The organism is Rhizobium mongolense subsp. loessense (assembly GCF_900099775.1).
Classification (GTDB): domain Bacteria; phylum Pseudomonadota; class Alphaproteobacteria; order Rhizobiales; family Rhizobiaceae; genus Rhizobium; species Rhizobium loessense.
This window is the reverse complement of the sequence record NZ_FMTM01000003.1, coordinates 271097-328058: the sequence shown is the minus strand read 5'-3', so window position 1 is coordinate 328058 and position 56962 is coordinate 271097. Positions and strand designations below refer to the sequence as shown.

The following is a 56962-nucleotide window of genomic DNA, read 5'->3' as shown; positions in this document are numbered from 1 at the left end:
ACCTCCGCCAGGATTCGCCGCCATTCCGTACCCTCGTTCTATCCGGAACGCCTGCCCGCCAGCCTGCGCTCCCCTCGTGCCTGTATCTGCGCCGCCTGGAATGCCTGCGGCTGCCACAGCTGAAAATGATCCGCCCGACCGACGAAGGCCACCTCGTCCGAGATACCGGTAAAGTCGCGGATGAAATCCGTGACCATCAGCCGCCCCTCGGCGTCGAGCTTCATGAAGACCCCGCCCCCATGGATAAGAAGCGACATCTCGTTCGCATCCGGCGAAAACGGATCCTCCGCAGCGATCTGCCGCTCGAACCTTTCGAGAAGGTCCGGGCCGCCGACGCTGATCGCCGGAAACACAAAGTCCTGAAAGCAATAGAGCTCCTGGACGTTGCGCTGCGCCAGAACGGAGCGAAAGGCCGCAGGCACGGAAACCCTGCCCTTGGAATCGATCCGGTTGGTCGCATTCGAAAGGAAGCGGCTCATGACACGAAACATCCGTTCCCGAAAGAGCCCGAGCAGAATTCAGATGCCCGAAGCCCTCAAATTCAGACACAGCTTCGCCAGCCGGATGAACGAAAATCCACCCGGCGCCTCCGGAAAGGACGACGCCTTGGCTTTGCGATTGATGGGCGTTTGATTGCCCTCGTGCAGTGCATTTATGGGATACCATGGGACCATATGGGCGTCAATGGGAAACGCCCGTCTCGCGATGAGCGCAGTATCGAAAATTTATAAGCTGTTAAGTTTAACAAAGGGTTAGGATCGACACTTCCGCTCGCCCCAGAAAGCATCGATGAGAAAAAGAAATCCGCACGACGGCCCATGCGCAATTTTCGCAAAAATCGCGAACAATCAGAGGATTACGGATCGCCCCCCGAAATCCGACGCCGCAGAGGTTAATCGCCAGTTGGCCTGTAAGCCGGGTTCTGTATGGCTCCGGCCGAAACCGGAACGTGGCAGCCATTCCTCTGGGACAGCGTTTGCACGCTGCCTCACGCAACCCACCCGGATGACTGACCTGGAAACCGGCCGGCGGGCTTTCGCCCGCCACGTCATCCCTATTCGGTCTTGCTCCCGGTGGGGTTTACCGTGCCGTCGCCGTTGCCGGAGACGCGGTGGGCTCTTACCCCACCCTTTCACCCTTACCTGCGCAAGCGCAGGCGGTTTGCTTTCTGTGGCACTTTCCCTGAGGTCGCCCTCGCCGGACGTTATCCGGCACCGTATTTCCGTGGAGCCCGGACTTTCCTCACCTTACCGCCTTTCGGCATTGGTAAAGCGCGGCTGCCCGGCCAACTGGCAGGGCTCAAATAGCCGAGAGTGCCGCCAATTGCCACTGGAAATGTACGGATGCCATTACCGGAAAGAAGGTTTGAAATCCGTAGCGTAGCCCTGATCCCCGATTTCACCCTTAAACAACAGCTCTGCCCCGAGACGGCCGATTTCGTCCGAACTCTTCGCCGAAGTGCCCGCGCAGCCGGTTAGCACCGCAAGCCGTGGAGACGAAGTGTAGCCGACCATCGGATAACGGCTCTTCGTATGCGAGACGGCGCAGGCCGCCGTCGAAACGGAAAGCGGCCGCAGATCCGGAACAAGACGGCGGACAATCGCGATGAGATGGTCGCGCACCGCCGGCCGGCCGTCGGTTCGGAACCATGCACGCAAATCCTTTTCGGTCTTAAGGCGGTAGTCATCGGGATCGCCGCCGATCTTCAGATAGTATTTCCCGTCAGGATAACGGATCGGAGGCAGCAGATAGATGTCGGTCTCCGGCGCTTCGACAATCAGCGACGGCATGACGGCAAACTCTGCGGCCTGCGCCTCGTTCACCTCGAACATTGTGACCGTCCGCCCATGAACCGATATATCAACCGATTGCGGCAACAGATTCTCGCCAATGGAAAAACCGCCAGCCGCAAGCAGCACTTTTTCCGCCGAGTACACCTTGCCGCCCGAGGTCTCGACAGCAGCAACCCCGCCCGCCTCGCGGATCGCCGTCACATAGTCGCGAACGACTGTTGCACCCGCCTTTTCCGCAATGATCGACTGCGCCTTGACCAGTTTGCGCGGACTGATATGGCCGGCGCCCTTTACCTGGAATACGCTCTCGCAGCCGTCCGGCAGGGCGAAGAAAGGAAACGCCGCTTTGAGGCTCGCCTCGTCGAGCAGCCTCGTTTCCACACCAAGCGATGCAGCAGCTTTTGCCGTGTTGACGATATAGTCGCTCTGCGCCGGCGCTACGAAGACGCAACCCGCTTCGGTGTAGAATGTGATGCCGCTTTCTGCTTCAATCTCAGCATATCGGGCGATAGACCGATTGGCGAGCAAGGCCCAGTCGCGATCCGGATCGACGGTCCGGGTGATGCGGCCCTCGTCGTAATGGCTGGCGAAAACACCCTGATGCGCCTTGCGATTTTCCGGCTCGTCTGGACCGATCACGGCAACGCCGTCCGTCTGTCTCGCCAGATGCTTCGCCGCCGCCGCGCCCATCATGCCGCGGCCGACGACGATATATTTGAAATCAGCCGCCATAACTCACCTCGCTTCGAGGTCCAGATAGCACGGCGGCCGACGCGATTCATATTCTTAAATCGAGGTTTGCGCCGCGCTTGACATAAGAGTGAGCACTTTGCCGCAATAGGCCTTTGAGATCGGGTTCATCTTCCGCGCGCCGTGGCCGGCATTGTACTTGAGGATGGTATTGCAGGTTTGCCCGCCGCCGAGCTCGTGGGCAGCCGCCAGATACTTCATCCCATATTTGATGTTCGTTTCCGGATCGAAGAGGCCCTTCTTCGTTCCCGAATAGCCCATCATGCGCGCCGTTGCCGGCTTGATCTGCATGAGGCCAATCTCGCCTGCGCTGCCGCGTGCCTTCGGGTTGAAATTGCTCTCGACACGGACGACGGCGTGGGCAAGCTCGACAGGCACGTCATATTGCTCAGCGTATTTAGCAATTAGAACGGAATACTTATTGGCTGTGAAATCCGGCATTGCATAACCGCTTTGGCGATCGACGGTCTTGAAAAGGACCGTCTGGGTTTTCTCGTTCCCGTCATTGCTTTTATTACCTGCATCGCCAGCAAAAGCGCAGCCGTACCCTGCCAGCAGCAGGCTTGCGCATGCCGCTGCACCAATAATCATATGTCTCATGTAGTCTAGTTACTCCGACCCAAAGAATTACCGGACTGCGCGCCTCGCCGTCCGCCGGTTTCACGTGCCAAGGAATGGCAACGTTCCGCAGCAATTCTTATCGTTTCATTTTGACTCCCGCAGCTACACACAAAAACAGCCGCGAGCGCCGCTCAGCGACCGGGGTTAGACCATCGCAATGAGGAGATAATAGGGAAATGATGTGGCAGTGCAGCATTCAAGGTCGTTTGCTAAAAAACGTTGCTTGAGTGTCACACAGACGTCATGAATAACGCGGCAGCGCAGAGAGCAGCCGGTGCAGCGTGTCGATCGTCGAAAAGTCGGCAATGCCGTCGACGCGCTCCTGGCGGAAATGACGTTGGAAGGCCTCCACGTCGCCCGCCGTTTTCTCGGAGAATTCACCTGTGATTTCCGTAGCATAACCATAAAGCGAGAGCATCGACTGCAGGGCTTCGACCGGTTGGCCGCAGTCGCCCCGCTGGAAGAAGCGCCCGCCTGTGATCGGCGCCGGATCGACCCAGTGTCCTACCCCTGCGTGATGCAGCTCCGCCCACGGAAATTTCTCGCCCGGATCGACCTTGCGAATGGGCGCAACGTCCGAGTGCGCAAGCACCCTTTCGGGTGCAATCGACCAACGTTTGCCGCAATCACGACACAATTCGATCACCGCCGCAATCTGCTCTTTCGGGAAGTCCGGCAGGCCGCCCGGATGCCCGGCATTGGCGATTTCGATGCCGATGGATCGGGAGTTGATATCCCCCTCGCCGTGCCAGCTGCCCTTGCCGGCATGCCACGCCCGACGCGCCTCCGCAACGAGTTGAACGACATCGCCGTTCTCGTGCACGAAATAGTGGCAGGAGACTTCGCTCTCCTCGCGACAGAGCCAATCGAGCGCAGATTCCGGCGTCGGCATGCCCGTGTAATGAAGGATGATCATATCCGGTTTGCGCCCGTCCGCCCGCTCGCCATGGTTCGGCGACGGCTGCACGCAACAAGCCTTGCGGTAGTCAGCCTCGAACGAGGTCATGCGGCGCGGCGTTCCTTCTCGATCGTCGCATAGGCATCGTTGAGGGCAGCCATGCGCTCGTTGGCGATCGCGTGGAACTCCCTGGGCACGCCGCGCGAAATCAGCCGGTCGGGATGGTTCTCGCTGACAAGGCCGTGATAGCGGCGGCGGATCGTCGGGAAATCGTCGGAAGGCGAAACGCCGAGGACCTTGTAAGGATCCCGGCCGATCGAAACATGGCGCGCCGCGATCTGCTCGAAACGTTCTTCGCTCATTTCGAAGATCTGGCCGATATGACGCAGGAAATTCATCTCCTTCTCATGGACCGCCCCGTCTGCCTTGGCGATGTGGAAGAGGCCGTCGAGGACGTCTTCCAGAACAGCGCAATTGGCGGCGCAGCTGACGCAAAGTGAAGAAAGCTTCGCAGCATAGGCCTCGTAACCTGCGACATCCTGGCGCGCGAGATTGTAGAGGCGAGCAACGTTCTTCGCCTGGTCCTGCGGAAAGAAGAAAATGTCGCGGAAAGCCCGGACTTCCTTCTCGCTGACGATCCCGTCGGCCTTCGCCATCTTGGCGGACAGCGCGATGATGGCGACGGAGAACGCGACCTTGCGACGGGTCTCGGGATCACCCTCGAAAACCGTGCGGATCGCCTCAACCATCGCCGCGAGCAGGTTACCCGCAGCGTTGCCAACAGCATTCAACAGTTTTTCCCAGAAGGACATCGAAGTTTCTCGCATCGCAATATGAAGTACCTTGATCAAATAATCATAGCCATTGCAAGGCGGCGATTGGTCGTAGGATTGAAAACACTTTTCACAATTCGGTAATTGTCGCGCCTCTTATGAGGCGGAAGAGCCCGCCTTTATGCGCCTTTCGGACAGGCTTCAGCGTCTGCTCGAGATTTTCCACAGACGTCTCAGAAAGCAAATCGGGGCTTGAAACGATTAGATGCGCCCTTCTTGTCACCTTCCCTGCCCTGTCCGCCGCAGCCTTGCATTTTTCGTAAATTCTTTGCTTTACAGGCCTCTTTCCCTGCCGCATCCATGCGTTAGGTAAGCTGCATGCGACTACCGGCACAAAGTACTCAAGGAGGGAAAAATGGCCAAACAGAAAGTAGCAATGCTAACCGCCGGAGGCCTGGCTCCCTGTCTTTCCTCCGCCGTCGGCGGACTCATCGAGCGCTACAGCGACGTCGCACCGGATGCCGAGCTCATTGCCTATAAATCCGGCTATCAGGGCGTGCTGCTTGGCGACAGCATCCAGATCAGCAAGGAAATGCGCCAAAAGGCGCCGCTTCTCCACCGCTTCGGCGGCTCGCCGATCGGCAATAGCCGCGTCAAGCTCACCAATGCCGCCGATTGCGTCAAGCGCGGCCTGGTCAAGGAAGGTGAGAATCCGCTTCGCGTCGCCGCCGAACGCCTTGCCGATGACGGCGTCACCATCCTTCACACCATCGGCGGCGACGACACCAACACGACTGCTGCCGATCTCGCAGCATATCTCGCAGCCAATAATTACGATCTTACCGTCGTCGGCCTGCCGAAGACAGTCGACAACGACGTCGTGCCGATCCGCCAGTCTCTGGGCGCCTGGACGGCGGCTGAAGTCGGTGCGCATTTCTTCGATAATGTGAGCAACGAGCAGAGTGCAGCGCCGCGCACGCTCGTCATCCACGAGGTCATGGGCCGCCACTGCGGCTGGCTGACGGCGGCGACCGCCCGGGCCTATCTCAGCCGTACGAAGAACTACGAATATGTCGACGGGATGATGATGAATGCAGGCATGAAAAGCATCGATGCCGTCTATCTGCCGGAAATGGCTTTTGATCTGCAGGCCGAAGCCGAACGCCTCAAGGAAATCATGGACAAGATCGGCCATGCGACCGTCTTCGTCTCTGAAGGCGCCTGCCTTGATGCCATCGTCGCGGAGCGGGAAGCCGCCGGCGAGACCATCAAGCGTGATGCCTTCGGCCATGTGAAAATCGATACGATCAATGTCGGCGGCTGGTTCCAGAAGCAGTTCGCCAACCTTGTCAATGCCGAGCGTTCGCTGGTCCAGAAATCCGGCTATTTCGCCCGCTCCGCGCCCGCCAATGGAGACGACCTCCGCCTCATCCACAGCATGGTAGACCTGGCTGTCGAAAGCGCCCTCAACAAGGTTTCCGGAGTCACTGGCCATGACGAAGGACAAGACGGTAAATTACGCACCATCGAGTTCCCCCGCATCAAGGGCGGCAAGGCCTTCGATCTTTCGACCAGATGGTTCGCCGAAGTGATGGATACGATCGGACAAAAATACCAGGAAGCATGATTGACGCAGGGCTAATATGGTGTCTTTGCTTGTTTCTTAGGGATTAGGAGGAGATTCCATGTCGCTCGAAGCCTGGCTCGCTTTCGCCGCCGCATCCGCCATCATGCTTGCCATTCCGGGGCCGACCATCCTGCTTGTCGTGTCCTATGCGCTTGGCCATGGACGAAGGACGGCGCTGGCGACGGTGAGCGGCGTTGCGCTCGGCGATTTCACAGCGATGACGGCTTCCCTCTTCGGCCTCGGTGCGGTTCTGGCCGCATCGGCAACGCTCTTCACGGTGCTGAAGTGGATCGGCGGCGCCTACCTCATCTGGCTAGGCATCAAGCTTTGGCGCGCGCCGCTCATCACCGAACCGGTCGCAGACAACGACAACCTGCCTGAAGAGAAGTCGCTGAAGATCTTCCTGCACGCCTATATCGTGACGGCGCTCAATCCGAAAAGCATCGTCTTTTTCGTCGCCTTCGTTCCGCAATTCCTCAACCCCGCGCAGCCCTTCTTCGAACAGATGGTTATCATGGAGCTGACCTTCCTCGTTCTCGCAGCGATCAATGCTTCGACTTACGCCCTTCTGGCGAATGCCGCACGCGGCCTCATCCGCAAGGCTAGCGTGCAGCGCGCCGTCAACCGCACCGGCGGGACGTTATTGATCGCTGCAGGCGCCGTGACGGCCGGTTATCGCCGCATCGCCGCCTGACGTTTTCGCCGGGTTGCGGCGCAACAGCGAATAGGTTAATGGCAAATCAGGGTTCAGGGTCTCGATAACTTTTAAATGCTGCCAGGGCGGCGCGATTCACGAAAGTGACAGAATGGTAGCGAACGGATTTTCCGGCCTGAAACGCGGCCTTGTCGTGACGACAATGCTCTGCGGTATCGCCGGATGCTCGACGGTCGAGTACACGTCCCAGGCGGAATTGACCGCTGTGCAGAGCGTCATTCCAACCCCGAAGCCTGGCGAAGATGCGATGATGATGGCCGCCGTACCGGCCGCCGACGGCGCCAGCCAGCCCGAAACCGCATTCGCAGCTTCCAATCCCCAGGCGACACCCGCTTTGACCGCAACCGCAACGGCAATGCCGGCAACGGCAACGTCTGCCGATCCTGCCATGCAGCAGGCGATGACCGCGAGTGGCACGCAGATTCCGCTGACGCCGGAAATGACCGCGATCCAATCGGTCGTGCCGACCCCGCGTCCAGGCAGTCCGGCATCGCCATCGACACAGCTTGCCTTCGCAGCGACAGCGCCGCAGAGCGGCGCGCTGGCTGCGATCGCCTCCGTCGGCGCCGCGCGGCGCTCGATGTCGGATTTCACCTTCGACGAGTCCGGTCCGATGGACCCGCCAGCCGCGCCGCCGATGTTCAGCGACAGCGACATTGATACGGCGCCGACTGCCGAAAAGGGCTTTATCAGCAAGCTGATCAGCAAATATTCGAAACTTTACGAAGTCCCCGAAACATTGATCCACCGCGTGGTTCACCGCGAAAGCCGTTACAATCCAAAGGCTTATAACAAACGCGGCTATTTCGGCTTGATGCAGATCAAATACAATACGGCCAAATCGATGGGCTATGACGGCGCGCCCACCGGCCTTCTCGACGCGGAAACCAACATCAAATATGCCGCGAAATATCTGCGCGGCGCATGGCTCGTTTCCAATAACAAGGAAGAAGATGCCGTGAGGCTTTATGCGCGCGGCTATTATTACGATGCCAAGCGCAAAGGCATGACGGATATTGCCCACGGCAACTACTAAGCTTTCGCATTCACATATGCTCAACTGGCAGGCAGCGCGGCAAGCAGTTCTTTGAGCATAAGCTGCGGCTTGTAGCCGAGGCGGCCTGGCGTCAGGCCCATGCGGACGAAGACCAGATCGGCGGATGGCACGATCGCCATGCTTTGCCCGTCATGTCCTTCCAGCCAGAAGGTATCTTCCGGCAGCCCCGCTTCGGCGCTCGTATCTCCGCCGGGTGCTGCAAGCCATGCCTGGCCTTGCGTATATTTACCGCCCGACGATTGCGTCGGCGTTCGCATCGCCTTGACAAACCCGTCCGGCAGGAGCCGCTGACCATTCCAGACGCCGTCCCGAAGCAGGAATTGCCCGAAACGCGCCCAATCGCGCGCCGTCGCGTAGAGATAGGAACTTCCTGCAAAGGTGCCCCGGGCATCGACCTCCAGCACCGCGCTCGACATGCCGAGCGGCTTGAAAAGTGCCTCCCTCGGATAAGAGAAGGCCTTTTTCCGGTCGCCGCCTACCCCATCCATCCAGATTCGCGACAATAGGACCGCCGTGCCGCTCGAATAACGGAAGCGTTCACCGGGCTTTGCTTCGAACGGCGCATTGGCGGGCAACGAAACCATATCGGGGTCGAGATAAAGCATGCGCGTCACATCCGTGACATCGCCGTACTCCTCGTTGAAAGCGAGGCCGCTTTCCATGCCCAGCAGATCCCGGAGCCTGATCTGCGACCGTTCGTCATCCTTCCACTGCGGCAAAAGGTTGGTCGCGTCTAAATCCACCTTTCCATCGAGCATGGCGCGCCCGACGAGCGCCGCATTGACCGTCTTGGTCATCGACCAGCCAAGCAGAGGCGTCTTCGCATCGAAGCCTTCGCCGTAGCGCTCCGCCACGATCCGGTCGTTGTGAACGACGACCATCGCCCGCATTTGCGGACCGGCCAGCACGTCGTTTGCCAGCAGCGACGCAAGATCTCCGTCGTTAGCTTCAGCAACGCTTTCGCCTTCCGGCCATAGTGCCGCGTTCTCCGGAATCATCCGCGGCCGCGTATCCGAAGGTGCAGCCTCGGCAGCAGCCTTGAAATTGCCGTCAGGCACGCTCGTGCAGCCGAACGCCCCCCGATAGAGCGCATATCCGGGTGCGAAGAGCCCCAGGATGCGCGCCGTCACATGACCCCGTTCCCGATCGACCGAAACTCTCACCAATCGCAGTAGCGGATTGCCCGGCGCCTGTACGTCGCCGTAGAGTACCGCTTGCGGGTCGCGTCCTGCCAAAAAGACATTCGAGCAGACGATCTTTGCGGCATATCCATCACCCACGCGCAACAGCTCCGGCGGATTGACGTATAGCCAGGTCCCGCCCGCGATGACGATGACGACGGAAGCAGTGGCGAGTGCCTTCACGATACGCAGAACAAATCGCATGTTATTGCCTCCACGAACGGAGAGAAGCAGGAAATCTCTTCACAAAAAAGAGCACAAGAATGCGAATGCCGTTTTCTGCCAGGCAATTCCTGTGGAAAGCGATACCCACAGTCTGCGTCATCAAACTGTAGCAGGGACGCGCTACACGCCCTGAACGCAAAAAGGGTGACAGACTCACATGACGGAATTTGCACCGGATACCGGCTTCCGCAAGAACCGGAAACTCAAGGACGCTCTTCTCCGCCACAAGGCATTTTCCAAGGACGGCTTTTCGGAACGGCTTTTCGGCCTGCTCTTTTCCGGCCTCGTCTATCCGCAGATTTGGGAGGATCCGGATCTCGACATGCAGGCGATGGAACTGCAGCCGCATCACCGCATCGTTACGATCGGCTCGGGCGGCTGCAACATGCTCGCCTATCTCTCCAAGGCGCCGGCCTCCATCGATGTGGTCGACCTCAACCCGCACCATATCGCGCTCAACCGCCTGAAGCTTGCTGCCTTCAAGCATCTTCCCGGCCATACCGACCTCGTGCGCTTCCTCGCCATGCCCAACGAGCGATCGAACAGCCGGGCCTTCGATCACTTCCTGTCGTCCAAGCTCGACGAGACGACCCGCGCCTATTGGAACGGCCGCAAGTTCGGCCGCCGCCGCGTCACCGTCTTCAACCGCAATTTCTATGAGACCGGGCTGCTCGGCCGCTTCATCGGCGCGGCCCATCTGCTCGCCCGCCTGCACGGCGTCGATCTCAAAGAGATGACGAAGACCCGCTCCATCCGCGAACAGCGCCAGTTCTTCGACGAGCAGGTTGCGCCCCTCTTCGAAAAGCCGGTGGTGCGCTGGATTACAGGGCGCAAGAGCTCGCTTTTCGGTCTTGGCATTCCGCCACAGCAATATGACGAGCTTGCCAGCCTCACCGCTGATCAGTCGATCGCCCCGGTCTTGAAGCATCGCCTCGAAAAGCTCGCCTGCCATTTTCCGATGAGCGAAAATTATTTCGCCTGGCAGGCTTTTGGTCGCCGGTATGCCTGCGACGACGAAGGCCCGCTGCCGACCTATCTGAAGCGGGAGCACTACGAGGTGATCCGCGCCAATGCCGATCGCGTCAACGTCCATCACGCAAGCTTCACCGAGCTTCTCGCCAAGGAACCCGCCGCCTCTCGCGACCGTTACATCCTGCTCGACGCGCAGGACTGGATGACGGACCAGCAGCTGAACGAGCTCTGGGCGGAGATTACCCGCACCGCCCTCCTCGGCGCCCGCGTCATATTCCGCACGGCGGCCGAAAAGAGCGTCATCGAGGGCCGTCTTTCCTCGGCGATCCGCGATCAATGGGAATATTTCGAGGAGAAGTCCCGAGATATGACCGCACTCGACCGTTCGGCCATCTACGGCGGCTTCCACATTTACGGAAAGAAGGCGTGACCGAAATCCGCACCATCGTGGACGAGAAATCCGAAAAGCATGCCAATCTTATGGACGGCATGTATCGCTACCAGCGCCATATCTATGATCTGACGCGTAAATATTACCTGCTCGGCCGCGACAGTACGATCCGCAATCTGGACGTCCCGGAAGGCGGCACGCTGCTCGAAGTCGGCTGCGGCACCGGCCGCAACCTGGTGCTCGCCCACCAGCTGTTTTCCGGCGCTAGGCTCTATGGCCTCGACATTTCGCAGGAAATGCTGATTTCGGCGCGTAAAACATTCGCCACGAAGGCCGCTGTTGCCGATTTTCGCGTTGCCGACGCGACCGCCTTCACGCCACGGGAATTCGGTGTCGGCGGCTTCGACCGGATCCTCATTTCCTATGCGCTCTCGATGATCCCCGATTGGGAACGCGCCGTCGATGCCGCAATCGCCGCATTGAACCCCCGCGGGCAGCTGCACATCGTCGATTTCGGCCAGCAGGAGGGCCTGCCGGCCTGGTTCAGGGCGGTGCTGAAGTCATGGCTTGCAAAATTTCACGTCACGCCTCGCGCTGATCTGCGCCAGGTGCTGGAAACGCAAGCCCATGAAAACAACGCGAGATTGTCGTTCGAGACGATCGGCGGTGGCTATGCCTGGCGGGCAGCAATCATCGCCCGGCCTTCATAATTCGCTTGAACCTAACCGATTTTTTACGTTGATATGTTGAAACAGGGGAATTCCTCTACTGAAACTCGTCTTTCGAAGGTCAAGCTGTGGGGCAAGTCGATCATTCGGTCCACGACGGGACATTTATGCGCCGGATTTTGTTTTGTGTATTGCCATTGGCTATCATGTTGGCCGGCTGTACTTCATCAGGATATGATTATCTTGAGACCGCATCCATAAAACCGAAGTCCCGCTTCAAGGATACCGACCCGCAGGATTTCGGGGCGAAGCATCCGCATCGGAACGAGGTTCACGGCATCGACATCTCCAAGTGGCAGGGTGATATCGATTGGCAGACGGTGAAGACTTCCGGCGTCGCCTTTGCCTTCATCAAGGCGACCGAGGGCAAAGACAGGTTCGACCCGCGCTTCAATGAATACTGGCAGCGCGCCCGCGCCGTCGGCATCCCCCATGCGCCCTATCATTTCTATTATTTCTGCTCGTCGGCCGATGAGCAAGCAGACTGGTTCATTCAGAACGTCCCGCGCGAATCGATGCGCCTGCCCCCGGTCCTGGACGTCGAATGGAACGGCGAATCGAAGACTTGCCGCTTCCGGCCGGATCCGGCGACCGTTCGCGCTCAGATGCAGCGCTTCATGGACCGCCTCGAAACCTATTACGGCAAGCGGCCGATCATCTATACATCGGTCGATTTCCACCGCGACAATCTGCAGGGTTACTTCCAGGACTATCACTTCTGGGTCCGCTCGGTGGCCAAGCACCCGGAAGTCACCTATGCCGACCGCCGCTGGGCCTTCTGGCAGTATACGTCGACCGGTGTGATCCCGGGCATCAAAGGCCCCGCGGACATCAATGTGTTTGCGGGCTCCTCAAAGAACTGGGCCAACTGGGTGGCTTCCGTTTCTAAGGACAGAAATTCTTAGTAACGTCCGCCGATCTTTCTTGCTTCCGTCACATTCATCTGTGAAAGCAACAACATATTTCGGGTATAAGGACGATCTCATGCACCGCTCGCTCGCAGGCCGCTCTGCACTTGCTCTTTTGTTTGCAATCACCGCGGCAACCACGGCATTGGCTCAGCAGCAGGCAATGGCTCCGGCGGCCTCCCCTCCACCAGCCGCAACCCCTCAGGCTCCTCCCGTGGCTTGCGCCGGCGATCTTGCCGAATTTCTGGCTGGCGTGAAGGCCGATGCGATCGCTGCCGGCGCCTCCGCCGAAGCTGCCGACAAGGCGCTCGCCGGCGCGCAGATCGATCCCAAGGTTCTGAGCCGCGACCGCGCGCAAGGCGTCTTCAAGCAGACCTTCCTGGAGTTTTCGCAGCGTACCGTCAGCCAGGCCCGCCTCGATATCGGCCGCCAGAAGCTGAAACAGTTCGCGGACGTCTTCGCCAGGGCCGAGCAGGACTATGGCGTGCCCCCGGGCGTGATCACCGCCTTCTGGGCAATGGAAACGGACTTCGGCGCGGTTCAGGGCGATTTCAATACGCGCAACGCGCTCGTCACGCTGGCGCATGACTGCCGCCGTCCCGAACTCTTCCGACCGCAATTGATCGCGCTCATTGAAATGGTTCAGCACGGCGACCTTGACCCGGCAACCAATACCGGCGCATGGGCGGGCGAAATCGGCCAGGTGCAGATGCTTCCGCGCGACATCGTCGCCTACGGCATGGACGGCGACGGCGATGGCCATGTGCGCCTGAAGGAGAGCGGCCCGGACGCCATCCTGACGGCCGCGAAGTTCATCCAGCATCTCGGCTTTGAACGCGGCCAGCCCTGGCTGCAGGAAGTCACCCTGCCCGACAATCTTCCCTGGGAAAAATCAGGCCTCGGCGGCACCATGACGGCTGGCGAATGGTTCGCGCTCGGTGTCCAACCGCGTGACGGCAACACCAGCTTCGGCAATCTGGAGGGTGACCTCGTTCTCCCGCAGGGCCGTCACGGACCGGCCTTCATCGCCTACCCGAACTTCAAGATCTATCTCGAATGGAACAAGTCGTTCATCTACACGACCTCGGCCGCCTATTTCGCCACCCGCTTTGGAGGTGCGCAGCCCTATCTCAAGGGAACGCCGGAACAGGGCCTTGCCAACGACCAGATGAAGCAGTTGCAGACCAAACTGCAGTTGAAGGGCCACGATGTCGGTCAGATCGACGGCATCCTGGGTTCCGGCACCCGTGTCGCGATCCAGAAGGAGCAGCAGCGTCTCGGAATGCCCGCCGATGGCTGGGCGACGCCCGGCCTGCTGAGCGCGCTCTGATCAATCCATTTTCGTGAAGGTCGCCCACTTCGATCGCGTCCCGGAAAATGCCGAGGCGCGATTTCGATTTCCCGCATCATATCAGCAGCTTCCGGTCATGCCTTTATGTAGCCGTCACCGTTAACGGCCCAATCGCCCAATTTAACGCACGGTTAAAATGTGTGAAGAAAATTTCATTGTGATTTGGCAATTAATTCCAAATGCTTAGCTGATCAGAACGCAGCTCGTCCGCAGTCCGCCGCTGCGTTGCAGCATAGAATCCGCTTTCCACGCGACACAATTCAGACATATTATATGCTGGTTAACGCGAGGAGGCAGACATGGGTATCACACGATCCTTGAATGTCCTGTTGGTCAGTGCAGCGTTCGCGTTCGTCTTGTCCATGCTCTTCATTTGAGCGGTCGGCGAACCCTATGACTGGAATACCTAGCTCCTGACAAGCTAACAGTTCAGCCAATTAAAAAGCGCATGTCACCGCCAGACATGCGCTTTTTTATTCGATGCGATTGCCACCGCTCTCAGGCAGCTGCGCCCGCTGCCCTCTTTGCGCCCTCACGCCTGAGGCCGAGATTGGTTAGCACGGCTGAAACCAGCGGCGAGCGGTTCATTGTATAGAGGTGAAACTCGTCCAGCCCGCGGCGGACAAGATCCTCGATCTGCTCGACGGCGACATCGACCGCAACCTTCGCCCGCTCCTCCACCTTGTCGTCGAGACCGGCAAAGCGCTCGTCGAGAAAGGCCGGGATCACCGTGCCGCATGCGCTGGCAAATCGCTTCAACTGCGTCAGGTTCTGGATCGGCATGATGCCCGGAACGATCGGGATTTTGATGCCTGCTGTCCGCACCTTTTCCAGGTAGCGCTCGAAATTGTCGTTGTCGAAGAAGAATTGCGTCAACGCGCGGTCCGCGCCGTTGTCGGCCTTGCGCTTCAACATGTCGATATCGGCCGCCACGTCCCGGCTCTCCGGATGCTTCTCCGGGTAGGCGGACACCGAAATCTCGAAATCGTCGATCTCGCGAAGGCCCGCCACGAGTTCGGCCGCATTGGCGTAGCCGCCCGGATGAGGCTGGTAAGGCACCCCTGCTCCGCCCGGTGCATCGCCGCGCAACGCCACGAAGTGCTTCACGCCCGCCTTGCGGAAATGATCGATCACCTGATGCGTTTCTTCCTTCGTGGCGCCCACGCAGGTGAGATGCGACGCAGTCGCAAGCGGCGTCTCGTTGAGGAACCGCGTCACGGCCGTCAGCGTCGGCGCCTTCGTAGTGCCGCCGGCGCCATAGGTCACCGAGACGAAATCCGGATCCCAATCCTGCAGTTCGGCCACGGTCTTCCAGAGCTGACCTTCCATCTCCTCCGACTTCGGCGGAAAAAATTCGAAGGAAATGCCGATATTGCGGCGGTCTCCGGTGTTCAAAGCCATATCATACCTCCCCGGCCAATACTGTTTCGGCGCCTTCGGATGCAATGAGGCGCCTCGGATCGCGCGCGAGCCAGATCGTGACCGTAAGCCCCTTCTCGCCCGGCTGACGCGGATGAAGATCGATGGTCTGCTCCATATCGAGCCCCGTCTTGCGCAGCCAGTCGGTCATCGACTGATGCGAGAAACCAAGGCGGACATGCGCGTGCTCGTCGCGAAGATATTCGAGCCCATGCGGCGCAAGGTCGATGACCATGAGACGCCCACCGGGTGCCAGCATACGCGCAGCCTCGGCGATCGCGATTTCCGGCTGATCGAAGAAGTGCAAAACCTGATGAATGGTGACGAGATCAAAACCGTGTCCCTCGAACGGCAGGTTCAGGATGTCGGCATGCCGCACCGAAGCCTTGGTGATGCCCGCCTTGTCTAGATTGGCGCGGGCGACGCTCAGCATGTCACGGCTGGCATCGACGCCGATCGCCCGTCGATAGAGCCCGGAAAGCAGCTCCAGCATGCGGCCGGTCCCCGTGCCGAGATCAAGCAGCGAATAGACCGGCTGGTTACCGAGCAGCTTGATGACCGCGGCATCCACCTCTTCGTCGGCGGCATGGAGACGCCGAAGCTCGTCCCATTCGGCGGCATTGCGGCTGAAATAGGCCTGCGCACGCTCTGCCCGCTGACGCTTCACGGCCAAAAGCCGCTCGCCATCGCGCAGGATCACCGGGTCGTTCTGGGACGCGTGCGTTAGCAGCACGCGCACCAGCGCCGCCGCCTTGCCATCCTGCCTCAGCCGGAAATAGGCCCAGGCACCCTCTTGATAGCGATCGATGAGGTCGGCTTCACCGAGCAGCTTCAGATGCCGCGAAATGCGCGGCTGCGACTGTCCGAGAATTTCCGTAAGATCGGTCACCGTCAGGTCGCCGGCGGCAAGAAGCGCTAGAAGCCGCAGGCGCGTCGGCTCACCGGCCGCCTTCAAGACGTCCACCAGCGCATCCAATCCAAGCCTCACAGCTTCAGCCATATCCCGACCCAATCAACATATAAAGATATCTTTATGTGATTTGAGAGTGCCTGGCAAGCAGGAATCCGCTCCGTTCACGAAATTCCCTGCTCTGAAAGCGACCACCAAAAATACAGAAACCCCGGCGCTTGCCGGGGTTTCTGATTTAAAAGGTGGCGTTGACGATCAGCGCGTCAGGCGCTTGTAGGTCACCCGCTTTGGGTTGACCGAATCCACGCCCAGACGGCGCATTTTGTCCTGCTCGTAATCTTCGAAGTTGCCTTCGAACCATTCGACATGGCTGTCGCCTTCAAAGGCGAGGATATGCGTTGCAAGCCGGTCGAGGAACATGCGGTCGTGGCTGATGATAACGGCACAGCCGGCGAAGTTTTCCAGCGCATCCTCGAGCGCAGCCAGCGTTTCCGTATCGAGATCGTTGGTCGGTTCGTCGAGCAGGATGACGTTGCCGCCGGCCTTCAGCATCTTGGCCAGATGGACGCGGTTGCGCTGGCCGCCGGAGAGCGTGCCAACCTTCTGCTGCTGGTCGCCCCCTTTGAAGTTGAAGGCGCCGCAATAGGCGCGCGAATTCACTTCGTGCTTGCCGAGCTTGATGATGTCGTTGCCGGCGGAGATCTCTTCCCAAACCGTCTTGTTGCCGTTGAGCGCATCACGGCTCTGGTCGACATAGCCGAGATCGACGGTATCGCCGATGCGGATTTCGCCACTGTCCGGCTTTTCCTGGCCGGTGATCATTCGAAAGAGCGTCGTCTTGCCGGCACCGTTCGGGCCGATGACGCCGACGATGCCGCCCGGCGGCAGCTTGAAGCTCAGGTTCTCGATCAGGACGGTATCACCATATCCCTTGGTGAGGTTCTCAGCCTCGATGACGACCTGGCCGAGACGCTCACCGACCGGAATGACAATCTGGGAGTCGCCGGGACGACGGTCGGCGGCTGCCGCCACCAGTTCGTCATAAGCGCGGATACGCGCCTTCGACTTTGCCTGACGCGCCTTCGGGCTGGAGGCGATCCATTCCTGCTCACGAGACAGAGCCTTCTGGCGGGAGGCTTCTTCGCGGCCCTCCTGCTGCATGCGCTTCGCTTTCGCTTGCAGATAAGCCGAATAATTACCCTCATAGGGAATGCCGCGGCCGCGGTCGAGCTCGAGGATCCAGCCGGTGACATTGTCAAGGAAGTAGCGGTCGTGGGTGATCATTAGCACCGAACCCGGATATTCGCGCAGGTGCTTTTCGAGCCAGGCGATCGTCTCGGCGTCGAGGTGGTTCGTCGGTTCATCGAGGAGCAGCAGGTCCGGCTGGGCAAGCAGGAGGCGGCAGAGCGCCACGCGGCGCTTTTCGCCGCCCGAAAGATTGTCGACCGAAGCATCGCCCGGCGGGCAGCGCAGCGCGTCCATCGCCATCTCGACCTGGTTTTCGAGGTCCCAGAGGTTCTGGCTGTCGATGATGTCCTGGAGCTTCGCGCCCTCTTCCGCCGTTTCGTCGGAATAGTTCATCATCAGCTCGTTGTAGCGGTCGAGAATCGCCTTCTTGGAGGCCACACCTTCCATGACGTTTTCGAGCACCGTCTTCGATGCATCGAGCTGCGGCTCCTGCGCCAGGTAGCCAAGGGTTGCGCCCTCGGCGAGCCAGGCTTCGCCGGTATATTCCTTGTCGAGGCCGGCCATGATGCGCAGGACGGTGGATTTACCGGCGCCGTTCGGGCCGAGGATACCGATCTTGGCATCGGGGTAGAAGGAAAGGTGGATGTTCTCCAGCACCTTCTTGTTGCCATAGGCCTTGTTGAGGCCGGCCATATGATAAATAAACTGACGTGCCATTATACGCTGCTCCGGGCGGAAACTTGAAAACCGTGGCCGCTATGTAGGCGAAAGCCGGCCTTCGGGCAACGCCGAAACCGGCTTTCTCCGCGGCAATCGATTTGGTTCGGTTCGAAAAGCAACGGAACGGAGGGATTTGCCTGATCTCGTCAGGCTTTCGGCCCAGTCGCATGAAAGAGCCGGGCAATCGCAGGGTATGGGTCACGCAGCGAAGCAGCGCGCTCAAGCGCGATAGTAGGCGTCCCCGACGCTTCCGAAGTCATCCAGCCGCATCGCTCCTCCCACCCTTACAAGCGGCGCTCCAGTCCCAACCCTTGCGATAAACTCTCAGAACCCCGCAGCATCGACAACGCCTTCGTCGCAGCCGAAGGAGGTGCGGCCGGCGTCTTGCATGAGCTTCGCGAGCCCCGCACCGGCGCCGGCGGCCGAGCCTGCGTCCTCCGACAGCCCGATCGTCAGCTCGCTGATCACACGGACGCCGCCCACGCGCCGGCAGCTTATCTTCACACGCTCGCCAGCGCCCGGCCCGAAGCTCTTGTCGAAAGCCGTTTTGATCTGATCGGCCTTGACCGTCTTGCCGACATTCGCGGCAAAGAGGTCGCGAACCGCCGAGCCGTTGAGGTCGTCCATCAGGCGGATCGCCACGCCGAAATAATCGTCGGCGCTCATCTTTGTGCAGGTGCCGTGCTTCGTCCATTCATGACGTTCGAGGCCCGATTGCGTTCCGGGCATGGCCTTTGCAAGGGCTGACGCATTCTCAGCCGTCAGCTTGACCTCTGGCAGCTTTTGCCAATCGCCGTCTTTGTCGACTGCCTGCAAGTCCTTCGATACACCGCAATAGTTCTGCCGCAGCGGCCAGAGGCCGTGCAGCGAGAAATTCGAAGCGTCGAAGCGCTCCTTCGTCTGGCTGCTGCATTCCGGCTTTCTTTGGTTTGTCTGGCAGAATGCCGGCTGCCAACTTGCGGCAAGGATGAAGCGCGTTCTCCCTTGCCCTTCCTGCGCAACCGCAAAGCCAGCCAAAACCGTTGACAGAACGAACGCCATCAAGCGCAGAAACACCCTGCTCATCGCCACTCCTCGCAGATAGAACAATTCAGGAACAAGTAAGCACGAACCCCAAAACCCTGCAACCCTCACTCGCAGGAAATTCCACTTAAACATGCGCCGGGATGTTGCATTTGGCCCGCGATCTGCTCTGTTGCGGCGGGAGGCTGGAAATGTTTTTGCAAACACAATGGCTTAAGACGCTCGAGGCAACGCTCGCCTTTCATTATGAGGCAGCCGGCGGCGGCCCGCGCGGTATCGTGCTGATTTCCCATGGACTTGCTGAACATTCGAAGCGCTACGCACGCTTCGCTAAGGCGATGGCCGCGCGCGGCTATCATGTCTATGCGCACGACCACAGGGGTCACGGCGAGACAGTGGCCGACGGCGCCCCGATCGGCCGGTTCGCCCGGCACAACGGGGTGGAGCAGGTTCTTGCCGACATGGTCGCCATGCGGGACTATGCGGCAGGGTACCATCCAAACCTTCCCATGATCCTCTTCGGCCACTCCATGGGAGGGCTGATCGCGCTCAACGCTGCAGTGACCTATCCGGAAAAATTTGATGCCGTCGCCGTGTGGAATTCGAATTTCGCTGTCGGTCTGACAGGCCGGGCCGCGCAAGCCATCCTGCTTGCCGAGAAAGCCCTGAAAGGTTCCGACGTTCCGAGCGGCCTGCTGCCGAAGCTCACCTTCGACGCCTGGGGCAAATCCATCCCCGGCCACCGGACCGAATTTGACTGGCTCTCGCGCGATCCGGCCGAAGTCGACAAATACATCGCCGATCCCCTCTGCGGCTTCGATGCTTCCGTTTCGCTCTGGCTCGATATATTCGAACTCACCTTTCGGGCGCCACAGAAGCAGCATCTGGACAGGTTGCGAAGGAACCTGCCAATCCACCTCGTCGGCGGCGGAAAGGATCCAGCGACCGATTTCGGAAAAGCGGTGGTGTGGCTGTCAAACCATTTGAAACGGCATGGTTTCTCCCGTATCACGGCCGAAATATATCAGGATAAGCGGCACGAGACGCTGAACGAGATCGGCGCCGAAGCGGCGATTTCGGCCTTTGCCGATTGGTGCGATGAAGCAACCGCAAGACCCTGAGCGGACCAGAAATGAACAGCGCAATAACGAAGAATAGCTCCTCCGAAGTCAGCATGGGCCTGATGCTCATGTTTTTTTCGGTGCTCGTATCGCCGCTGATCGATATTTTCTCCAAGCTTGCCATCACGACGGTTCCGTCCGCGGAGATCACCGCAGCACGTTTTGCCATACAGGCTCTCTGCATGCTTCCGATCGTTATCTGGCGCAAAAAACTGACGGATTCATCATGGAGGCAGAGCCTCTTCCACGCGATCCGCGGCGCCATCATCACCATTTCGATGATCTCGTTCGTCACCACACTGAAATACATGGCGGTCGCAGATGCGATCGCGATCTTCTTCGTCGAACCCATCATCCTCACCATCCTGAGCAGCCTTTTTCTGGGCGAGACGATCGGTTGGCGGCGCTACACAGCCTGCGGCGTCGGCTTTTTCGGCGCGATACTGGTCATTCAGCCAAGCTTCCAGGAGGTCGGCTACGTGGCGTTGTTGCCGGTCGTCAGCGCAGTCTGCATCGCCATCTCCGCGATGATGAACAGGGCCCTGGCGCAGCGCGAGGACCCATGGGTGATGCAGTTTCACATGGGCTTGTGGGGCCTGCTCTTTTGCGGCGTCCTGCTTTTCTTCGCACGTGGAACCGGCTCGGATGTGTTCGAACCGGTAATGCCATCCATGATAGGTCTCGTCTGGCTCCTCGGCGTCGGTGTAACGGCCGCGATCGCCAGCATTCTCGGCGTCTATGCCTATCGCTCCGCACCCGCCTCCACTTTGGCGCCGTTGCAATACTTCGAGATCGTCTCAGCTACGATCTTCGCATGGCTGGTTTTCGGCGATTTTCCCGATGCCATCAAATGGCTGGGCATCCTCATCATCATCGCATCCGGACTCTACATCATCTGGCGCGAGCGCCGCTTTGCATCCAAACCCGTATCCGATACATCTGAGGCAACGCGGGCACCATGATCCGTTCTCGGGAGGAACATGACGGACAGTAGTAAGAAACCGCCGCTTGCCGGCATCAGGGTGATCGAGCTCGCCCGCGTCCTTGCAGGCCCTTGGGCCGGGCAGATGTTGGCCGATCTCGGCGCGGACGTCATCAAGGTCGAAAATCCGGACGGCGGCGACGATACGCGGCAATGGGGGCCTCCCTTCGTCGAGGGCGGCGACGGCGAAAACCTTTCAGCTGCCTATTATCACTCCGCCAATCGCAACAAGCGCTCTGTCACGGCCGATTTGAAGACAGAGGAAGGCCAGTCGCTGGTGCGACGCCTCGCGGCAACGGCCGATGTCTTGATCGAGAATTTCAAGCTCGGCGGCCTCGTCAAGTACGGGCTCGACTACGAGAGCCTGCGCAAGATCAATCCGAAGCTCGTCTACTGCTCCATCACCGGCTTCGGCCAGTCTGGCCCCTATGCCAGCCTCGCGGGCTATGACTATATCGTCCAGGGCATGTCCGGCTTCATGTCGATCACCGGCGAGCCGGATCGCCAGCCGATGAAAGCAGGTGTCGCCATCGCCGATATATTCACCGGCATCTATGCCGTCGCAGCGATCGAGGCAGCCCTCATCCATGCGCTGAAAACCGGTAAAGGCCAGCTCGTCGATATGGCGCTGCTCGACGTGCAATCCGCCGTGCTCGCCAATCAAAACATGAACTACCTGATCTCCGGCCGCGCGCCGGCGCGGCTCGGAAACGCCCATCCGAATATCTCTCCTTACGAGGTCGTGCCAAGCGCGGACGGTTACCTGATCCTCGCCGTCGGCAATGACAACCAGTTCCGGCGTCTCTGCACGATCCTCGGCCTCGATGGCGTCGCCGGCGACGAGCGTTTTTCGACCAACAAGGCCCGCGTCGTCAACCGCGACGAGGTGCGCCGCCTGATCTCGACCGAAACGTTGAGATGGCAGAAAGCCGACCTGCTGAAAGTCTGCGAAGAGAATGCCGTGCCAGCCGGCGCGATCAACACGATCGAGGAGATGTTCGCAGATCCGCAGATCAAGGCGCGCGGACTGCGCATCGATTTGCCGGATGCGGCAGGAAACGTTATCCCCGGCGTGAGGACGCCGGTCGTGCTCTCCGAAACGCCCCTGCGTTACGAGAGGCCAGGCCCTCGGCTTGGCGAGCATCAGGAAGAGGTCGTGGCTGAGCTCGAGGCATTGGAGCGCGCTAAACGGGAGGGGAAATCTTCACCATGAAGAAGACCGGCGGCGAGCTGATTGTCGAAGCGCTGAAGGCAAACGGGGTCAAGCGACTTTCCTGCGTGCCCGGCGAAAGCTTCCTCGCCGTGCTGGACGCGCTTTATGACACCGATATCGAAGTGATCGTCTGCCGTCAGGAAGGCGGTGCCGCGATGATGGCCGATTGCTGGGGCCGTCTCACCGGCGAACCCGGCATCTGTATGGTCACCCGCGGGCCTGGAGCCACCAACGCCACGGCGGGCCTGCATATCGCCAGGCAGGATTCGATCCCGATGATCCTCTTCATCGGCCAGGTCCAGCGCGATGCCCGCGAGCGCGAAGCCTTCCAGGAGGTCGAGTTCCGCCGCGCGCTGACCGAATATGCCAAATGGGTCGGCGAAATCGACGATGCGGCGCGCATTCCCGAATTCGTGACCCGCGCCTTTGCCGTTGCCACTTCCGGCAGGCCCGGGCCTGTCGTGCTGTCACTGCCCGAGGACATGTTGCGCGACGAAGTCGAAGCGCCGCGTGCCAAGCCTTATGCCCGCGTTCCCGCTCATCCCGGGCGCCGACAGGTCGACGATTTCTACATGCGGCTCCTGAAGGCCGAACGGCCGATGGTCATTCTCGGCGGCACACGCTGGGATGCAGATGCGGTTGCCGATTTCCGCGTCTTTGCCGAACGGTTCAAGCTGCCGGTCGGCTGCTCCTTCCGCCGCCAGATGCTCTTCGATCACCTTAATCCGGGCTATGCCGGTGATGTCGGCATCGGCATCAATCCGGTGCTGGCAAAGGAGATCAAGGAGAGCGATTTGCTCATCCTGCTCGGCGCCCGGATGTCGGAAATGCCGTCGTCAGGTTATACACTCGTCGACGTCCCCTACCCGGCGCAATCGCTCGTCCACATCTATCCCGACCCGTCCGAACTTGGCCGCATCTACCGTCCGGAGCTTGCGATCTGCGCATCGCCGCAGGACTTCGTCGCCGCCCTTACCGATCTCGAAGCCCCGGCCGAACCGCGCTGGGCGAAACGGACGGAGCATATGCACCAAGCCTATCTTGCCTGGTCGAAGCCGCCGCAAACAGGCCCCGGCGCCGTTCACATGGGACCGATCATGGAATGGATCGAGGGCAACACGAAGGCCGACACGATCTTCACCAATGGTGCCGGCAACTATGCCACGTGGCTGCACCGCTTCCATCGCTTTCGGAAGTTCAATACGCAGGCGGCCCCCACTTCCGGCTCGATGGGTTACGGCCTGCCGGCTGCCGTGGCCGCCAAGCGGCTTTTTCCGGAGCGTGAAGTCATTTGCTTTGCCGGCGACGGCTGCTTCCTGATGCACGGGCAGGAATTCGCCACCGCCGTCCGCTACGACCTCCCAATCATCGCCCTCGTCATCAACAACGGCATCTACGGCACGATCCGCATGCATCAGGAACGCGACTATCCCGGCCGTGTCAGCGGTACGGATCTCACCAATCCGGATTTCGCCGCTCTTGCCCGTGCCTATGGCGGCCATGGTGAAACGGTGGAGAAAACCGAGGACTTCGCGTCTGCTTTTGAGCGAGCGCGCGCCAGCGGCAAGCCTTCGATCATCGAGGTGAAGCTCGATCCCGAGGCGATCACGCCGACGCGCACGCTTACCGAAATCGCGCAAACAAAAAGCCGGTGAGCGAACCCACCGGCTTTGAAACTGGCAAATGGCGCCGATTTCAGTCGATTGCGGCGATGACGATGAATTCGACCTTGTATTTCGGTGCGGCGAGCTTGGCCTCGCTGGTGGCGCGTGCTGGAGTGTTCTTGGGGTCGACCCAGGCTTCCCAGGCAGCATTCATTTCCGCAAAGTAGGAAATGTCGGAGAGATAGATCAGCGTCTGCAGAATCTTCGACTTGCTGGAACCTGCAGCGGCAAGCAGACGATCGACTTCGGCGAGCGCCGACTTGCACTGATCGGTCACGCTCTCGCCTTCGCCGACCTGGCCTGCGAGATAGACGGTGTTGCCGTGGATGACCGCGCCGCTCATGCGGGCGCCGACGTCGATACGCTTGATGCTCATGATGTTCTCCTGAGTTTTATGAAATAAAGGGCGCGGCCGAAAGCCGCGCCAAAAGATCAGCCGCGAATATGATGGGTCTTCTGATAGATCGCGGTAGAGCGTGCGCCGGAACGGCAATAGCCGAGCATCGGGCGCGGAAATTCGTCGAGTGCGTCGACCATGCCTTGCACGGCTTCCTCCGTCACGCCCATCGGGCCGACGGGGACATGCGCGATGTCGATGCCGAGTTCCTTGGCGCGAGCTTCGATCAGGGAAAACGGCGTCTGGTCCGGGCTTTCCTGGTCCGGGCGATGGCAGACGATCGACTTGAAGCCCATCGCCTTGATCTGATCGAGATCTTCCAGCGTGATCTGACCGGATACCGAATATTCGTCGTCGATCTGGCGGATGTCCATCGCGCGTTCCTCCTGAAAATCAATGGCAGAAGCTCTACGATGCGGGACCGGAAGCGTCAACAACAGTTCGCTCAGAGGAAGGCGAAGCGAAGCGCATAGCTGCGGCTCTCGCCCGGCTGCAGCATGTCGAACTCGTCGCCTGCATGAAGCTCGCTTCGCGAGACCCAGCGATGCGAAACCGGTTCGATGCCGAAAACGTCCGCCGGCCCCTTCTGGTTCCGCCAGACCTGCAGGTGCGGCAGCGTATCCGCGCGGAAACGCACGCACAGCGTCTTGCCGCCCGCGGCTTTCATCGGACCGAGACGGACTTCGGCAAAGCCATCCGTCATGGCCGGAGCTTCGACGCAAAAGAGGCCGCCAAGCTCTTCGCCGAAGGTCCACGGAAAACCGCCACCTTCGAGCATCGTCCCTTCCAGCCGCGTACCGGCATCGAGCCATTTGCCGCCGGTATTCATGTGGTACATGAGGAAGGTCGGCGCTGCCTGGTCGCTGGTGTTGACCACCCTGTCGTCCAGCGAGACCTCCCCCGTCGCGCCGTCGATGCGCCAAAGCCGTTCGATCCGCTGCGGCAATCCTTCGACGGTGACGATATCGATGTCGGCGCAGCACTCGGCATTGCCGTTTTCGAATTTGGTCCAGAGAACCTTCGCCGGATGACCGGAGGCCGAACCGTGCAGCGGGTAGACCTTGCCATCCGTCCGCCCCGGGATCGGCTCGCGATGGCGGATGTGATCCGGACCGCAGGTGAAGAGAAAGCCTTCGAGCGAGTGGTCGATACGCGGATCGCCATCGTCCGGGATGGCGCGCTTCGGCGCGATATCGACGCCGTCGACGATGCATCCGCCGATATCCATCACCGATGTTTCGTCCAGCATCAGGCGCGGCCCCTTGGCGGCGGCAAACTCGATCATTGCAATTCCTCCCGATCTTCAAGCTGCCGTAGGGTTAGGATCCGGCCGCACTTTCGTCAATCGCGGCAAACCGGTTGCGCACAACCGGCGATGCGCCATGGAACCCGCTTGCCAAACCAAACGTTTTGGCTAAGCAGAAAGCACGGCGATTTTCATCTTTTGTTTAGTACGAATTCATAAATTCCACACTAGCGTCAAAATTCGCAGGTGTGTGTCGGCCAAATCACTGTTCGAGGTGTAAAACGTGAATCGCTTTTTGAAATCGGGGGTCTCCCTCGCCGCAGTCGTGCTGGCCCTTGCCGCTGCCGCACCGGTTGCCGACGCGCAGCAGTACGGCCGCCGCCAGCGCGATGTCGTGATGGTGACTCCCGACGGTGCGATCATCGATTACATTCCACCGGGCGCCGACGTCTATTATTCGCGCGATCGCAACGGTAACCGCGTCCTGCTCGATGGTTACGGCAACGTCGTCGCGACGGAAATGCGCAGCAGCGGCTATTATCCGCGCCCGCCTGCCCGCGAAGCCCAGAACAATGACCCCTACTACCTGGACAACAGCTACGGAAGCACGCGTTATGTGGAGCGCGGCGCCGTGACCGGCTCGATCCCGCGCGATGCGGAAATCCAGCGCGATCCACTTTACGACCAGCCCTATCCGGATGCCAACGGAGAAAGCTACCCGCAAAACGAGAACTATGCGTCGATCGAGCCGGATCAGCCGTTCCCTGGCGACATGCAACCGTCGCCGCCCTCAGAACCGGTCATCACGCTCAAGGGAAAATCGAAGCCTGAGATCGTCGCTATCCAGGTCTTCCTCGACCGCGCGGGCGTTTCTCCGGGCGTCATCGATGGCCATATGGGGTCCAACGTCACCAAGGCGATCTATGCCTATGAGCAGATGACCGGCGAAAAGCTCGACCCCAACAATACAGAAGCGATCCTCGAGCAGCTTCGCCTGTCGGGCGGATTACCCATCACCAGCTATACGATCACGCCAGCAGATGCCGCCGGGCCCTATGTGGCCGCGATTCCGGAAGACTATTCGCAAAAGGCGCTTCTGCCTTCGATGGCCTATACCTCGACGACCGAAATGCTTGCCGAGCGCTTCCACATGGACGAAGCCTTCCTCAAGGAAATGAACCCGGGCGCAGACTTCACAGTGCCCGGCACGATCATCAAGGTCGTCAATGCCGGGCAAGCCAAGACCGGCACCGTCGCAAAGATTCTCGCGGACAAGGCCAAGAAGCAGGTCTTCGCCTATGACGCTGCGGGTAACCTCGTCGCCGCCTATCCCGCCTCAATCGGCTCCAGCGATACCCCTTCGCCCTCCGGCCTCGTCAACGTGGAGCGCGTCGCTCTGAACCCTGGCTATACCTACAACCCGAAGATCAACTTCCAGCAGGGCGCAAACGACCGCATCCTGAATATCCCGCCCGGCCCGAATGGTCCAGTCGGCACGGTCTGGATCGCCCTTTCGAGGCCGACCTACGGCATTCACGGCACGCCGGAACCATCGAAGATCGGCCGCACCCAGAGCCACGGCTGCATTCGTCTGACGAATTGGGATGCCACGGAACTTGCCAAGATGGTGAAGCCCGGCGTGACGGTCGAGTTCGTCGATTGAATTGGCGTCAGCGGCAGGGCAAGCCGCTGTCCTCATCCGCCTCCCGGCACCTTTTCTCTATCTGACGAGAGCTATGCCGCGCCTTCTCCGCTTCGCTTAGCCATTTCGTAATCAGTCCATCTCCCCGTTCACGGGGAGATTGTTAGGGTGAGCGTGTCCGCCACGACACAAGTTTGAGCCGAGCCCAAACAAGAAAACCGCCGGATCGCTCCGGCGGCTGGTTCAAATCATCCCAATATTCAAGCCGCAGAACGGATCAGCGGTCCGGTCGTCCGGGCGGAAGCGGGAAGCTTGACCGGCACCTTGCGGATGATTTCCTCGGCAAAACAGAGCGCATTCTCGCAAGCCTTCTCGAGATTAGAAACCCGCATTGGGTCCATATCGTGCAGCGTGCCGCCGCAATCGAAGATGTCGCGGAATGCTGCACGTTCGATGATCGCCGTATCGAGGACCGGAACGTTCCGCTCGTTGAGCAGCGCCTTGACGAGTTGCAGTGCACGGGTGGTCACCATTGAATTGACACGGGTAAGCACCACCGAATGGCCGATCTTGATGCCCGCCTTCTCATCTAGATACTGCAGGAGTTCCAGCACCTGCGCCCCGCCGCGCGCATCCATGGCACAGCCCTGGATTGGGATCAGCACATGGTCGGAGAGACCGATTGCGGTGGCCAGCAGCGGATTGCGTGCGCCCGGCAGATCGATGATAAAGTAGTCCGTGGAATGCTTGTTCTCGCTGATATGCTGCGGAAGCGAGGCGGACGTCACGAAGTCGATGACCTGTATATTCGCCACATGGCCGGAAATCTCGTGCCAGCGCGAAATCCAGTGCTGAGGATCGGCATCGAGAATGGTGATGCGGGAACCTTTGCGGGCGAGTTCCGTCGCGAGCAGAAGGACAGCCGTGGTCTTGCCTGCTCCGCCCTTGGTGTTTGCAAATGTGATGACTGGCATGTTCGATCCTCGAAGGGAAATATCGCGAGCCGGATATCGCTCTCTTGCGCACTTTCGGGTTCATCGTGCGGTTAACGTATCCTTTCCGATGATGGTTAACAAAATCCAAACAAACGCGCCGAAATTGCAACCCGCATTTTTCACATCCCTAAAAGTTGGGATGCCGGACAATGAAAAAAGCCCGGAAAGCTGGGCTTTCCGGGCAAGTTTTGACGGTCCGCCTTATGTGATCAGAAGCAGTCTTTAAAAAGCGTCTTGGTATTTTCGAGCGTCATCGGGACGGGATTGCCGCCCGCGCTTGGGTCTTCGATTGCCATCGCCGAGAGCGCATCGATCCGGTCCGGTGCGATTCCCATGGCCGAAAGGCTTTCCGGAATCCCGAGTTCAAAGCGAAGCTTCAGCACGTAATCGTAAAAACCGTCGAAGCCGCCGGAGATGCCGAGATAGGCCGCAGCGCGTGCGATCTTTTCTTCGATCGCTGCGCGGTTGAAGCGCAGCACCGCCGGCATCACGACGGCATTGGTCATGCCGTGATGCGTGTTGTAGACGGCGCCGATCGGATGCGACAGCGCATGGATGGCACCGAGGCCCTTCTGAAAGGCGACAGCGCCCATGGCGGCAGCTGCCATCATGTTGGCGCGGGCTTCGAGGTCCGTCCCCTCCTTATAGGCACGCGGCAGGAATTCCTTGACGAGGCGCATGCCTTCCAGCGCGATCCCGGCAGACATCGGATGATAGAAGGGCGAGGAGTAGGCTTCCAGGCAATGCGCAAAAGCATCCATGCCGGTCCCGGCGGTGATGATCTTCGGCATGCCGACCGTCAGCTCCGGATCGGCGATGACGACGCCCGGCAGGAACTTTGGATGGAAGATGATCTTCTTCACATGCGTTGTGGAATTGGTGATGACGCTGGCGCGGCCGACTTCCGAGCCAGTGCCGGCCGTCGTCGGCACCGCAACGATCGGCGCAATTTTCTCGACGCTCGCACGCGTCCACCAGTCCCCAATATCCTCGAAATCCCAGACCGGTCGCGTCTGGCCGGCCATGAAGGCGACGCACTTGCCGAGATCGAGGCCCGAACCACCGCCGAAGGCGACGACGCCGTCATGGCCGCCGTCCTTGAAAGCCTTCACGCCGGCCTCGAGGTTCTTCTCGTTCGGGTTCGGATCGACGTCTGCGAAGATCGCGCGGCCGAGGCCTGCATCTTCCAGGATGTCGAGCGCATTCTTGGTAATCGCCATGGAAGCCAGGCCGCGGTCGGTAATCAGCAGCGGCTTCTTCATGCCAAGGCTCTTGCAGGCGTCCGCCAGCTCCTTGATGCGGCCGCGGCCGAGCTTGACGGCTGTCGGATAGCTCCAGTTGGCTGTGATATTGCTGCTGCTCATGCTGTGACTTTCTTGAGGTGATAAGATTTCGGGCGCGTCAGATTGTGGAAGCCGATGATCGACAGCGAGCCGCCGCGGCCGGTTTCCTTGACGCCGGTCCAGCAAAGCGCCGGATCGAGGTAATCGGCACGGTTCATGAAGACGGTCCCGGTTTCGATTTCGCGGCCGAGCCGCCCTGCCCGCTCCGGGTCCTTCGTCCAGAGCGAAGCCGTCAGCCCGTACTGGCTGTCGTTCATCAGCGCGATCGCGTCGGCGTCGTTCTTGACCTTCATGATGCCGACGGCCGGGCCGAAGGTTTCTTCGCGCATGAAGGCCATCGAGTGATCGACATTGACCAGAATCTGCGGCGCGAGATAGGCACCGCCGTCATCCTGCGGGAAGAGCTTCGGATCGATGAGCGTCCTGGCACCCTTCGAAACGGCATCGGCGATCTGCTCGCGCACGACCTTGGCGAAACGCTTGTTCGCCATTGGACCGAGCGAGGTTTCCGGATCGAGCGGATTGCCGAGTTTGTAGTTGGAAACCCAGGCGACCGACTTCTCGACGAAACTGTCATAAAGCGACTCATGCACATAGATGCGCTCGATGCCGCAGCAGCATTGGCCGGAATTGTAGGTCGCGCCATCCATCAGCGTATCGACGGCCGCATCGAGATCGGCGTCTTCCATGACGTAGCCCGGATCCTTGCCGCCGAGTTCGAGGCCGAGGCCCGTAAAGGTGCCGGCTGCAGCCCGTTCCATGGAACGCCCACCTTCGACCGAACCCGTGAAGTTGATGAAATTGAAGCTTCCTGCCGCAATCAGCGCCGAGGTCGTTTCGTGATCGAGGAACACGTTCTGGAAGACATCCTCAGGAACTCCTGCCTCGACAAAAGCTTGAACCAGGCGCTCGCCCACCAGCAGCGTCTGCGACGCATGTTTCAGGATAACGGTATTGCCTGCCATCAGCGCCGGAGCGATGGTATTGATCGCCGTCATATAAGGGTAGTTCCACGGAGCGATCACGAACACGACGCCGTGTGCTTCACGCTCGATACGGCGCTCGAACGTGTCGCTCTCTTCGACAACAAGCGGCGCCATCGCGTCGGCAGCGATCGACGCGACATAGTTGGAACGCTCGTTGAAGCCCCGATATTCGCCGCCATACTTGACCGGCCGGCCCATCTGCCAGGCGAGCTCCGGCACGACGAGATCGGACATCTCGTTGAGCCGCGCGACGCCTTTGAGCACAAGCTGCACGCGCTCCTCCAGCGGCCGCTTCGCCCAGGTCCTCTGCGCCTTGCGGGCGCGGGCGACAGCTTCCTTGGCCGCCTCCAGCGAGAGCGCGGAGCGCTCTGCGTAAACCGATCCGTCGACCGGCGAAATGCATTGGATCATAGTCATGATCGAATCCTGCCTTTGTATTCTTCACATCTCTTCGGGCACCAGCCCCTCATCCGCCGGCCAGCACTTTTCCCGCGGGGCGAAGGAAGGAGCCGCACCTGGTCTCGTCACTCAAAACGCTCCCCTCGCCCCCGTCAAAGCGGGCTGTGAGGGCGAGCAACGACACGCCGCAAAATGCCTTACGCCCTTTCAAAGCCTCTCGCCACTTCCCAATCCGTCACGCGGCGGTCGTATTCCTCCTGCTCCCATTCGGCAGCGCGCGTGTAGTGGTCGATGACGTCGTTGCCGAAAGCCTTCCGCAGCATCTTCGATTCCGTCATGGCAACCGTCGCGGCACGCAACGTATGTGGAATCTCGCGGATATCTCGCGCGCCATAGGCGTCGCCGACGAACGGCGCTTCGAGTTCGAGCCTGTTCTCAATCCCCTCAATGCCAGCCGCCAGCAGTGCTGCAAAGGCGAGATATGGATTGAGGTCCGAACCGCCGACGCGGCATTCGATGCGGATCGCCTTTGTGTCGTCGCCGCAGAGGCGGTAGCCGGCGGTGCGGTTGTCCTTGCTCCAGATCGCCTTCGTCGGCGCGAAGGTGCCGGCCATGAAGCGCTTGTAGGAATTGATATAGGGCGCCAGGAAATAGGTGATCTCGCTCGCGTGGGCGAGAAGGCCGGCGACGTAGTTCCGCATCAGCGGCGACATGCCGTATGTACCCTTCTCATCGAAGAACAGCGGCGTCTTGCCGTCGGCGCTCCAGAGCGACTGATGGATATGAGAGGAGCTGCCGGCCGACGTATAGCTCCATTTGGCGAGGAAAGTGATCGCCTTGCCCTTCGACCAGGCGATTTCCTTGCAGCCGTTCTTGATGATGGCGTGGCGGTCAGCCATCGTCAGCGCGTCGGCGTAGCGCACATTGATTTCCTCCTGCCCCGCCGAAGCCTCACCCTTGGAATTCTCGACCGGAATGCCCGCACCCTGCAAACCGGTACGGATCGCCCGCATCACATCCTCTTCCTTGGTCGTCTGGAAGATGTGGTAGTCCTCGTTGTAGGCGCTGGCGAGCTTGAGATTTCGGTAGCCGACGGCATGCGCCGCCTCATAGGTCTGGTCGAAGAGGAAGAATTCAAGCTCGGATGCCATGAAGGCCTTCATGCCCATGTCTTCAAGCCGCTTGACCTGCTTCTTCAAGATGGCGCGCGGCGAATGCGGCACCTCTTCGTGCGTGTGATGGTCGAGCAGATCGCAAAGGACCAGGGCCGTTCCTTCGAGCCAGGGAATGCGGCGCAGCGTCGAAAGGTCCGGTTTCATCGTGTAGTCGCCGTAACCCTTCTCCCAGCTCGTCGCCTTATAACCGGAGACGGTTTCCATCTCCATGTCGGTCGCGACCAGATAGTTGCAGCTATGCGTTTCCTTCCAGGCGCTTTCGAGGAAATATTCCGCCTGGAAGCGCTTGCCCATCAAGCGGCCCTGCATGTCCACCTGGCATGCGAGAACCGTATCGATGCCCCCCTCGGCCACGTCCTTCTTGAGATCATCGAAAGTATAGCTGTTGCTCATCATTTATCCGCCTGAAATCTGGATTGGAAACTCGGGGCAACGAAATGGCATGCAGCGGCGGCCATGACCGACCATATGCCCTTTCGTTGAACCGGTGATGGGGCCGCGCGAACGGCGGCCCCGCCATTAGAGAGGGAAGCTCGATTTTCTTACGCTTCGCCAACCGCCTTTTCGGCAGCCGCGATTTCAGCCTGGCGCTTGGCGACTTCCTCGCCGATCGGCGGGCCCTTGAAGCGGCGCTTTTCAAAGCCGTACCAGACGATGCCAGTCACAACAAGGAAGCCCACGGTGATATAGAGCGCCCAGTCATTCGGCGGCTGGATGCCGAGAACGAAGATAAGCACCATTGCAATGATCGAGAGCACAGCAAAGAGCTTGAACGTCCCCTCGCCGAGGTTCCACGGCCCCATCTTGTCCCACTTCGACGTACCCCAGGCGAAGAGGCCGAGCGTGATCGGGATCGCGAAGGAGAAGAATAGGAAGATGACGGTGCACGAAACAACGATGGTATAGACCGGCGTTTCGCCGATCGAAACGAGCGACGACCCCCACACGAAGAGGACGGCGAGGATAGAACCCGTCCAGATCGCGGCTACCGGCGTGCGGTGTTTCGGGCTGACCTTCGACAGCGCCTTGGATGCCGGCAGACCGCCGTCACGCGAGAAGGCGAAGATCATGCGGGAAACCGAGGTGACGGTTGCGAGGCCGCACAGCCATTGGCTGACCAGAATGGCAAGATACAAGATGTCCTTGACGATCGGGTTCACCTGGCTGTCCATCGCCCAGAAGAACACGTTCCAGCCCTGCTTGGCAGCTTCGTCCATGCTGGGCAGCATCAGCACGAATGCGCAAAGCATGATGTAGCCGAAGAGTGCTGACCAGAGCACAGAGGAGATCATGCCGCGCGGCACGGAGCGAGCCGCGTTTACAGTCTCTTCCGACGTATGCGCCGACGCGTCATAGCCGGTGATCGTGTAGATCGGCAGCAGGAGGCCGAGCAGGAACACCCAGGTACCGGACGTGGCAGGCCAGACATTGCCTCCAGTTTCGCCCGAATAGTTGGCGAAGGTGAAGAGACGCCCGAACTCATAGGACGGAGCAGCGATCAGGCAAACTGCGGCAAGTACGATTGCCGTGGCGAAGATCAGGTAGCCAGAGAAGTCCGTGAGCTTGGCGGTCAGGCCGATGCCCATATGGTTCACGAGCGCTTGCGCACCGGTGATGATGATCAGGAAGACGATGCGAACGAATGTCGTGTCCGTCAGCCCGAGATAGCTCGTGCCGAAGGAACCCATGAAGAAGTAGTAGGTCCCGACGTTGATGGCACCGAGTACCGTCACGAGGCCAAGCAGGTTGAACCAGGCGGTCAGCCAGCCGGTGAAGCGGTTGCCGAGGATGGAACCCCAGTGGTAGAGGCCGCCCGCGGTCGGATAGGCGGAGCTGATCTGCGCCATCGCCACGGCGAAGACGAGCGATATGAAGCAACCGAGTGGCCAGCCGATGCCGATCGCAGCACCACCCGCGCCGGCAGTCGCCTGCGCCAGCGAATTGATGCCGCCGGAAAGGATGCAGATGATCGAGAAGGAGACGGCAAAGTTCGAGAACGAACTCATCCGCCGTTCCAGTTCCTGGGCATAGCCCATCGAATGCAGGATGCTCATATCCTGCTTCTTATCAAGTTCGGTATAGTCCGACATGACTTCCCCCTATTTGACGATCAGCAGCGGAATTGCCGCAGATCCAGTGCCAAAGTTGCCCGCGGCTTTCGCCATACGGACAGATCGCAGTTAGACTGCTCCCTGGGGTCTTTTCTTTTATGGTCAGGCTTCCAGGCTTTGCTGGAGAAGCCCCGTCAGATAGTCGGCCATGACCCCTTGGCCGGCATCGTCGCTGATGAGGTCGTTGCGGACCTCGATCATTACATTGCGGAGCCCGTTCGATAGGCCGTGCAGGATCAGCGTGTGCGTCACGCCGTCCTCAGGGCCATAGGGCTTGTTGCGTTCGGTCTTGTAGAGCGGCGCGTCAGCCGCCCCTGCCAACATGCTGTCTGCCAGGCGGCTGTCGGCATCGTGCAGGATGCCGAGCTCGACGGCACGCTCCTTGCCATTATAGACCGGCGTGAAACTGTGAACAGTGACGATGACCGTCTCCTGCCCCTGCGCCCGACGGTCCTTGATGAGACGGCTTACTGCATCGTGGAAAGGAAGATACAGCGCTTCGGTACGGGCGTGCCGCTCCTTTGCGCTCAGATTCTGATTGCCGGGGATGGCATAGATTTCGCTCTTCTCGGGCATTGCGCCCGGCGATTCGGGCGGGCGGTTGCAGTCGTAGACCAGACGAGAGAAGCGCTGAAAGACGAGTGTTGCATCAAGCGCCGTCGAGATGCCGCGTGCAACGGCCAAAGCGCCTGGGTCCCAGGCGATGTGGCTATTCAACGCTTCCTCGGAAAGGCCGAGATTGCCGAACTGCTCGGGTAGCGCTCGCGAGGCGTGTTCGCAGATGACCAGCAACGGGCCCTTGCCATGCGGCCGCTCGATGGCGACGCAGTCTCCATCCGCTTCGCTTAAAATCATGAGCTGAGTGAGCACTTGCCCGCGCCTGCCCTTCCCTTAATAAAATCTTTAAAGAAAAGAATTCTTCAGTCTTCCGGCGGTGTCAAGCGCGCTCTGAAAATTTCTTTTCATGACAGTGGTTGACATAGATTGTGACAGCGTTGTTAACTTTGAGTGGGAAAGTGGCACAAGACCAATCCCGGGGAGCAAGATCGCGTGAGCGCTGCGTCGAAGACGGTTTCGGACGTCATCCATTCGCATTTCGAAGCGCTGACGCGCGCCGAGAAGCAATTGGCCGAGAGTCTGCTGGATAACTATCCCGTTTCAGGGCTGGGCAGCATCACCACGATTGCCGAAAACGCCGGCGTCTCGACTCCCACCGTCGTCCGCATGGTCCAGAAGCTCGGCTTCAAGGGTTACCCCGATTTCCAGGCGCATCTGCATCAGGAGGTCGAAGCGACGATCTCCAATCCGATCGCCAAGCACGACCGGTGGGCTTCCAATGCGCCTGGCACCCATATCCTCAACCGTTTCGCCGATGCCATCATCGGCAATCTGCGCCAAACGCTGAGCGACCTCGACACCGCGACCTTCAACAGCGCCGCTACCCTGCTTTCGGATCGCAAGCGCGGCCTTTATTTCGTCGGCGGGCGCATCACGGGCGCGCTTGCGGAATACTTCTTCACACACATGCAGGTCATCCGGCCGAATACCGCCCTCTTGTCGTCCAACTCGTCGAGCTGGCCCCAGTATGTTCTCAACATGAATGCAGGAGATCTGCTGATCATCTTCGACATCCGCCGCTATGAGCAGGAGATGGTAAGCCTTGCCCAGGCGGCCCGCACGCGCGGCGCCGAAATTATCGTCTTCACGGACCAGTGGGGATCGCCAGCGGCAAAGCTCGCAAGACACGCCTTCCGCGTCCAGATCGAGGCACCGTCGGCCTGGGATTCCTCGGTCGTCACGCTCTTTATCGTCGAAGCGCTCATCGAAGCGGTCCAGAACACCACCTGGGACGAGACGAAGGAGCGCATGAAAACACTGGAGGGCCTGTTCGAACAGACCAAGCTCTTCCGAAAACCCGGCTAGGAGGAGAGGCAGGAACGAACAAAAACAATGAGGCTGCGTGAAGGAAATAGAACTGCGTGTCGCAGACGAAACAGAATTCGAAAAATACTGAAATCATAAGAAAAACGAACGTCACGTGACCGTCATACAAGCTTCATGCAACGCCAGTAACAGCATCGCCAGACCACTGAAAACCGAAGGAGAACAACAGTGATCTCTAACATTTCTCGACTGCTCTCGCTTTCTACTGCGATCGTCGTAGCTTCGACTGCGATTGCCGCAGCAGAACCGAGCGCCGAACTCATCGCTGCCGCCAAGAAGGAAGGCACGCTGACGACCATCGCTCTCCCGCACAATTGGTGCGGCTATGGCGACGTCATTGCCGGCTTCAAGGCCAAGTATGGCATCGAAGTCAACGAACTGAACCCGGACGCAGGTTCGGGCGATGAAATCGAAGCAATCAAGGCCAACAAGGGCAACACCGGGCCGCAGGCCCCGGACGTCATCGACGTCGGTCTCTCCTTCGGCCCGTCGGCCAAGGCTGAAGGCCTCATCCAGCCCTACAAGGTCTCCACGTGGGATTCCATTCCGGACTCCGCCAAGGACGCCGACGGCTTCTGGTACGGCGACTACTACGGCGTTCTTTCGTTCGTCGTGAACACCGACATCGTCAAGAACGTCCCGAAGGATTGGGCCGACCTGAAGAAGTCCGAATATGCCAACACCGTCTCGCTCGCTGGCGATCCGCGCGCTTCCAACCAGGCTGTTCAAGCCGTCTACGCCGCTGGTCTTGCCGCGGGCGAAAAGGATGCCACGAAGGCTGGCGAAGCAGGTCTTGCTTACTTCGCAGAGCTCAACAAGGCCGGCAATCTCGTTCCGGTCATCGGCAAGTCCGCGTCGCTCGCTCAGGGTTCCACCCCGATCATCGTCGCCTGGGACTATAACGGCCTCTCCTGGCGCGACAGCCTCAACGGCAACCCACCGGTTGAAGTCGTCGTTCCAGCATCGGGCGTCGTTGCAGGTGTCTACGTTCAGGCGATCTCCGCCTTTGCTCCGCACCCGAATGCAGCCAAACTGTGGATGGAATACCTCTATTCCGACGAAGGTCAGCTCGGCTGGCTGAAGGGCTATTGCCACCCGATCCGCTTCAACGATCTTGCCCAAAAGGGCCTGATTCCGAAGGAACTGCTCGACAAGCTGCCGCCGGCTGAAGGCTATGCCAAGGCTATCTTCCCGACGCTCGACGAGCAGGCCGCAGGCAAGACCGCCATCACCACCAAGTGGGATAGCGTCGTCGGCGCCAACGTTCAGTAAGGCATGACATCCGGCCTCCCCGCCCTTATAGCGGGGAGGCATTTTCTTTCACTCCGACGCCCCCGGATGAGCTTTGTATGAGCACCGTTTCAACGCCTATGGCGAGCACCGCCCCCCTGATCAATAAGGATCGCGTGATCGACTGGCTGGGTATCGCGCCCTTCGTCATCTTCGCTCTGCTGTTTCTGATCATCCCCACGCTTTATCTCGTCGTCGGCGCCTTCCTCACGCCGGAAGGCGAATTCACGTTCAAGAACATCGGCGATCTCTTCACGCCGTCGATCATGAGCGCCTATTGGATCAGCATCCGTGTATCGGTGGCGTCCGCCCTCGGCGGTGCGCTGATCGGCTTCTTTCTCGCCTGGGCAGTCGTCCTCGGCGGCCTGCCCTCCTCTGTCCGCTCGACGCTTTTGACCTTCTCCGGCGTCGCATCGAACTTCGCCGGTGTGCCGCTCGCCTTCTCGTTCTTGGCAACGCTTGGCCGCACCGGCCTCGTCACCATCTTCCTGCGCGACTGGTTTGGCTTCAATCTCTACGGCACCGGATTCAACCTTTTATCCTTCTTCGGCCTCACCATCACCTACATGTATTTCCAGATCCCGCTGATGGTGCTGATCCTCACGCCGGCGCTCGACGGCATGAAGAAGGAATGGCGCGAGGCCGCTGAAATCCTTGGCGCCACGAACCGCCAGTACTGGACGATGATCGCCCTGCCGATCCTCTGGCCAAGCCTGCTCGGCACGACGCTACTGCTCTTCGCAAACGCCTTCGGCGCCATCGCCACAGCCTATGCGCTGACAGGAAGCTCCCTGAACATTGTTCCGATCCTGCTTTACGCACAGATCCGCGGCGATGTCCTTCACAACCCGAACCTCGGCTATGCGATCGCGCTCGGCATGATCGTCATCACCGGCGTCTCCAACGTCCTTTACCTGATGCTGCGCATGCGCGCCGAACGGTGGCAGAAATGAAAGCTCAACGTCTCGGCGCCTGGATCGCCATCTTTCTGGGTGCGTCCTATTTCATCATTCCGCTGATCGGCACCATCGAGTTTTCGCTGCGCATGCGCCGCGGCGTATACAGCTTCGATGCCTATCAGTCGGTCTTTTCGGACATCCAGTTCCGCGAGACCTTTGGCTATTCCATGCTGATGGCCCTTTTGACAATCGTCTTCGGCATGCTGCTCGTCGTGCCGACGGCCTATTGGGTTCGCCTGCGCCTGCCACAGATGCGCCCGATCGTGGAATTCGTGACGCTGCTGCCGTTGGTTATCCCGGCGATCGTCATAGTCTTCGGCTATTTGCGCATGTACAATTCATCGTCGGTCCTGCCGTTGACGGGTTCTACGACCGGCACGAACATCCTGCTCGTCTGCTCCTACATCACGCTGTCGCTGCCCTACATGTATCGAGCGGTCGATACCGCCATGCGCGCCATCGACGTCCGCACGCTGACAGAGGCGGCCGAAAGCCTCGGTGCCAGCTGGCCAACCATCATGTTCCGCTGCATCTTCCCGAATGTCATGAGCGGCGTGCTGTCCGGCGCCTTCATCACGCTCGCGATCGTCATGGGCGAATTCACGATGGCTGCCCTCCTCAACCGGCCGGCCTTCGGGCCTTATCTGCAGCTTGTCGGTGCCAACAAGGCTTACGAGCCGTCGGCGCTCGCCGTCATTGCCTTTTCGATCACATGGCTCTGCATGGGTCTGCTCAACCTCATCTCCCGCTTCCAAAAATCCGCCCCCGCAAGGTAACTGGCCATGTCATTCCTCACGCTGACCAATCTTCAGAAGTCCTTCGGCCAGGTTCAGGTCGTCCATAATTTCAACATGAGCATCGAGAAGGGGGAATTCGTCTCCTTCCTCGGGCCGTCGGGCTGCGGCAAGACCACGGTGCTGCGCATGATCGCCGGCTTCGAGACGCCGACCGGCGGCAGCCTCTTCATCAACGGCAAGGATCAGCGCCCGCTGAAACCGAACCAGCGCAACATCGGCATGGTCTTCCAGGCTTACGCGCTGTTCCCGAACATGAACGTGCACGACAACGTCGCCTTCGGTCTTAAGGTTGCAGGCATGTCGAAGGCCGACATCGATGCGCGCGTGAATGAAATGCTGGGTCTTATCCGCCTCGACCATCTCGCTGATCGCTTCCCCTACCAGATGTCCGGCGGCCAGCAGCAGCGTGTGGCGCTTGCCCGCGCGCTTGCCGTCAAGCCGCAGGTTCTGCTGCTCGACGAACCGCTCTCCGCGCTCGATGCGAAGATCCGCGTGTCGCTGCGCGAAGAGATCCGCCTCATCCAGCAGAAGCTCGGTATCACCACCATCTTCGTGACGCACGACCAGGAAGAGGCGCTTTCGATCTCCGACCGTATTGTCGTCATGAATGCCGGCAAGGCGGATCAGATCGGAACACCCTTCGAGGTCTACAATACGCCGGCAACCCGCTTCGTCGCTTCCTTCGTCGGCACGCTGAACATGATCGAGGCGAAGGTCGTCGATCCGGCGGCAAACCGCATCCAGGTCGGCGACCAGGGCGTGACGCTCAAGCAGTCGCTCGCAACCTACAAGGCGGGCGACACCGTTTCGCTGGCGCTTCGTCCCGAAGCGGGCTCGCTTTCCGACAGCGTCAAGAGCGATACGGCGCTGACCGGTCAGGTCATCTCCGCCCACTTCCTCGGCTCCGTCATCCGCACCCGGATGAATGTCGGCGGCAACGTCATTTCCTTCGACATGTTCAACAGCCCGGGTGTCACCCCGCCGCAGGCAGGCGAAACCGTCACTCTCCGCTTCATGGCCGCCGACCTGCTCGTCGTCCGCGATTGATCTTGCTTGAGTAAGCGGACAAGGGCGCGCCATTCTCCGTGGCGCCTTTTTCTGGATGCTGCTGACCTGGATCCTGTCGGCGGGGATCGTCGTCACCACGCTGATGAGCGCGGCCTCAGCGATCTTCGGCGACCTCACCCCGCTTGCGGTCGCGTCATTTGTGCCGATCAATCCGATGGCGCTGCTCTTCATCGCCGTACTTGCCTACATCCTCGGACCCTACCTTATGGCGGCCGAGGCGACAGCGTCGAAGCCGATGTCGGCATCGAGGAACGGACGGACCGGCTGGCGCAGAAGGCGTGAGAGAGTCCCGTACGGCACGAGGGTGCGGAGGAGGCTGCCCCTCCACTCTTCCAGTCACACCTACCGTATCGCCTGCTCGTTTTCATCGAAGCGATGCATATGCGCCATGTCCGGCGTCGCATAAACAATCTCGTCCGGCTCGTACTTGTGTTCGCCAAAGAGGCGCGCCGTCAGCAGACCGCATTGGTCGGTCTCCAGATAAACGATCGTATCGGCGCCGAGATGCTCGACATGCACGATTTTCGCCTTCCAGGTCCCCTGCTCGCGCGAAAGCGTCAGATGCTCGGGACGAACACCGATCGTCCTCGCCTCCTTGTCGCTGAGCTTTTCTGCCGGGATAAAGTTCATCATCGGCGAGCCGATGAAGCCAGCGACGAAGACGTTGGCCGGCCGATTGTAGAGTTCCATCGGCGAACCGACCTGCTCGATCGCACCGGCATTCAGCACAACGATCTTGTCGGCCAGCGTCATCGCCTCGACCTGGTCGTGGGTGACGTAGATCATCGTCGCCTTCAGGCTGCGATGCAGGCGGGCGATCTCCAGGCGCGTCTGGACGCGTAGCGCCGCATCGAGATTGGAAAGCGGCTCGTCGAAGAGGAAAAGTTCCGGTTCGCGCACGATGGCGCGACCAATCGCGACGCGCTGGCGCTGGCCCCCGGAGAGCTCGGCCGGCCGGCGCGCGAGATAGGGCCCCAGCGACAGCATCGACGATGCTTTGCCGACTCGCGTCTCGATCTCGTCCTTCGGCATTCCCGCCTGCTTCAGTCCGAGCCCCATGTTGTCCTTCACGGTCAGGTGGGGATAGAGCGCGTAGGATTGGAAGACCATGGCGATACCGCGCTTGGCAGGCGGCGTCAGCGTCTCGTCCTTGCCGTTGATGAGGACGGCGCCGGACGTCACGTCTTCGAGGCCGGCGATGCTGCGCAGCAGGGTCGATTTTCCGCATCCCGACGGTCCGACGAAGATGACGAATTCGCCGTCCTTGACCTCAAGGTCGATGCCCTTCAGCACCTCATGCGTGCCATAGGTCTTGCGTATGGATTTGAGTTGAAGCGATCCCACTAGTCTTTCCCTTACAGTTTGACCGGTTTTCCGGTGCGTACGCTCTCATCGGCGGCGAGGCAGATACGTAGCGATGCAACGGCATCTGCCATGTGACGATTGAGGTCGAGATCCTCGCGAATGGCCTTGAGCATGAAGGACTGCTCGCGGTCGCAGAGCTCCTGATGGCCGGGTTCGCCGGCCATCGTCATGTCCTGGTCCGGATTGATGAACTTGCCATCCGGCCCGGTCTCGGCATTATGCAGCCGGATGACGGAGGTCTTGGTGTGCGTGTCGATGTCGTCCGATTTCGCGTTCGGGTCCATGACGATCGAGACCGCTCCCTTCGGCGACATGACATCTTTCACGAAGAAGGCCGTCTCCGAGATCATCGGTCCCCAGCCGGCCTCGTACCAGCCGACAGAACCATCCTCGAAGATCACTTGCAGGTGGCCGTAATTGTACATGTCCGGCGCGACCTCGCCGGAAAGCCGCAGCCCCATGCCGCGCACCTCGACGGGCTTGGCATCGGTGATCTGGCACATGACGTCGACATAATGCACGCCGCAATCCACGATCGGCGATGTCGTCTGCATCAGCGATTTATGCGTCTCCCAGGTCGGGCCGCTGGATTGCTGATTGAGGTTCATGCGGAATACGTAGGGCGGCCCAAGTTTTCGCGCTTCCTCGATCAGCTTCATCCAGGATGGATGATGGCGAAGGATGTAGCCGATCACCAGCTTCCGCCCGGCCTTCTTCGCAGTCGCTATGACGCGCTCTGCGTCGGCTACGGTCGTTGCAAGCGGCTTTTCCACAAAGACATCGCAACCGGCCTCGAATGCGGCGACAGCATAGTCGGCATGGCTGTCGGAATAGGTGCAGATGGAGCAGAGGTCGGGCTTCAGCTCGGCCAGCGCCGACTTGAAGTCCGGATAGATGCCGTAGTCCTGTAGCTCCGGCGCAAGCTCCGGCTTCGAGCGGTTGACGAGACCGACGATCTCGAAGTCCGGGTTGTTGTGATAGGCGAGCGCATGGCTACGGCCCATATTGCCGAGCCCCGCGACGAGAACACGGACCGGCTTGTGCAAAACGGTCATTTCACTGCTCCCGAGGTGATGCCGCGGATCAGCTGCCGCGAGAAGATGACGTAGAGCACGAGGATCGGCAGGATCGCCAGCGACAGCGCAGCCAGGACCGCGTTCCAGTTGGTGACGAATTGCCCGATGAATATTTGCGAGCCGAGCGTTACGGTCTTGGTGGATTCGGCCGGCGCCAGGATCAGCGGGAACCAGAGATCATTCCAGATCGGGATCATGGTAAAGACCGCAACCGTCGCCATCGCCGGGCGCACAAGCGGCAGCACCAGCCGGAAGAAGATTGCGTATTCGGAAAGCCCGTCAATGCGGCCGGCATTCTTCAGGTCATCGGAGACCGTGCGCATGAATTCCGACAGGATGAAGATCGCCAGCGGAATGCCCTGCGCCGTATAGACGAGAACCAGCGCTGTCAACGTATTGACGAGACCCGCCGCCACCATGCCCTGCAGGATCGCCACCGTTCCGAGACGGATCGGGATCATGATGCCGATCGCCATGTAGAGGCCCATCAGCGTGTTGCCGCGGAAGCGGTATTCGGACAAGGCGAACGCCGCCATCGCGCCGAACAGCAGCACGAAGAAGATCGAGACGACGGTCACGATCAAGCTATTTTGGAAATAAGTCGCGAAGTCGCCCTGCCCCAGGACCGTCTGATAGCCAACAAGGCTGAAGGTCGAGGGCGTCGGAACCTGCAGCGGCGAACGGAAGATGGCGTTGCGGTCCTTGAACGAGTTGATGATCGTCAGAAACACCGGAAAGACGGCGACGAGCGTGTAACCGATCAAAGCCAGGTGAACGAGCCCGGTGCGGATCGGCGATGTGCGTGCTCTGTTGGACATGGACCACGCTCCTTAGAACTGATACCGGCGCATGCGCCGCTGGATGGCAAAAAGATAGAAAGAGACGCCAGCGAGAATGATTAGGAACATCGTCGTCGCGATCGTCGCCCCCATGGATCGGTCGCCGAGCTGCAGCTGGAAGCCGAAGAAGGTGCGGTAAAGCAGCGTTCCCAGAATGTCGGTCGACTTATCGGGGCCGGCAAGCGCGCCCTGCACCGTGTAGATCAAGTCGAAGGCGTTGAAATTGCCGACGAAGGTCAGGATCGAGATGATGCCGATCGCCGGCAGGATGAGCGGTAGCTTGATCTTCCAGAACTGGGCCCAGCCGGTGATACCGTCGCATTCCGCCGCCTCGATCACCTCTTCCGGAATGCTGAGCAGCGCCGCGTAGATCAGCATCATCGGGATGCCGATATATTGCCAGTTGGAAATCAGCGAGACGGCGACCAGCGCCGGGCCGGACTGGCCGAGCCAGGGCGCAAAGAAGGATTTCATGCCAACAAGGCTCATCAGCCAGGGTGCAACGCCCCAGATCGGCGAGAGGATCAGCTTCCAGATGAAGCCGACGATCACGAAGGAAAGCAGTGTCGGCAGGAACATCGCCGTGCGGTAGAAGGCGACGAAACGCAGCCGCGGCGTGGACAGAAGCGCTGCAAGCGCAACGCCGATCGGATTCTGCACGCACATATGAATGGCGAAAAAGATCACGTTGTTGACGAGCGCGTTCCAGAAATCATGCGCCCAGTGTGGATCGCTGAAGAGCACCTTGTAGTTCGCAAGGCCAACGAAGGCGGGCACGCCGTCAACCACATTGTAGAACGAAAGCCTGAGCGTTTCGATCAACGGCAGGATCATGATCGCCGAGTAGACGACGACTGCCGGGAGAAGAAAGACGCCGATATGCCAGCGCACCGGGCGCTTGAGCGAAATCGGGGTTTCCGATGTCAGATCGGTCATTGTTTCTGGCTCGCTTTGCTTCGTTCTCTCCCTCGTCCCTATCCTCGGGTTATCCCGAAAATCCCACAGGGATCCAGTTGCGCCGCGTCGGCGGCGCGGGAGACTCTTCTCACGCGAAAGATTTCGCGTGGCTGGGTTCCTGTGACGAGCACAGGAATTTGGGCGGCGCAAGATCGCCGCCCTTCTCGCTGGAGGCTTACTTGGCCGGCTTGTACCAGCTGTCGAGACCCTTCTGGAGCTTTTCGGCAGCCACTTCCGGCGTATCCGTGCCGTTGATGACGTTGGCTGATTCAATCCAGGTTTCGTTTTCCAGGTTCGGCGTGCCGCGCTGCAGGATCTGATAGGTCGAGCGGACGGTCGACTTGTACGGGCCGCGCCAGGAAACGAATTCCTGAGCCAGCGGATCACTCATCTTCACCGGGTTTGAGTTCAGGCTGAAGAAGCCCGGCAGCGCGTTCGCGTAAATGTCTGCGAATTCGGGGGAAGCAACCCAGCTCAGGAATTTCTTGGCTTCCTCGGCATGTGCGCTCTTCGTATTCAGGCCGACACCGATGTCCGGATGGTCGGAGATGTAGCCGGTGTCGCCAGCCTTGGGAACCGGCGGCGGGAATGCGCCCATCTTGAACTGTGCCTGGCTGTTGAACAGCGAAATTTCCCACGAGCCGGCGGGGTAGATCGCCGCACGGCCGAGCGTGAAGAGGTTCTGGCTGTCGGAATAGGTCTGCGCTTCGAAGCCGTCGCCGAGATAGGGCTTCCACTTGGCGAGTTCCTTGTAGGGTTCGACCCATTCGGCATCCGTCAACTTCTTCTTGCCTTCGATAAGGGCCATGCGACCCTCCTCGCCCTTCCAATAGTTCGGGCCGATGTTCTGGTAGCCCATGGTTGCGGCTTCCCAAAGGTCCTTCGTGCCCATGGCCATCGGGATGTAGGTGCCGTCCGCCTTGATCTTTTCGAGAGCGGCGTAGAACTCCTCCTGCGTCTTGGGAACAGCGATGCCGAGCTTGTCGAAGGCATCCTTGTTGTAGATGAAGCCGTGAATGACCGAAGCCATCGGAACGCAGAAGGTTGACTTGCCATCGTCGGTCGACCAGGCAGCCTTCGCAACCGGCGTAAAGTTTTCCATGCCCGGCAGGCTGGTTAGGTCTGCAAGCTGCTTCTTGTTAAAGAGTTCGAGCGAGGCATCGAACGGCCGGCAGGTGATGATGTCGCCTGCGGATCCGGCGTCGAGCTTGGCGTTCAGCGACGCGTTGTATTCCGTCGGCGCGGTCGGCGAGAAGACAAGCTTGATACCCGGGTTCTTGGCTTCGAAGGCCGGGATGATCTTTTCCTGCCAGATCTGCAGGTCGTCGTTGCGCCAGCTTTCGATCGTCAGCGTGACATCCGCAGCATAGGCAAAGCCGGCGGACGTGAGCAGACTGGAGGCAAGCAGCAGGCTTTTCAGAGCAGTGTTTTTCATTTCCCTCTCCTGTTTTAAGCGCCGCAGGGCGCTATCTTGGTTCTGAAACAAGCAGTTGGCGTGCCTGAGGATTACACCCAACGCCCCTTGGAAGAGCCGGCAGCTCCTGCCGGCCCCGAAAGCTCGACGGACACGGAAAGCAAATACGCTCCCGGCCCGTATGCGCCCTCCCGATACGCTGAACCGGGCGCGATAATCTCCTAAGGAAAAAGCTGCAGGCGGCTTGGTCTTCATGGCGTTTGCGCCGAAGCGGCAATCGTGATGCGACCTTCTCTCAAAGAAACCGGCTGATTCCTGATGCCAGTTTTTCTCTGCCTCTGCGTGCTGTTCCCTTTTCCGGAATTAAGGCCAAAAAAATACCAATTGTCCAGCCGATTTTAACTTTTGACGCCCATAAATTTCAGTTAAAAATTTTATCGTGTAAAATCAATGATCTATTACTGCAGAATTTTCCAACCAATTCCGCTTGGTAAATGGTATTTTTTTGGTATTGTAGCAAAAATCTAAAAGGATGCAGCGTTCGGAGGCTCGATGACGGATTTGGCAATCGGCATAGATGGGGGCGGATCGAGCTGTCGAGCCGCAGTTGCGGACAGCAAGGGCAACGTTCTGGGCCGGGGCAAGGCTGGGCCTGCCAACATCCTCTCCGATCTCGACAACTCTCTCCTCAATATCATCTCGTCAGCGCGCGAGGCTCTGCGGGATGCGGGCCTGCCTGCCGAAACCCTTTCCAAGGTCTCCGCCGTCATCGGCGTCGCGGGGGCCAATGTCGGCGACTACGGAGCCCGCATCGAGCAAGCCCTGCCCTTTGCAGATGGCCATGTCGTCACTGATGCCCTGATCGCGCTCGAGGGCGCCCTCGGCGATTCCGACGGCGTCATCGGCGCCTTCGGCACCGGCTCGGTCTACAATGCGCGCAGGCACGGCAAATTGCGAGGTATCGGCGGCTGGGGCTTCGTCGTCGGTGATCAGGCAAGCGGCGCGCGCCTCGGCCGCGACCTATTGGAAAGGTCTCTGCTCGCCTACGACCAGGTGCGCCCGTCTTCGCCGCTGACGGTAAAGCTCATGACTGAGTATGGCGATGACCCCGAACGCGTCGTCGAATTCGCCCACGCCTCGAAACCCAAGGAGTTTGCCCGATACGCTCCGCTTGTCTTCGATTACGCCGCACAAGGCGACGAGATCGCAATCGGCATCATCAAGGACGCCGCTGCGGCGATCGGCGATAACCTGGACGCCCTCCTCTGGCCGGAATGCCCAGCGATCTGCCTGCTCGGCGGCCTCGCAAAGGCCTATGAACCCTGGCTCGCCGAGCGGCACAAAGTCCTTCTCAGAGAGCCGAAAGGCGACGTCCTCCAGGGTGCGATCGATCTCGCATTAAAATTTCTTCAGGAGCGACAGGAGGGTGCGGCATGACGGATGATTTCGCCAGCATCCTTTCGTCCGAGCGCCTTCAAGGCGGCGGCAGCGGCCCGCTCTATGTCAAACTGCGCCGCACCCTTGAAGAAGCCATTCGCGCCGGCACGCTCGGCCACGGCGATGCCTTGCCGCCGGAGCGCGACATCGCGGAGTTCGCAACCGTCAGCCGAGTCACGGTCCGCAAGGCGATAGACGAGCTCGTCGCGGACGGCCTACTTGTACGCCGCCACGGCTCCGGCACTTTCGTTGCCAAGCCGGTCTCGAAGGTCGAACAGCGGCTGTCCCAGCTCACCTCCTTCACCGAGGATATGGCCCGCCGCGGCATGACCTCGCGCTCCGAGTGGCTGCATAAGGGCATCCACACGCCCTCGCCCGACGAGATGATGAACCTCGGCCTCGCCGCCGATATCAAGGTCTCGCGGCTGAGCCGCCTGCGCATCGCCGACGACCAGCCTCTGGCAATCGAGAATGCCAGTGTCTCGGGCGAATTCCTACCGGACCCTTTCGTGGTGACGACATCGCTCTATGCCGAACTCGAGAGGCGCCAGGTTCGTCCCGTCCGCGCGGTGCAGCGCATCTCAGCCACCAATATGAAGGAAGCCGACGCCCATCTGCTTGGCGTGCCCGTTGGCGCCGCCGGCCTTTCGATCGAGCGTATCTCCTACCTCGGCTCGGGGCGCGCCGTTGAATTTACACGCTCGCTCTATCGCGGAGACGCTTATGATTTTGTGGCGGAACTGACGATCGGGGCCTGAGACCTGCTACCTTCAAGCTGCGATGTCATCCTCGTCCATCAACTCGAAAAAGTTCGGACCGGTCCGATAGCTTTCTTTGAGAAAGCCAATCTGAAGCGAGGTCTGCGCGATGGGCGTCAGCGACGCAACCGGCTTCTGTCCCTTCACACTCACCACTTCATCGCCAGCGCGTGCGGCCTCAATCAGTTTCAACACATCGATCTTTGCGGCGCGGAGAGTCACCGTCATCAGCGCATGCTGAGCCGACTTACCTATCCTGCTCCATATACTGCCGATTTCCCGGGCTTTAGAGATATCAGCAACATAAACCCGGAAAGTGAAAACACTTTCCGGGTTTCTTGAATCAAAGCCTGAAGACATCGCATACGCCACACGTCACGCCGCGTCGTCGATCTCCTCGGCAGCCTTGCGCGGCACGTAGTTGAGCACCGGTCCGAGCCAGCGTTCCACTTCGGAAATCTCCATGCCCTTACGCGCAGCATAGTCCTCGACCTGGTCGCGCTCCACCTTGGCGACGCCGAAATAGTAGCTGTCGGGGTGGCCGATATAAAGGCCGGAGACCGAAGAACCGGGCCACATGGCGTAGCTTTCCGTCAGCTTCACGCCGGCTGCCTTTTCGGCGTCGAGCAGGCGAAAGAGCGTTGCCTTTTCCGTGTGGTCGGGCTGCGCCGGATAGCCCGGCGCAGGGCGGATGCCGGCATATTCCTCGGTGATGAGTTGCTCGTTGGTCAGCGTCTCGTCCTTGGCATAGCCCCAATATTCGCGCCGGACCCGTTCGTGCATGCGCTCGGCGAAGGCCTCGGCGAAGCGGTCGGCGATCGCCTTGACGAGGATCGAGGAGTAGTCGTCGTTGGCACGCTCGAACCGTTCCGCGATCGCAATTTCCTCGATGCCCGCGGTCACCACGAAGCCGCCGACATAGTCCTCGACCCCGCTCGAAACCGGCGCGACGAAATCCGACAGCGCAATGTTCGGGCGGCCATCGCGCTTGGAAAGCTGCTGGCGGAGCGTGTAGAAGGTCGCAAGCTCTCCAGCGCGCGCCTCATCCGCGAAGAGACGGATATCGTCGCCGGCGCTGTTCGCCGGCCAGAAGCCGATGACGGCGCGCGGCCGGAACCACTTCTCGTCGATCACCTTCTTTAGCATCGCCTGCGCATCGGCCCAGAGAGCACGCGCCGCCTCGCCCTGCTTCTCATCTTCGAGGATTGCTGGGAAGCGTCCGCGCATTTCCCATGTCTGGAAGAACGGCGTCCAGTCGATATACTTGGCGATCTCAGCCAGATCATAGTCCTCGAACACCTTGGTGCCGATGAACTGCGGCCTAGTCGGCTTGTAGGCGGCCCAATCCACCTGCTGCGCATTCTCGCGGGCGCGGGAAAGCGGCAGACGAACCTTCTCGGCCTCGCTGCGCGCATGAGCTGCGGCAACCTTGGCATACTCGCCGCGGATATCGTCGATATAGCCCTGGCGCGTATCCGGAGACAGCAAGGACGAGACGACGCCGACGGCGCGGCTTGCATCCGTCACATAGACCGCCTGGCCCTTTGCATAGCCAGGATGGATCTTCACCGCGGTATGAACGCGGCTCGTTGTCGCGCCGCCGATCAGAAGCGGGATATCGAAGCCCTCGCGTTCCATCTCGGCTGCTACATGCACCATCTCGTCGAGCGACGGCGTGATAAGGCCAGAAAGGCCGATGACATCGACTTTTTCGGCCGTCGCCGTCTCGAGAATCTTTGTCGCCGGCACCATCACGCCGAGGTCGATGATCTCGTAATTATTGCAGGCAAGCACGACGCCGACGATGTTCTTGCCGATATCGTGCACGTCGCCTTTGACCGTCGCCATCAGGATCTTGCCGGCAGTCTTCCTCTCGTCGCCGCCATTGAGGCGCTTTTCCTCTTCCATGTACGGCAGCAGTACGGCGACCGCCTGCTTCATCACCCGCGCCGATTTGACGACCTGCGGCAGGAACATCTTGCCGGAACCGAACAGATCGCCGACGACGTTCATGCCGGCCATCAGCGGGCCCTCGATGACATGCAGCGGACGTGCCGCCTTCTGGCGGGCCTCTTCGGTATCGGCCTCGATATATTCTGTGATGCCGTTGACCAGAGCGTGTTCAAGACGCTTCTCGACCGTCCATTCGCGCCAGGAAAGATCCTGAACTCTGGCTTCCTTCGTGCCTGCGCCCCGGAAACGCTCGGCGACTTCGAGCAGGCGCTCGGTACCATCCGGACGCCGGTTAAGCACGACGTCTTCGCAGGCTTCGCGCAGTTGCGGATCGATCTGGTCGTATACCGCAAGCTGGCCGGCATTGACGATGCCCATGTCCATACCCGCCTGGATGGCGTGGTAGAGAAACACGGCATGCATCGCCTCGCGCACCGGCTCGTTGCCACGGAACGAGAAGGACAGGTTGGAAACACCGCCGGAAACATGCACCAGCGGCATGCGCTGGCGGATCGTGCGCGTCGCCTCGATGAAATCGACGCCGTAATTGTTGTGTTCCTCGATGCCGGTCGCGACCGCAAAGATGTTCGGATCGAAGATGATGTCCTCTGGCGGAAAGCCCGCCTTCTCGGTCAGGAGCTTATAGGCGCGCGTGCAGATATTCACCTTGCGCTCGTAAGAATCAGCCTGCCCTACCTCATCGAAAGCCATGACGACGACGGCCGCACCGTAGCGGTGCAGCAGCTTCGCCTGGGCGAGGAAATTCTCCTCGCCTTCCTTCAATGAGATCGAGTTGACGATCGCCTTGCCCTGGACGCACTTAAGACCCGACTCGATGATCGAAAACTTCGACGAGTCGATCATCACCGGCACCCGGGCAATATCCGGCTCGGCGGCGATCAGGTGCAGGAACTCGACCATCGCCTTTTCGGAGTCGATCAGGCCTTCGTCCATATTGACGTCGATGATCTGCGCGCCGTTTTCCACCTGATCGCGGGCGACGTCCAAGGCGGCATTGTAGTCGGCGTTGGTGATCAGCTTGCGGAAGCGGGCCGAACCGGTAACGTTGGTGCGCTCGCCGACGTTGACGAAAGGAATGTCCTTGGTCAGTTCGAAAGGCTCGAGTCCCGACAAAGACATGAACGGGCGGTGTTCCGGGATCGGCCGCGGCTTGTACTTGGCAACCGTCTCGGCAATCGCGCGGATATGTTCCGGCGTCGAGCCGCAGCAGCCGCCGACGATATTGACGAGGCCTTCGCGCGCGAAGCTGTCGATCTGCGCCGCCATCAGCTCCGGCGTCTCGTCGTATTGGCCGAATTCGTTCGGCAACCCGGCATTCGGATAGGCGCAGACGAAGGTGTCGGCAACACCCGCGAGCTCTTGCAGATGCGGACGCATCGCATTGGCACCGAGCGCGCAGTTGAGGCCGATTGTGAACGGATTGGCGTGGCGCACCGAGTTCCAGAAGGCCGAAGGCGTCTGTCCGGACAGCGTGCGGCCGGAAAGATCGGTAATCGTGCCCGAGATCATCACCGGCAGGCGGATACCTTTCGCTTCGAAGCGCTCCTCACAGGCAAAGATTGCAGCCTTGGCATTCAGCGTATCAAAAATGGTCTCGATGAGGATGATGTCCGCGCCACCGTCGATGAGGCCATCGATCTGCTCGCCATAGGCGATGCGAAGGTCGTCGAAGCTGATCGCACGGAAACCTGGATTGTTCACATCCGGCGAGATCGAGGCAGTGCGGTTTGTCGGGCCGATGGCGCCCGCCACGAAACGGCGGCGGCCATCCTCGCGCTCGGCGCGGATAGCGGCGCGGCGCACGATCTCGGCACCCTCTTTATTGAGCGCATAGACCTCGCCTTCCATCTGATAATCGGCCTGCGCGATGCGCGTCGAGGAGAAGGTATTGGTTTCGAGAATATCCGCGCCAGCCTTGGCGTATTTGTAGTGGATTTCCTCGATCGCATCTGGCTGCGTCAAGATCAGAAGATCGTTATTGCCCTTCTGGTGACAGGCGCAACCGATGAAACGATCGCCGCGGAACTGGTCCTCATCGTAGCCGAGCCCCTGGATCTGCGTGCCCATGGCGCCGTCAAGAACGAGGATTCGCTCGCTCGCGGCTTTCCGCAGAGCTGCAAAGACTTCGCTTCCGTCGCGTTTTGCCCCTTCGGGGCCGAAAAGAGTGTCGAACACGGGCGGACTCCTTGACGTCGTTTAAAGACCAAAGTGACCAAATCACATAAAGATATCTTTATGTCAATATATGCCTGAGGTTTCCGGTTTTGCAAGGCTTGGCGGGTGACAGACCACAGCGTGCTCTATATAGGCCTTTCGCAAGGCGTTGTGCATGAAATCGGAGGAGTAACATGGCACCTGCAATCGGCGGCACCGGGCTCGGAAACTGGAGCGCCCGCGCCTATCACCGCAACTGGCTTCTTGCCCAGGCAAGTGGCCTTTTCGATTTCTTCCAGCACAATTCTGTCAATCCCAAGGGCGGTTTTTACGATCTCGACGATCATGGCAACCCGCTTGATGCCGAGGGACAGGTTCGCAGCATTCATATTGCGTCGCGCGCAGTCCACTGCTTCTCGATCGGGGTCCTTCTCGGCCGTCCGGGTGCCGCCGGCGTCGTCGATCATGGCATGGAGTACCTCTGGAACCACCATCGCGACAAGAAGAATGGCGGCTATATCTGGTCGCTGAACGACAATGGCCCCGTTGATTCCAACAAGCAGGGTTACGGCCACGCCTTCGTGCTGCTGGCTGCTTCCTCAGCGAAAACCATCGGCCATCCGCTGGCCGACGGAATGTTGGCCGACATCACGGAAATCCTGAACACGAAGTTCTGGGAGCCGCAGCATGGTGCCATCGCCGAAGAGTTCACCGCCGACTGGCAGCCGCTTGCCGGCGGCGCCTATCGCGGCCAGAACTCCAATATGCATCTGACCGAAGCGCTGATGGCCGCCTTTGAGGCAACCGGCGACAAGGAATATCTCGCCAAGGCCGAAAGCATCGCCGATCGTGTCATCCTCCACGCGGCCGGTTCCGTCGGCTGGCGCGTCGCCGAGCACTTCAACGCCGATTGGGCTCTCGACAAGAATTACTATCATCCGAACGAAATGTTCCGTCCCGCCGGCACCACGCCCGGCCACTGGCTGGAATGGGCCCGGCTTGTCCTGCAGCTCTGGTCACTCGGCGGCAAGCGCCACGACTGGATGCCGGACGCGGCGAAGGCCCTCTTCCAACAATCCATGGCGCTCGGCTGGGACGACGACAAAGGCGGCTTCTTCTACACGCTCGATTGGGACGACAAGCCCGCCAAGCGCAACAAGCTCTGGTGGCCCGCCTGCGAGGGCGCCGGCGCCGCCCACTTCCTCAACGAACACCTGCCAAGCGACTTCCACGAGCAAAGCTACCGCAAGATCTGGAACGTCATCGAACGCGCCTTTATCGACCATGAGAACGGCGGCTGGCACGAAGAATTGACGGAAGACCTCGTTCCATCTCACAGCCTCTTCCCCGGCAAGGGCGATATCTACCACGCGCTACAGGCCTGCCTCATCCCGCTCTTCCCGGCGACCGGCAGCCTGACCAAGGGCATCATCGAGGCTGGCGGGAGGATTTGAGGCAAGTTGCCGGCGTGGCGCCGGGCGCTCCCTCAGACGCAACATCCTGTGCTTGTCACAGAGATCCAGCAGCGCCATGTCCATGGCGCGGGAGACCCATTGGGGCTAAAAGAGAGTCGTTCACGGCGCAGGCGCGCCGTGGCCAAGGACGGGAATGAGGTCACGTAAAAGTGGCGCTTCGCGGTTGAATTCCTCATCTCAGCCGTAAGGTATCCAAATCCTTCGCCAGCATCAATGACAGCGCCTCCACGACGAGATTGTGGTCGTCGCGTTGCGGCAAACCCGAAACGGTGACGGCGCCGATACAGCCGGTTCCCTTAACGTTGATCGGGAAACTGCCGCCATGCGGTGCGTAGTCTGCGCCGGAAAGCCCGTTGTCTTCGACCGTCTTGCCGTCCTTCTGCAGCTTCAGGCCACAGGCATAGCTGCTCTTCCAATAGCGGAACACCATATTGCGCTTGCGGCGAACCCACTGGACATTGTCGGGGGTGGCGCCCGGCAGCGCCGCGTAGAAGACCGGCATGGAATGCAGCGTGACGTCGATTGCCACGCCCAGGCCGCGTTCGGTCGCGAGTTCCTGCAAGAGCTTGCCGAGTTGCCAGGCGGTGGTGAGATCGAAGGCGTCGAAGCTCAGCACCTTTTCCTGCTCAGCGATCCGGCCAAGATCCGCTTCGATGGTCATAAACCTCGCTCCTCTTGCGTCATCGAACCGGCAGAGAACATCCGCATCCGGTGGCAAAAGTAAAGCAAAATCGTGATGATACCGAAGCTCAGTGCGGCATCGACGACAGCGCGCCTATGATTTCCTCGGGCCGCACAGGCTCGCTGGAGCGCAGCTTCACCGTGCCGTCGCGGTCGAGCAGGACAAGACCGAATTCACCGGGCTGCGGTCCTTCGAGGTCATCGCGGATTTCATCGGCGTCGAGGTCGTAGGAGCCTTCGAAAAGCGGAAACACCCCGCCGCCGGCGATACTGAACACCTCGATATCATCCTCGATGAAGCGCAGATGCGAGGTGCGCAGCAACTCGTCCTGAACGGTTGCGCGATCATCATCCGCATCCGCAAATATGATGAGCACGCGCTTTGTGCCAATGAATGGTTTGAGACAGTCCGGCGAAACGGGCGCACGCGGCGCCGGACCCATGATTTCGCGTATGATTGATTTTAGCATGGTGCTCACATCCTTCGTGTCTGTCTTCAACGATTGGAAGTGAGACCGGTTCCCTGCGAGCGTGACGGGACCGCGGCCTGGCGCGATCCCTCAAGGCTCATTCGGGCGGCTTACGCTCTGCAGTGCGGCTGGAGACGGCCATGATATCGGCGCCGCCGTTGGCAAGAAGGCGTTTGCGCACCAGCACGCGCATGACGCGGGCGGCCGTCGAGAAGCTCATCTGATCGAGCGGTCCTTCGCCTTCCCAGGGTTTGGTCAGTCTTTCGGTGACGGCGCCAACAATGTTCATCGGCACGATGTCGTCGCATTCGCGCATGGCTTCGAAGACGAGGCTGATCGGGATGACCCGTCCTTCGAACGTGACAATCGGCTCGGTAAGTTCCGTATCCCATTCCTCGAAGGCATAGAGCGCTTCGCGGAACAATTCCTGAAGGGTGATCGGGGCGTGTCCGTTGTGAAGTGGCGGCAAGGCATTCGTCATGTCTGTCTCCTCTTGTGGATTAAGCCAGTTCCTCCTCATCGGCCGGGATCGAAGCAGGACACACAGAACCCCAGGGTTCCTCTTCCGGACCGAATAACACGATCGATTTTATAGTGTAACACTCGCGTGATAAAGCGATTTATGCCCGCAGGGCTGCCGACACGCCTCCTAAAACGGATAAGCCGCTGATATCGCTCAAAAACATCAACGGCTTTTTTTCACTTTGAAGTGGAGAATTGACCTTACTGCTCGAGTGCGAAGGTGACGTTGACGGTAACATTATAAGTGTTTTCGCCGCCCTGAACCGGTACAGCAGCGTCACTTGCCTCCTTCATCATCGCCGCGCGATAGACCGGCTGCGGCAGCGGCCGAGCGCTGTTTTCGCTGATTTCGATGACGCGACCGAGCTTCACGCCGGCAGCCTCCGTCAGCGTCTTTGCCTTCTTGATCGCTGCCGCGACGGCATCCTTGCGGGCCGCCTCGATTGCCGCTTCCGGCTTGTCGTTGGTGAACTGGATGTCGCCGCCCTGGTTGACGCCGAGCGTCACGGCCTGGTCGATGATGCCCCCCAGCTCGCCAAGATCGCGCACGCGCACCGTCAGCCCGTTGGAAACCTGGTAGCCGATCAGTTCAGGCGGCTTCGGCTGGCCGTCGTTGTTCTGCGGATAATTATATTGCGGCTGCACCGAAAAGCCCGAGGTCTGCAGGTCCTTGCCGGCAATTCCGCCCTTCTTCAGCGCTGCCAGCACCCCAGCCATCGCCTTGTTGTTTTCGTTGAGCGCCTCGCGCGCCGTCTTCGCCTGCTTGACGACGGCAAGGTTGAGTACCGCCATGTCCGGCGCCAGCGCCGATTCCCCCTCGCCCGAGACCATGATCACCGCCTCGCGAGGCTTCGTTTCGTCGGCAGCGGAAGCCGAAGCCCCCGCCAGCGCGGCAGGCATGCCGATCAGCACGCCGAAAGCCACTTTTCTGATAGTCCGTAGCGCCATTTTTTCACTCCTTGGTTGTCGCCATCCCGCCTCACTCTTTGACGATTGATTGTGAAGCTATTGCGGCAGCGTCTTGTCGCTGCATCCGAATTGCGTTAGAGCGAAACCGCACCGGGGAGCCATTGCCCCGCTGCCCGCGCGGCAAAGCCACGTGAGGGCCTGTAGCTCAATGGTTAGAGCCGGCGGCTCATAACCGCTTGGTTGGGGGTTCGAGTCCCTCCGGGCCCACCATTTCTTTCTTCGGACGTTGTTTTTCCATCGTTTTTTCCTAGATTTGTCTCACCGGAATTCCGGTTCGATGAAAGTGGGA

General features: G+C 60.0%; 52 protein-coding genes, 1 tRNA gene and 1 other RNA gene (1 of these 54 only partly in view). 22 read left to right on the top strand and 32 right to left on the bottom strand.

Going from position 1 to position 56962, the window contains the following annotated elements; translation table 11 throughout:
* The 7 genes from rsmH to BLP23_RS12770 form a co-directional block, all read right to left on the bottom strand.
* A protein-coding gene (rsmH, locus tag BLP23_RS12800; protein ID WP_092585221.1) for a 16S rRNA (cytosine(1402)-N(4))-methyltransferase RsmH crosses the window boundary here: on the bottom strand, positions 1-24 show its 5' end (the start). It extends 1002 nt beyond the left edge of the window; the window shows 24 of its 1026 coding nt (coding positions 1-24); its start codon is at positions 22-24; its stop codon lies beyond the left edge, outside the window.
* Between the two features lie 14 nt (positions 25-38).
* Positions 39-479 (bottom strand): division/cell wall cluster transcriptional repressor MraZ, encoded by a 441-nt coding sequence (gene mraZ, locus BLP23_RS12795; protein ID WP_028739521.1) that lies wholly within the window; start codon positions 477-479, stop codon positions 39-41.
* Positions 480-895: 416 nt separating this feature from the next.
* An RNA gene (gene rnpB / locus BLP23_RS12790) (RNase P RNA component class A) lies at positions 896-1293 on the bottom strand.
* A 56-nt stretch (positions 1294-1349) separates the two neighbouring features.
* Positions 1350-2525: an NAD(P)/FAD-dependent oxidoreductase gene (locus BLP23_RS12785; RefSeq protein ID WP_092585220.1), complete on the bottom strand. Its 1176-nt coding sequence runs from the start codon at positions 2523-2525 to the stop codon at positions 1350-1352.
* Positions 2526-2579: 54 nt separating this feature from the next.
* On the bottom strand, positions 2580-3143 hold the full coding sequence (locus BLP23_RS12780) for a lytic transglycosylase domain-containing protein (RefSeq protein ID WP_092585219.1): 564 nt from the start codon (positions 3141-3143) through the stop codon (positions 2580-2582).
* Between the two features lie 262 nt (positions 3144-3405).
* Positions 3406-4170, bottom strand: coding sequence for an N-acetylmuramoyl-L-alanine amidase (locus tag BLP23_RS12775; protein ID WP_092585218.1), 765 nt, complete (start codon positions 4168-4170; stop codon positions 3406-3408).
* Positions 4167-4874: a J domain-containing protein gene (locus BLP23_RS12770; protein ID WP_022714356.1), complete on the bottom strand. Its 708-nt coding sequence runs from the start codon at positions 4872-4874 to the stop codon at positions 4167-4169. Before BLP23_RS12770 ends, BLP23_RS12775 begins: the two co-directional genes overlap by 4 nt.
* A 376-nt stretch (positions 4875-5250) precedes the next feature.
* On the opposite strand from BLP23_RS12770, the gene BLP23_RS12765 reads away from it, so the two are divergent.
* From BLP23_RS12765 to BLP23_RS12755, 3 genes are all read left to right on the top strand, one after another.
* Positions 5251-6462, top strand: coding sequence for a pyrophosphate--fructose-6-phosphate 1-phosphotransferase (locus BLP23_RS12765; RefSeq protein WP_092585217.1), 1212 nt, complete (start codon positions 5251-5253; stop codon positions 6460-6462).
* A gap of 58 nt (positions 6463-6520) precedes the next feature.
* The gene (locus BLP23_RS12760; protein WP_092585216.1) at positions 6521-7156 is read left to right on the top strand and encodes a LysE family translocator; all 636 of its coding nucleotides are present in this window, start codon (positions 6521-6523) and stop codon (positions 7154-7156) included.
* Positions 7157-7268: 112 nt separating this feature from the next.
* Positions 7269-8213 carry a lytic transglycosylase domain-containing protein gene (locus BLP23_RS12755; RefSeq protein ID WP_092585215.1) on the top strand — a complete coding sequence of 315 codons (945 nt, stop codon included), beginning with the start codon at positions 7269-7271 and terminating at the stop codon, positions 8211-8213.
* 20 nt (positions 8214-8233) lie between these two features.
* Here the strand turns inward: BLP23_RS12755 and BLP23_RS12750 are convergent, their stop codons facing one another.
* Positions 8234-9619 carry a serine hydrolase domain-containing protein gene (locus BLP23_RS12750; protein WP_092585214.1) on the bottom strand — a complete coding sequence of 462 codons (1386 nt, stop codon included), beginning with the start codon at positions 9617-9619 and terminating at the stop codon, positions 8234-8236.
* Between the two features lie 178 nt (positions 9620-9797).
* On the opposite strand from BLP23_RS12750, the gene BLP23_RS12745 reads away from it, so the two are divergent.
* The 4 genes from BLP23_RS12745 (at position 9798) to BLP23_RS12730 (ending at position 13969) form a co-directional block, all read left to right on the top strand.
* Positions 9798-11042, top strand: a complete 1245-nt coding sequence (locus tag BLP23_RS12745) for a BtaA family protein (RefSeq protein ID WP_092585213.1) — start codon at positions 9798-9800, stop codon at positions 11040-11042.
* Between the two features lie 50 nt (positions 11043-11092).
* The gene (locus BLP23_RS12740; RefSeq protein ID WP_407691790.1) at positions 11093-11713 is read left to right on the top strand and encodes a class I SAM-dependent methyltransferase; all 621 of its coding nucleotides are present in this window, start codon (positions 11093-11095) and stop codon (positions 11711-11713) included.
* 125 nt (positions 11714-11838) lie between these two features.
* Positions 11839-12636, top strand: coding sequence for a glycoside hydrolase family 25 protein (locus BLP23_RS12735; RefSeq protein WP_092585211.1), 798 nt, complete (start codon positions 11839-11841; stop codon positions 12634-12636).
* 79 nt (positions 12637-12715) lie between these two features.
* Positions 12716-13969, top strand: coding sequence for a lytic murein transglycosylase (locus BLP23_RS12730; protein ID WP_092585210.1), 1254 nt, complete (start codon positions 12716-12718; stop codon positions 13967-13969).
* 519 nt (positions 13970-14488) lie between these two features.
* On the opposite strand, the gene metF is transcribed toward BLP23_RS12730, so the two are convergent.
* The 4 genes from metF to BLP23_RS12710 all read right to left on the bottom strand — a co-directional run bounded on the left by metF (position 14489) and on the right by BLP23_RS12710 (position 19292).
* Entirely contained in the window at positions 14489-15391 is a 903-nt protein-coding gene (gene metF / locus BLP23_RS12725; RefSeq protein ID WP_092585209.1) for a methylenetetrahydrofolate reductase [NAD(P)H], read from the bottom strand.
* 1 nt (position 15392) lies between these two features.
* Positions 15393-16409: an ArsR/SmtB family transcription factor gene (locus BLP23_RS12720; protein ID WP_092585208.1), complete on the bottom strand. Its 1017-nt coding sequence runs from the start codon at positions 16407-16409 to the stop codon at positions 15393-15395.
* 165 nt (positions 16410-16574) lie between these two features.
* Positions 16575-18224, bottom strand: coding sequence for an energy-dependent translational throttle protein EttA (gene ettA, locus BLP23_RS12715; RefSeq protein WP_092585207.1), 1650 nt, complete (start codon positions 18222-18224; stop codon positions 16575-16577).
* Between the two features lie 327 nt (positions 18225-18551).
* On the bottom strand, positions 18552-19292 hold the full coding sequence (locus BLP23_RS12710) for a ribonuclease T2 family protein (protein ID WP_092585206.1): 741 nt from the start codon (positions 19290-19292) through the stop codon (positions 18552-18554).
* Positions 19293-19441: 149 nt separating this feature from the next.
* On the opposite strand from BLP23_RS12710, the gene BLP23_RS12705 reads away from it, so the two are divergent.
* Genes BLP23_RS12705 through BLP23_RS12690 form a run of 4 tightly spaced genes read left to right on the top strand, consistent with a single transcriptional unit; the run spans position 19442 to position 24221 of the window.
* Positions 19442-20371: an alpha/beta hydrolase gene (locus BLP23_RS12705; protein ID WP_092585205.1), complete on the top strand. Its 930-nt coding sequence runs from the start codon at positions 19442-19444 to the stop codon at positions 20369-20371.
* An 11-nt stretch (positions 20372-20382) separates the two neighbouring features.
* The gene (locus tag BLP23_RS12700; RefSeq protein ID WP_092585204.1) at positions 20383-21333 is read left to right on the top strand and encodes a DMT family transporter; all 951 of its coding nucleotides are present in this window, start codon (positions 20383-20385) and stop codon (positions 21331-21333) included.
* A gap of 18 nt (positions 21334-21351) precedes the next feature.
* Positions 21352-22566 (top strand): succinate--glutarate CoA-transferase, encoded by a 1215-nt coding sequence (locus BLP23_RS12695; protein WP_092585203.1) that lies wholly within the window; start codon positions 21352-21354, stop codon positions 22564-22566.
* Entirely contained in the window at positions 22563-24221 is a 1659-nt protein-coding gene (locus BLP23_RS12690; protein ID WP_092585202.1) for a thiamine pyrophosphate-binding protein, read from the top strand. The genes BLP23_RS12695 and BLP23_RS12690 overlap by 4 nt, the downstream gene beginning before the upstream one ends.
* 40 nt (positions 24222-24261) lie before the next feature.
* Here the strand turns inward: BLP23_RS12690 and BLP23_RS12685 are convergent, their stop codons facing one another.
* The 3 genes from BLP23_RS12685 to BLP23_RS12675 all read right to left on the bottom strand — a co-directional run bounded on the left by BLP23_RS12685 (position 24262) and on the right by BLP23_RS12675 (position 25912).
* Positions 24262-24606, bottom strand: coding sequence for a RidA family protein (locus tag BLP23_RS12685; RefSeq protein ID WP_022714339.1), 345 nt, complete (start codon positions 24604-24606; stop codon positions 24262-24264).
* A gap of 56 nt (positions 24607-24662) precedes the next feature.
* Complete coding sequence (locus BLP23_RS12680; protein WP_092585201.1) at positions 24663-25001, bottom strand: protein tyrosine phosphatase family protein; 339 nt, start codon at positions 24999-25001, stop codon at positions 24663-24665.
* A 71-nt stretch (positions 25002-25072) separates the two neighbouring features.
* A complete protein-coding gene (locus BLP23_RS12675; RefSeq protein WP_092585200.1) occupies positions 25073-25912 on the bottom strand; it encodes a DUF4432 family protein in 840 nt (279 codons plus the stop codon).
* A 244-nt stretch (positions 25913-26156) separates the two neighbouring features.
* On the opposite strand from BLP23_RS12675, the gene BLP23_RS12670 reads away from it, so the two are divergent.
* Positions 26157-27536, top strand: coding sequence for a L,D-transpeptidase (locus tag BLP23_RS12670; protein ID WP_092585199.1), 1380 nt, complete (start codon positions 26157-26159; stop codon positions 27534-27536).
* A gap of 239 nt (positions 27537-27775) precedes the next feature.
* On the opposite strand, the gene BLP23_RS12665 is transcribed toward BLP23_RS12670, so the two are convergent.
* From BLP23_RS12665 to BLP23_RS12640, 6 genes are all read right to left on the bottom strand, one after another.
* On the bottom strand, positions 27776-28489 hold the full coding sequence (locus tag BLP23_RS12665; protein WP_092585198.1) for a ParA family protein: 714 nt from the start codon (positions 28487-28489) through the stop codon (positions 27776-27778).
* 230 nt (positions 28490-28719) lie between these two features.
* Positions 28720-29874, bottom strand: coding sequence for an iron-containing alcohol dehydrogenase (locus BLP23_RS12660; RefSeq protein ID WP_092585197.1), 1155 nt, complete (start codon positions 29872-29874; stop codon positions 28720-28722).
* Positions 29871-31256, bottom strand: coding sequence for an aldehyde dehydrogenase family protein (locus tag BLP23_RS12655; protein WP_092585196.1), 1386 nt, complete (start codon positions 31254-31256; stop codon positions 29871-29873). Before BLP23_RS12655 ends, BLP23_RS12660 begins: the two co-directional genes overlap by 4 nt.
* A gap of 179 nt (positions 31257-31435) precedes the next feature.
* Positions 31436-32806, bottom strand: coding sequence for a glutamine synthetase family protein (locus BLP23_RS12650; RefSeq protein WP_092585569.1), 1371 nt, complete (start codon positions 32804-32806; stop codon positions 31436-31438).
* A 149-nt stretch (positions 32807-32955) separates the two neighbouring features.
* Entirely contained in the window at positions 32956-34503 is a 1548-nt protein-coding gene (locus tag BLP23_RS12645) for an amino acid permease (protein ID WP_092585195.1), read from the bottom strand.
* 123 nt (positions 34504-34626) lie between these two features.
* Complete coding sequence (locus BLP23_RS12640; protein WP_092585194.1) at positions 34627-35379, bottom strand: N-formylglutamate amidohydrolase; 753 nt, start codon at positions 35377-35379, stop codon at positions 34627-34629.
* A 195-nt stretch (positions 35380-35574) separates the two neighbouring features.
* Between BLP23_RS12640 and BLP23_RS12635 the strand changes: the two genes are divergently transcribed.
* From BLP23_RS12635 to BLP23_RS34480, 6 genes are all read left to right on the top strand, one after another.
* Entirely contained in the window at positions 35575-36447 is an 873-nt protein-coding gene (locus BLP23_RS12635) for a MurR/RpiR family transcriptional regulator (protein ID WP_092585193.1), read from the top strand.
* Between the two features lie 189 nt (positions 36448-36636).
* Positions 36637-37740, top strand: a complete 1104-nt coding sequence (locus BLP23_RS12630) for an ABC transporter substrate-binding protein (protein WP_074068962.1) — start codon at positions 36637-36639, stop codon at positions 37738-37740.
* 77 nt (positions 37741-37817) lie between these two features.
* On the top strand, positions 37818-38711 hold the full coding sequence (locus BLP23_RS12625; RefSeq protein WP_092585192.1) for an ABC transporter permease: 894 nt from the start codon (positions 37818-37820) through the stop codon (positions 38709-38711).
* Positions 38708-39493 (top strand): ABC transporter permease, encoded by a 786-nt coding sequence (locus BLP23_RS12620; RefSeq protein ID WP_039845389.1) that lies wholly within the window; start codon positions 38708-38710, stop codon positions 39491-39493. Before BLP23_RS12625 ends, BLP23_RS12620 begins: the two co-directional genes overlap by 4 nt.
* Before the next feature lie 6 nt (positions 39494-39499).
* Complete coding sequence (locus BLP23_RS12615; protein WP_092585191.1) at positions 39500-40561, top strand: ABC transporter ATP-binding protein; 1062 nt, start codon at positions 39500-39502, stop codon at positions 40559-40561.
* A 55-nt stretch (positions 40562-40616) separates the two neighbouring features.
* Entirely contained in the window at positions 40617-40988 is a 372-nt protein-coding gene (locus tag BLP23_RS34480) for a hypothetical protein (RefSeq protein ID WP_233426689.1), read from the top strand.
* Here the strand turns inward: BLP23_RS34480 and BLP23_RS12605 are convergent.
* From BLP23_RS12605 to BLP23_RS12585, 5 genes are all read right to left on the bottom strand, one after another.
* Entirely contained in the window at positions 40925-41926 is a 1002-nt protein-coding gene (locus BLP23_RS12605; RefSeq protein WP_092585190.1) for an ABC transporter ATP-binding protein, read from the bottom strand. The two genes, BLP23_RS34480 and BLP23_RS12605, sit on opposite strands and share 64 nt — an antisense overlap.
* An 11-nt stretch (positions 41927-41937) precedes the next feature.
* Positions 41938-43002, bottom strand: coding sequence for a Gfo/Idh/MocA family protein (locus tag BLP23_RS12600; RefSeq protein ID WP_092585189.1), 1065 nt, complete (start codon positions 43000-43002; stop codon positions 41938-41940).
* Entirely contained in the window at positions 42999-43841 is an 843-nt protein-coding gene (locus BLP23_RS12595; protein WP_074068965.1) for a carbohydrate ABC transporter permease, read from the bottom strand. The genes BLP23_RS12600 and BLP23_RS12595 overlap by 4 nt, the downstream gene beginning before the upstream one ends.
* Positions 43842-43853: 12 nt before the next feature.
* Positions 43854-44798 (bottom strand): carbohydrate ABC transporter permease, encoded by a 945-nt coding sequence (locus BLP23_RS12590; RefSeq protein WP_092585188.1) that lies wholly within the window; start codon positions 44796-44798, stop codon positions 43854-43856.
* Between the two features lie 196 nt (positions 44799-44994).
* Positions 44995-46254, bottom strand: a complete 1260-nt coding sequence (locus tag BLP23_RS12585; RefSeq protein WP_092585187.1) for an ABC transporter substrate-binding protein — start codon at positions 46252-46254, stop codon at positions 44995-44997.
* A gap of 531 nt (positions 46255-46785) precedes the next feature.
* Here BLP23_RS12585 and BLP23_RS12580 point away from each other — a divergent pair.
* The gene (locus BLP23_RS12580) at positions 46786-47670 is read left to right on the top strand and encodes a glucosamine kinase nucleotide-binding domain-containing protein (RefSeq protein WP_092585186.1); all 885 of its coding nucleotides are present in this window, start codon (positions 46786-46788) and stop codon (positions 47668-47670) included.
* Entirely contained in the window at positions 47667-48428 is a 762-nt protein-coding gene (locus tag BLP23_RS12575; RefSeq protein ID WP_092585185.1) for a GntR family transcriptional regulator, read from the top strand. The genes BLP23_RS12580 and BLP23_RS12575 overlap by 4 nt, the downstream gene beginning before the upstream one ends.
* Before the next feature lie 12 nt (positions 48429-48440).
* Here BLP23_RS12575 and BLP23_RS35090 read toward each other — a convergent pair whose 3' ends face one another.
* Both BLP23_RS35090 and metH read right to left on the bottom strand, forming a co-directional pair.
* On the bottom strand, positions 48441-48788 hold the full coding sequence (locus BLP23_RS35090; protein ID WP_324613735.1) for a type II toxin-antitoxin system Phd/YefM family antitoxin: 348 nt from the start codon (positions 48786-48788) through the stop codon (positions 48441-48443).
* A 15-nt stretch (positions 48789-48803) separates the two neighbouring features.
* Positions 48804-52577, bottom strand: a complete 3774-nt coding sequence (gene metH / locus BLP23_RS12565) for a methionine synthase (RefSeq protein WP_092585183.1) — start codon at positions 52575-52577, stop codon at positions 48804-48806.
* Positions 52578-52750: 173 nt separating this feature from the next.
* Here metH and BLP23_RS12560 point away from each other — a divergent pair, with 173 nt between their 5' ends.
* Entirely contained in the window at positions 52751-54010 is a 1260-nt protein-coding gene (locus tag BLP23_RS12560; protein WP_092585182.1) for an AGE family epimerase/isomerase, read from the top strand.
* A 193-nt stretch (positions 54011-54203) separates the two neighbouring features.
* On the opposite strand, the gene BLP23_RS12555 is transcribed toward BLP23_RS12560, so the two are convergent.
* The 4 genes from BLP23_RS12555 to BLP23_RS12540 all read right to left on the bottom strand — a co-directional run bounded on the left by BLP23_RS12555 (position 54204) and on the right by BLP23_RS12540 (position 56652).
* The gene (locus BLP23_RS12555) at positions 54204-54692 is read right to left on the bottom strand and encodes a heme-degrading domain-containing protein (protein WP_092585181.1); all 489 of its coding nucleotides are present in this window, start codon (positions 54690-54692) and stop codon (positions 54204-54206) included.
* 88 nt (positions 54693-54780) lie between these two features.
* A complete protein-coding gene (locus BLP23_RS12550; RefSeq protein WP_092585180.1) occupies positions 54781-55182 on the bottom strand; it encodes a DUF4174 domain-containing protein in 402 nt (133 codons plus the stop codon).
* Positions 55183-55279: 97 nt separating this feature from the next.
* Positions 55280-55663, bottom strand: coding sequence for a BRA0787 family protein (locus tag BLP23_RS12545; protein WP_039845404.1), 384 nt, complete (start codon positions 55661-55663; stop codon positions 55280-55282).
* A gap of 242 nt (positions 55664-55905) precedes the next feature.
* Positions 55906-56652, bottom strand: coding sequence for an SIMPL domain-containing protein (locus tag BLP23_RS12540; RefSeq protein ID WP_167363880.1), 747 nt, complete (start codon positions 56650-56652; stop codon positions 55906-55908).
* A gap of 155 nt (positions 56653-56807) precedes the next feature.
* On the opposite strand from BLP23_RS12540, the gene BLP23_RS12535 reads away from it, so the two are divergent.
* Positions 56808-56883: transfer RNA gene (locus BLP23_RS12535), tRNA-Ile, on the top strand.
* The last annotated feature ends 79 nt before the right edge of the window (positions 56884-56962 follow it).

Coding starts and splice junctions, on each gene's coding strand:
- mraZ (WP_028739521.1), bottom strand. CDS start 479: ATGAGCCGCTTCCTTTCGAATGCGACCAACCGGATCGATTCCAAGGGC.
- BLP23_RS12785 (WP_092585220.1), bottom strand. CDS start 2,525: ATGGCGGCTGATTTCAAATATATCGTCGTCGGCCGCGGCATGATGGGC.
- BLP23_RS12780 (WP_092585219.1), bottom strand. CDS start 3,143: ATGAGACATATGATTATTGGTGCAGCGGCATGCGCAAGCCTGCTGCTG.
- BLP23_RS12775 (WP_092585218.1), bottom strand. CDS start 4,170: ATGACCTCGTTCGAGGCTGACTACCGCAAGGCTTGTTGCGTGCAGCCG.
- BLP23_RS12770 (WP_022714356.1), bottom strand. CDS start 4,874: ATGTCCTTCTGGGAAAAACTGTTGAATGCTGTTGGCAACGCTGCGGGT.
- BLP23_RS12765 (WP_092585217.1), top strand. CDS start 5,251: ATGGCCAAACAGAAAGTAGCAATGCTAACCGCCGGAGGCCTGGCTCCC.
- BLP23_RS12760 (WP_092585216.1), top strand. CDS start 6,521: ATGTCGCTCGAAGCCTGGCTCGCTTTCGCCGCCGCATCCGCCATCATG.
- BLP23_RS12755 (WP_092585215.1), top strand. CDS start 7,269: ATGGTAGCGAACGGATTTTCCGGCCTGAAACGCGGCCTTGTCGTGACG.
- BLP23_RS12750 (WP_092585214.1), bottom strand. CDS start 9,619: ATGCGATTTGTTCTGCGTATCGTGAAGGCACTCGCCACTGCTTCCGTC.
- BLP23_RS12745 (WP_092585213.1), top strand. CDS start 9,798: ATGACGGAATTTGCACCGGATACCGGCTTCCGCAAGAACCGGAAACTC.
- BLP23_RS12740 (WP_407691790.1), top strand. CDS start 11,093: ATGGACGGCATGTATCGCTACCAGCGCCATATCTATGATCTGACGCGT.
- BLP23_RS12735 (WP_092585211.1), top strand. CDS start 11,839: ATGCGCCGGATTTTGTTTTGTGTATTGCCATTGGCTATCATGTTGGCC.
- BLP23_RS12730 (WP_092585210.1), top strand. CDS start 12,716: ATGCACCGCTCGCTCGCAGGCCGCTCTGCACTTGCTCTTTTGTTTGCA.
- metF (WP_092585209.1), bottom strand. CDS start 15,391: ATGGCTTTGAACACCGGAGACCGCCGCAATATCGGCATTTCCTTCGAA.
- BLP23_RS12720 (WP_092585208.1), bottom strand. CDS start 16,409: ATGGCTGAAGCTGTGAGGCTTGGATTGGATGCGCTGGTGGACGTCTTG.
- ettA (WP_092585207.1), bottom strand. CDS start 18,224: ATGGCACGTCAGTTTATTTATCATATGGCCGGCCTCAACAAGGCCTAT.
- BLP23_RS12710 (WP_092585206.1), bottom strand. CDS start 19,292: ATGAGCAGGGTGTTTCTGCGCTTGATGGCGTTCGTTCTGTCAACGGTT.
- BLP23_RS12705 (WP_092585205.1), top strand. CDS start 19,442: ATGTTTTTGCAAACACAATGGCTTAAGACGCTCGAGGCAACGCTCGCC.
- BLP23_RS12700 (WP_092585204.1), top strand. CDS start 20,383: ATGAACAGCGCAATAACGAAGAATAGCTCCTCCGAAGTCAGCATGGGC.
- BLP23_RS12695 (WP_092585203.1), top strand. CDS start 21,352: ATGACGGACAGTAGTAAGAAACCGCCGCTTGCCGGCATCAGGGTGATC.
- BLP23_RS12690 (WP_092585202.1), top strand. CDS start 22,563: ATGAAGAAGACCGGCGGCGAGCTGATTGTCGAAGCGCTGAAGGCAAAC.
- BLP23_RS12685 (WP_022714339.1), bottom strand. CDS start 24,606: ATGAGCATCAAGCGTATCGACGTCGGCGCCCGCATGAGCGGCGCGGTC.
- BLP23_RS12680 (WP_092585201.1), bottom strand. CDS start 25,001: ATGGACATCCGCCAGATCGACGACGAATATTCGGTATCCGGTCAGATC.
- BLP23_RS12675 (WP_092585200.1), bottom strand. CDS start 25,912: ATGATCGAGTTTGCCGCCGCCAAGGGGCCGCGCCTGATGCTGGACGAA.
- BLP23_RS12665 (WP_092585198.1), bottom strand. CDS start 28,489: ATGCCAGTCATCACATTTGCAAACACCAAGGGCGGAGCAGGCAAGACC.
- BLP23_RS12660 (WP_092585197.1), bottom strand. CDS start 29,874: ATGAGCAGCAGCAATATCACAGCCAACTGGAGCTATCCGACAGCCGTC.
- BLP23_RS12655 (WP_092585196.1), bottom strand. CDS start 31,256: ATGACTATGATCCAATGCATTTCGCCGGTCGACGGATCGGTTTACGCA.
- BLP23_RS12650 (WP_092585569.1), bottom strand. CDS start 32,806: ATGAGCAACAGCTATACTTTCGATGATCTCAAGAAGGACGTGGCCGAG.
- BLP23_RS12645 (WP_092585195.1), bottom strand. CDS start 34,503: ATGTCGGACTATACCGAACTTGATAAGAAGCAGGATATGAGCATCCTG.
- BLP23_RS12640 (WP_092585194.1), bottom strand. CDS start 35,379: ATGATTTTAAGCGAAGCGGATGGAGACTGCGTCGCCATCGAGCGGCCG.
- BLP23_RS12625 (WP_092585192.1), top strand. CDS start 37,818: ATGAGCACCGTTTCAACGCCTATGGCGAGCACCGCCCCCCTGATCAAT.
- BLP23_RS12620 (WP_039845389.1), top strand. CDS start 38,708: ATGAAAGCTCAACGTCTCGGCGCCTGGATCGCCATCTTTCTGGGTGCG.
- BLP23_RS12615 (WP_092585191.1), top strand. CDS start 39,500: ATGTCATTCCTCACGCTGACCAATCTTCAGAAGTCCTTCGGCCAGGTT.
- BLP23_RS34480 (WP_233426689.1), top strand. CDS start 40,617: ATGCTGCTGACCTGGATCCTGTCGGCGGGGATCGTCGTCACCACGCTG.
- BLP23_RS12600 (WP_092585189.1), bottom strand. CDS start 43,002: ATGACCGTTTTGCACAAGCCGGTCCGTGTTCTCGTCGCGGGGCTCGGC.
- BLP23_RS12595 (WP_074068965.1), bottom strand. CDS start 43,841: ATGTCCAACAGAGCACGCACATCGCCGATCCGCACCGGGCTCGTTCAC.
- BLP23_RS12590 (WP_092585188.1), bottom strand. CDS start 44,798: ATGACCGATCTGACATCGGAAACCCCGATTTCGCTCAAGCGCCCGGTG.
- BLP23_RS12585 (WP_092585187.1), bottom strand. CDS start 46,254: ATGAAAAACACTGCTCTGAAAAGCCTGCTGCTTGCCTCCAGTCTGCTC.
- BLP23_RS12580 (WP_092585186.1), top strand. CDS start 46,786: ATGACGGATTTGGCAATCGGCATAGATGGGGGCGGATCGAGCTGTCGA.
- BLP23_RS12575 (WP_092585185.1), top strand. CDS start 47,667: ATGACGGATGATTTCGCCAGCATCCTTTCGTCCGAGCGCCTTCAAGGC.
- BLP23_RS35090 (WP_324613735.1), bottom strand. CDS start 48,788: ATGTCTTCAGGCTTTGATTCAAGAAACCCGGAAAGTGTTTTCACTTTC.
- BLP23_RS12560 (WP_092585182.1), top strand. CDS start 52,751: ATGGCACCTGCAATCGGCGGCACCGGGCTCGGAAACTGGAGCGCCCGC.
- BLP23_RS12555 (WP_092585181.1), bottom strand. CDS start 54,692: ATGACCATCGAAGCGGATCTTGGCCGGATCGCTGAGCAGGAAAAGGTG.
- BLP23_RS12550 (WP_092585180.1), bottom strand. CDS start 55,182: ATGCTAAAATCAATCATACGCGAAATCATGGGTCCGGCGCCGCGTGCG.
- BLP23_RS12545 (WP_039845404.1), bottom strand. CDS start 55,663: ATGACGAATGCCTTGCCGCCACTTCACAACGGACACGCCCCGATCACC.
- BLP23_RS12540 (WP_167363880.1), bottom strand. CDS start 56,652: ATGGCGCTACGGACTATCAGAAAAGTGGCTTTCGGCGTGCTGATCGGC.